Below are 50,647 nucleotides of genomic sequence, written 5' to 3'. Positions count from 1 at the left end.
CAAAAAAGAAGGTAAATGTGGCGAAGGTAAATGTGGTGGCGACGCAAAAGGCAAAAAAGAAGGTAAGTGCGGCGAAGGTAAATGTGGTGGCGACGCAAAAGGTAAAAAAGAAGGTAAATGCGGCGAAGGCAAATGTGGCGGCCAATAACAGGCTGATTTAAGTACCTGATTTACTCAGATATACGTTATGCTAAAAGGGCCAAAAGGCCCTTTTTGTTTTAGGAGATAATGATGAGAGCAACACAAAACTCAGCATTTGGGATGGTGGGCTTAGGTCTTCGTCGAGAGATGCTTGATGAACTACTAGCGCATACACCAAAGCAAATTGATTTTATGGAAGTAGCGCCTGAAAACTGGCTTAAGCTGGGAGGGCGCTTTAAAAAACAATTTAAAACCTTAACTGACGCCAATAATTTTGTTTGCCATGGTTTATCGCTTTCTATCGGCTCGCCTGAACCTCTTGATATTGAATTTGTTAAATCGCTAAAAACGTTTTTTGATCAGCACAACATTAAACTATTCAGTGAGCACCTAAGTTACTGCTCTGGAAAAGGGCATATGTACGATTTAATGCCAATCCCTTTTACTGAAGATGCCATTGCACACGTTGTACCTCGCATCAAACAAGTGCAAGATATTTTAGATCGCCAAATAGCCATCGAAAATGTCTCCTATTATGCGGCGCCTGGCCAGCAGTTATCTGAGCTTGAATTTACAAACACGATTTTAGAGCAAGCCGATTGTAAGCTACTGCTTGATGTAAATAATATTTATGTTAATTCAATTAATCATGGCTACAACGCCGAAGCGTTTTTATTAGGGCTACCTTCAAAACGCATTGCATATGGACATGTAGCTGGGCACTACAATGAAGCCGATGATTTAATTGTTGATACCCACGGCGCTGAGGTTATTGACCCCGTATGGGATTTGCTTGATAAAGCGTACCAAGCGCATGGGGTGTTTCCTACCTTATTGGAGCGTGATTTTAATATTCCAAGTATAAATACACTTACAAAAGAGCTTGATATTATTCACGATTTACAAAATAAGCAGTTATGCGCATCGCCTACTCAGCAATTAGCATAAAGGAAGAAATATGAGCTTTATTGACAGCCAAAATGAGTTTATGGCCCACATACGTGAGCCTGAACATAACCCAAAGCCTAACGATATTGAAGATAGACGCATGGCGATTTACCGCGACTTATTTTTTAATAATATTGCAGGGTTCATCTCATCAGGTTTTCCGGTGCTTAAAACTTTATACACAAAGCAACAATGGCAAAAATTAATAAGGGCATTTTTTAGTGAGCATGACTGCAAGTCGCCTTATTTTTTAGACATAGCAGGGGAATTTATTAATTACTTATCGAGCAGCTATACCCTGCAAGAGTACGATTATGCATTTATGCTGGAGCTAGCACATTATGAGTGGATAGAGCTTGATGTTTCCGTGGCTAATGAAGATACCAACGAGCAACGCTTAAAAAGCACTGAACTAACCAGTTCTGAACTTTACTTATCGAGTGTAGCGCGTAATTTAAGCTACCAATATGCGGTGCAAAATATCAGCACAGAGTATAAACCCAGCACGCCATCTGAGCAGCCTAATTACTTTGTTGTATACAGAGATGATAACGACGACGTACAGTTTTTAGCCACAAATGCAATGACCGCCTTGCTACTTTCAATAATAGAATCTAATGCGGGCATTGAGTTTGAGAGTGTATGCCAGCAGGTTTTAGTCCACGCGCCTAATTTTAGCGAACAACAAATTGCGCATGGTGCGTTAAGTACGCTTAATGCAATGTGCGAGCGCGGTATTATCGTGACAAAAAATCAACATTAAGGTCTTTATAGATGTTTTTACTTCGTCTATCATGGCAGCCTTATTTGTCGTGCTTAAAAAAGGTTATACCAATGTCAGATGATAAAGACTTTAAAGATCCGTTTAACGCTACTTACTTTATTGCTTTTTTAGCAGTTTTTGTAGGTATTGGCTGTTTAAATGCGATTTTAGGCTGGATCACAAGCCTAACTTAAAGCTCCTTGCTCTATTAAGGCTGTTGTTTATATCAGCCTTAAGCTTCTTTTCTTCCTCCACCCTTATAATTTTCAAACCACCTTGGTATTAATAACAGCAAACTCGCATTTTAACGTCAGTTAAGGTTATAATCAGCTGCTTTGAAATATAAACTATTGAGCAATTAAACTTATGACTCAAGTAACACCCGCTATTATTAAAAACAGTATCGCAACCATTGCCGACTATCCTAAACCAGGCATTATGTTTCGTGATGTAACAACACTAATGGCAAATCCAGAAGCCTTTAAAGCAACAATCGATGCTTTTATAAACGAATATAAAAACCAAGGCTTTACAAAAATTATTGGTACAGAATCTCGCGGCTTTATTTTTGGTGCACCGCTATCTTACGCGTTAGGGATCCCTTTTATTCCTGTTCGTAAACCAGGCAAGCTACCACGCGAAGTGATTCGCCAAGATTACCTACTTGAATACGGTGAAGACACATTAGAGCTTCATGTTGATGCTATTGTCCCAGGCGACAAAGTATTATTAGTTGACGATTTATTAGCGACCGGTGGCACAATTGAAGCCACAGCAAAGCTAGTTGCAAAATTAGGCGGCACAGCCACTGATGCAGCGTTTGTTGTTTCATTACCAGAGCTTGGTGGTGAGCAGCGTATAGAAAAAATGGGTATTAAAATCTTAAAACTGGTTGAGTTTGAAGGCGAGTAATTGATGAGTTATCAGGTTCTAGCGAGAAAATGGCGTCCGCAAACCTTTCATGAATTGGTTGGCCAGTCTCATGTAAAGCAAGCGCTTGTTAATGCGCTAACGCAAAATAGACTGCATCACGCTTATTTATTCACTGGAACCCGTGGTGTGGGTAAAACGACCATTGCGCGTATTTTTGCTAAAAGCTTAAATTGTGATGAGGGTATATCGGCATCTCCTTGTGGGCAATGTAGCAGTTGTACTGACATAGAAGCAGGGCGATACATTGACTTGCTTGAAATCGATGCCGCTTCTCGCACCAAAGTAGAAGATACTCGTGAAATTCTTGATAACGTTCAATATGCACCCACGCGTGGACGTTACAAAGTATACCTAATAGATGAAGTACACATGCTCTCTAAGCATAGCTTTAACGCGTTATTAAAAACGTTGGAAGAGCCGCCAGAGCATGTGAAATTTTTACTAGCAACCACTGATCCGCAAAAGTTACCTGTTACCATTTTATCACGCTGTTTACAGTTTAACTTAAATGCACTTTCGCAAAGCGAAATTAAAACTCAGCTTGAGCATGTCCTTACTCAAGAGGAATTAAATTTTGATAAAGATGCGCTAAGTATTATTGCAAAAGCCGCCGATGGCAGTATGCGTGACGCGTTGAGCTTAACAGATCAAGCTATTGCGCAAACCAACGGCGACATAAACAATCAAGCCGTACAAGCTATGCTTGGTTTAATGGACACCCATTACAGCCAAAGTTTGCTTGCTGCTTTGTTAGCACAAGATGGTGGCGCACTGATGGACGAAATAGCCCAAGTAGCGAGCCGTAATCCTAACTATATTGCACTACTTGATGATTTAATTGCATTAACTCACCTTATTCAATTAACTCAGCTTGTCCCGCAAGCAGCGCAACTGGATGATAAAAACGCCGATTATGTTAGTCATGTTGCACAGCACACCCAGGCTCAACAAATTCAGGTTTATTACCAGTTACTGTTAAACGGTAAAAAAGACTTACAATGGGCGCCAGAGCCTCGTTTAGGCTTTGAAATGATAATGCTGCGTTTATTAGCATTTGAATCTGCAGGTACAACGTCTGCTCAATCGCTTCCTGAGCCTAGTGACACACCGAGTGCTGCAACGCCTGCGCCTACCAGTAGTAAAGGCCGTGCCGATGCGCTGCGTGATATATTAAATAAAAATAAAACACCATCGCAAGACGAAACCCCTGCTCCGCAAGTAATGGTTGAGAAAAGCCAAAATCAAAGCACTGCGCAAAGCCAAACAAGTGATGAACCAGTAGAGCAACCGCCCACAGAGCAGCTAACACGCTCGCCAAGTGAGCAACACAGCAACAGCGCATCACCTGCGGCTCAAAGCCCGCAAAACGATATACCGAGCCCTGTGCAGCAAAGTGAGCACATTGCTAAGAGTGACGATGCTGCTGAGCGCCAAAGTGAAGACGATGCTTATCTGCAACACAGTAATATGGAGCAAAGCTTAGCTGCACAATTTGATGATGTTATGAGCAGTGCGGTAGAGCAAGGTTATAACCCTGCACCTGTAGCGCAACACACACAACCCGCGCCTGAAAACGCCGATGCTAAAGATAGCAGTGTGCGTGAACAAGAAGCTCAAGCACAATCAGCAATTGCGCGAATTTTACGGGATAGAAATATATCGGGGGCAGGCAGGCTTTCAGGTGGGAGTGTAAATACCCCTGAGCAAGCGCAAACACCAAAAATGCCTGCTCAAGCTACGCCTAACAGCGAAGCAAAGCCACACAATACAAGCCCGCAAGCGAGTGAGTCACAAAACGATTCACCGCCATGGCATGACCATGCGCAAGGCGATAGCGAAAAAAAGCCAACGCTCCCAGTAACAGGGAGCCAAACGCCAGCTGAGCCAGTAACGCAAAGCCAGCCAGCGCGTAAGGTTGATTTTAAAGAAAAGCATCAAACAATTACTGAAAACTTAGCGCCTGAGCTGCTTGAGCAAATTAACCCGCAAAAAAAGCCTGAGGTAATAGAGCAAGAGCCCGCTATACCGGTTCCTGATGATTTTCAAAGCCCAATTAGCGAGATTAAATTTGCGCATCAGCAAGATGAGTGGGCTTATTTAATTAAGCGTATGGGGCTTGGTGGGCGAATGCGTCAATTTGCATTACACTCGATTTTTACCAAGCAAGGCGACAGTTTACATATTGACGTGGATGAATCGCAAAAACACTTAGATACGCCCATGCTTAGGCAAAAGCTCGATGCGGCGTTATCAAGTATATACGGGCATAACGTATCGCTGAGTATTAACTTTGCAAAAGGGGTGATTGACTCGCCTTATTTAATTCAGCAAAAAATAGATGCAGGGCGACACCAGCAAGCAATTGATGTGATCACATCTGATGAAAACATAGTACAATTTCAGCAGCTATTTAGCGCCGAAATTGACGAAAACAGTATTCAGGCATTGTAATTAAATACAATCGCCCTTATCTTCATGACAACTAGAGTTTAAAAGAAAGAGAGAAAATTATGTTTAAAGGTGGAATGGGTAACATGATGAAGCAAGCGCAGCAAATGCAAGAGCGCATGCAAAAAGCCCAAGACGAAATCGCGACAATGGAAGTTGTTGGCGAAGCCGGCGCAGGCCTTGTAAAAGTAACCATGCTTGGTAATCATAACGTGCGTCGTGTTGAGCTTGATGAAAGCCTTATGGAAGACGATAAAGACATGATTGAAGATTTACTTGCTGCAGCATGTAACGATGCTGTTCGCCGCGTTGCTGACGAAACGCAAGAGCGTATGGGCAAAGTAACTGGCGGTATGCAATTACCACCAGGTATGAAAATGCCGTTTTAAGCAAATATGCAACTTTCAGATAGTTTAACGCAGCTTATAGAAGCGCTACGTTGCCAACCGGGTATTGGTCCTAAGTCGGCTCAGCGCATTGCGTTTCATTTATTAGAGCGCGATCGTAAAGGCGGTACTCAACTTGGTAACGCATTGACCAAAGCCATGGGCGCGGTTGGGCATTGTCAGTCGTGCCGCACTTTTACTGAGCAAGCGCAGTGTGATATTTGCTTAAGTACAAAACGCCAAGACAGTGGTGTGCTGTGTGTTGTTGAATCGCCTACTGATGTGTTGGCAATAGAGCAAACAGGCCAATACCTTGGTTTATATTTTGTACTTATGGGACATTTATCGCCAATTGACGGTATCGGGCCTAAAGAAATTGGCCTTGATATACTTGAACAAAAGCTCTCGCACGGCGGTATTAACGAAGTGATTTTAGCAACCAACCCTACGGTTGAGGGCGAAACCACTGCACATTATATTGCCCAGCTTTGCCATAAATATAAAGTAGGGGCCTCGCGTATAGCGCATGGTATACCTGTTGGTGGCGAGCTTGATTTAGTAGATGGCACCACGTTAATGCATGCATTTAGTGGCCGCCGAGCGGTTATGCAGGACTAACACAACTATCTGAAATCGTTTTAAAAGCCTACATAGTAAAATATGTGGGCTTTTTTGTGTTTGCTTTTTTATTACCGTATAACGTGTGTGAGTTTGCCGGTAATCATATTAAATTAATAAATGAGTTAAACTTTGCGACGTTGTGTTATAAATTATTGACTAACAACAACTAGATAACGTGATAGTTGCACGGCTCACGCGCCTTAAAAATATCGCTCAAGTTGCTATAAAAACATCAGGAATTTATCTGATTAGTAAGGAGTACTATGCAAAATAATAAACACGACAATAAAGGCGGTTTACTCAGCAGTAAGCGCTTTTTACCGCTATTTGTAACGCAGTTTTTGTCGGCTATGAATGATAATGTGTATAAGCAATCCGTGCTTATATTGTTAGTGTTTCAAGCTGCAACCCTTGGCGATGGTGCGCTGTATTCAAACCTTGCAGCGGGCTTATTTATATTACCGTTTTTTTTATTCTCAGGAATGGCGGGGCAATTAGCCGAAAAAACAGAAAAATCAAAGCTGATCCGGCTTGTTAAATTTTGCGAAATACCGATTATGGTTCTTGGCGCAGCCTCTATTTTTACGCAATATGTGTGGCTAATGCTGACCACCGTGTTTTTTATGGGCTTGCAAAGTACTTTTTTTGGCCCGCTTAAGTATTCAATATTACCGCAGCATGTGGCACCTAACGAATTAACAAAAGCCAATGGTTTGGTTGAGTCTGCCACTTTTGTAGCTATTTTAATTGGTACTATTTTTGGCACCTATTACATTACTCAAACAACAGGTCCAACAATTATTAGTATTGCCGTGCTGATACTTGCGGTACTTGGCTTTTTCAGTAGCCGCTTTATTCCTATAAGCCAAGCCAATAATCCTAATTTGCACTTTACCTATAATATTTTTTCATCCACTAAAAATGTATTTAAAGCGCTTAATGCTCAAACAGAATCGGTTGGTAAATCGGTGTTGGGTATAAGCTGGTTTTGGCTAATAGGCGCGGTTATTTTAACGGCATTACCTAATTACGTTAAGCATGTAATGGGTGGCGATGAACTCGTGGTAACCAGTGCGCTGGTGGTGTTTTCGCTAAGCATTGCCGTGGGGTCTTTGTTGTGCGAAAAGCTCTCGCGCTCACGTATTGAGCTGGGCATTGTACCTTTTGGCGCTATTTTAATTACGCTATTTTTGTATTTATTAAGCCAAGAGCCGGCTATTAGTGAATATATCGCGCCCTCTGAAAATTTATTAACGCTTAAACAAGTACTCAATACAGGCGACATGGTATGGCATTTTGTTTGGATGGCAGGTATTGGTATTGCATCCGGTTTTTATACTGTGCCGCTGTATGCGCTTATTCAACAGCGTACCGAGGAGGCAAGTCGTTCACGGGTGATTGCTGCTAATAATGTGCTTAATGCGCTCTTTATGGTTGGCAGTGCCATATTAAGTATTGTAACGCTCTCTGTTTTAGAGTGGCATATTTCGTCGTTACTATTGCTTTTGGCGGGGCTTAATTTGCTTATTTCTATTTATATTTACACTAAGGTACCGGAATTTTTCTTGCGCTTTGTTATCTATATTTTAGCAATATGCATGTATCGCGTGCACACAAAAGGGCATGAAAATATTCCAAGCGAAGGCGCAGCCGTTATTGTAGCTAACCATGTAAGCTTTGTAGATTGGATGTTTATTTTAGCCACTTCGCCTAGGCCTATACGCTTTATGGTGTTTGCTCCCATTTATTACTCAAAAGCGCTGCATTGGCTATTTAAAATGGCAAAAGCTATTCCAATTGATAGCGAAAAAGCCAACCCAAAGGCGTTTGCAAAAGCATTTGATGAGGTTGCCGCAGCGCTTGAACGCGGTGAGTTAGTTGGTATTTTTCCTGAAGGAAAACTAACAAGTAATGGTGAAATGGACATGTTTAGGCGGGGCATTGAGCGCATTATAGCGCGCACACCTGTGCCTGTTGTGCCCGTTCACTTAGGTGGCTTGTGGGGCAGTATGTTTAGCCGTAAAGCCAAGTGGCAACTACCACGCCTTAAATGGTCTTTAGTATCGGTGAGTGTGGGAGAGCCGATTGAAGCTGAGCAGGTAAGTGCTAATTATTTACACGAACAAGTCAGCGCTTTAAAAGCCCAGCACGCTAAAAACACACCGTAATTTAACTCTAAAAGCCACATTTTTATGTGGCTTTTTATTTATGTCAGCGCAAAAGCTGCTTTTTTAAATTTTTCCCTTGAAGTTACTCCACCTCACCCCATATTAAGTGCATAACGCAGACACTTTGCTAATTGGAGATACATAAATGACTGCAGCACAAAAAGAAACATTAGGCTTTCAAACAGAAGTAAAACAACTATTAAACTTAATGATTCATTCGTTATATTCGAATAAAGAAATATTTTTACGTGAGCTTGTATCAAATGCATCAGATGCCGCCGATAAGCTACGCTTTTTAGCGCTTTCAAATGGCGACCTTTACCAAGGTGATGCCGATTTACGTGTACGTATTAGCGCAGATAAAGAGGCGAACACAATTACCATATCTGACAATGGTATTGGTATGACGCGTGAAGAAGTGATTAGCTCTTTAGGAACTATTGCTAAGTCGGGTACTGCTGAGTTTTTCAAAAACTTAACAGGTGACCAAAGTAAAGACTCGCAATTAATTGGTCAATTTGGTGTTGGTTTTTACTCAGCCTTTATTGTGGCTGATGAAGTGACAGTGCGCACGCGTAAAGCGGGTGAAACACAAGCGTACGAGTGGCAATCACAAGGTGAAGGTGAGTACACGTTACAAGAAATTGAAAAAGAAGGCCGTGGTACGGATATCATTTTACACCTGCGTGAAGAAGAAAAAGAATACGCGGATGAATACCGTTTACGTAGCATCGTTACTAAATACTCAGATCATATTTCTACGCCTGTACAAATGTATAAAGCAGAAGTGCCTGAGTCTGAAGGCGAAGACGGTGAAAAAATCCCAGCAGTTCCAGGTGAGTGGGAAAGCATTAACCGTGCAACCGCTTTATGGACACGTGATAAGTCAGAGGTTTCTGATGAAGAATACAAAGAGTTTTACAAGCATGTAAGCCATGATTGGGAAGAGCCGCTAAACTGGGCGCACAATAAAGTAGAAGGTAAAACTGAGTACACAAGCTTATTGTATATCCCTAAAAAAGCGCCGTTCGATTTATGGAACCGTGAGCGCCAAAGTGGCTTAAAACTGTATGTTCAACGTGTCTTTATTATGGATGACGCTGAGCAGTTTATGCCAAGCTACCTGCGCTTTGTAAAAGGCTTGCTTGATTCAAACGATTTACCGCTAAATGTATCGCGCGAAATTTTACAAGATAACAAAGTAACGCAAGCGATTCGTAAAGGGTGTACGTCTCGTATTTTAAAAATGCTAGAGCGTATGGCTAAAAACAAAGCCGAAGACTACCAAACATTTTGGAACGAGTTTGGCCAAGTAATCAAAGAAGGCCCAGCAGAAGATACAGCGAATAAAGAAGCCATTGCTAAATTGTTACGCTTCTCATCTACGCATACCGACTCAGAAACACAAGATGTATCGCTTGAGCAATACATTGAGCGTATGAACGATGAGCAAGATAAAATTTACTACGTAGTTGCTGATTCGTTTACAGCGGCTAAAAACTCGCCGCACTTAGAAATCTTCCGCAAAAAAGGCATCGAAGTATTATTACTAAGTGACCGTGTTGATGAGTGGATGATGAGCCACTTAACTGAGTTTAACGAAAAATCATTCCAGTCAATTACCCGTGGCGACCTTGATTTAGGTAAGCTTGACGACGAAGAAACAAAAAAAGCGCAAGAAGAGTCTGAAAAAGAAGTAGAAGGCTTAATTGAGCGCATTAAAAAAGCGCTAGGCGAAGAAGTTAAAGAAGTACGCTTTACGCATCGCTTAACAGACTCTCCTGCCTGTGTTGTTAGCGATGAGAACGACATGAGCTCGCAAATGCAAAAGCTTATGGAGTCAGTAGGGCAACCTGTACCAGAGGCTAAGCCAGTGTTTGAGCTTAACCCTGAGCATCAGTTAGTTAAGCACTTAAACGATGAGCAAGACGAAGATAAGTTTGCACAGTGGTCTCATGTATTACTAGACCAAGCTTTACTTGCTGAACGCGGTACATTAAAAGATCCTACCGGGTTCGTAACACGTTTAAACAAGTTAATGCTTGATTTAAATAAGTAAGGCTAACAGGCTCTTTTAATTGCTAAAAGAGCCTAAAATATAACCATAATTATAAAGGAAGCGTATGCTTCCTTTTTTTATGCGCTCTAAAGTAGGCAATTAGTATAAGTTGCTTGAGTATCTGCAGCGCTTGTGGAAGAATTCAGGCTTTAAAATAAATATCCATACTAGGGGACAATGATATGCGCATTATTCTTTTGGGCGCGCCAGGTGCTGGTAAAGGTACTCAAGCTCAGTTTTTAATGGACAAATACGGTATTCCACAAATTTCTACCGGTGATATGCTTCGTGCAGCCATTAAAGAAGGTACACCACTTGGCTTAGAAGCGAAAAAAGTAATGGATGCAGGTCAATTAATTTCTGACGATATCATCATTGGTTTAGTGAAAGAGCGTATTGCTAAACCAGACTGCGAACAAGGCTTTTTACTTGATGGCTTCCCACGTACTATTCCACAAGCAGATGCTATGAAAGAAAATGGCGTTGTGGTTGATCACGTTATTGAGTTTGACGTTGCTGATGAAGTAATTGTTGAGCGTATGGGTGGACGTCGCGTACATCCTGGCTCTGGCCGTGTTTATCACGTTGTTTACAACCCACCAAAAGTGGAAGGTAAAGACGATGAAACAGGCGAAGAGCTTATTATTCGTGCAGATGACACGGAAGAAACAGTTCGTAAACGTTTAGCTATTTACCATGAGCAAACTATGCCATTGGTTGATTACTACCAAGCTGAAGCGCAAGCAGGTAACACGCAGTACCATAAAATTGATGGTACGCAAGCTGTTGAAACAGTAAGCCAGCAACTAGCAGAGCTTTTAGGTTAATATAATCTAAACACAGCTTAGGTATTAAAAAACCGCCCTCGGGCGGTTTTTTTGTATTTAGTAGCTTTTAACACTTTAAAATTAAACCATTAAAGGTCAACACGCCCTGTTATCTACAACGTTTTTAGCTTTTCTATTACTGGGTCGTAGTTTGGCTCGGTAGATAAATTAGACACGAGCTGTTTGTATATCACTGTATGGCTTTTATCTAAAATAAGCACAGCGCGAGTTAGTAGCCCCATATCTTTTATAATTAAGCCATATTTTTGGCCAAAGTCTCGCCATACAGAGTCAGAAAGGGCTGTTACTTTGTCGATGTTTTCAGCATTACAGAAGCGTTTTTGAGCAAAAGGTAAATCGGCACTGATGGTCAGTATTGCGATAGCAGGAAATTGCGTCGCTACTTTTTCATTAAAATGTTTAGTTTGTAAGCTACAAATGCCTGTATCTAAACTCGGCACCACGCTGATTAATACAGCTTGCCCTTTATAATCATTAAGATTTACAGGGGCAAAACCACCATCAACCACTTTAAAATTTGGCGCATTATCACCTACACTTACACCTTTACCTAACAAAGTGACAGGCTTACCCTGAGCAGAGACCTTACCCGCATCAAGCGTGTTTTCTGGGTACTGTGATGCATGCCCAACTGAGCTTAAAGCCAGTGTGCTTAGTGCAAAAATAAGAGAGCGTACCATAGGTTATTTCCTTTTAAATTAACGCAATAGGTTTGAGTGTATTATACTCAATATCACTGACCAAGCGATTAAATATCACTGTAAAAGTAATAATAAGTTCTGTGATATATAAATTGTAAACTGCAAGAACTTTTATTAACATGTAGTTACAAAATGTATCTTTAATAAAGTCGTAAGGCCTATTGACAACATTGGGTTAAATAATAGAGAGATAGTATGTCAACATCCGTATTAATATGTGACGACTCAAAATTAGCGAGGCGCCAGCTAGCCCGCTCTTTACCAGATGACTGGGATATTAAAGTAGAGTTTGCTCAAGATGGTGTTGATTGCATCAAAAAACTAAAAATAATCGAGCCTGAAATCCTTTTTCTTGATTTAAACATGCCTGAAATGGACGGTTACGAAGTCCTTATGGCCATGAAAGAGCAAGGCCTTAATATCCTAACCGTGGTTGTGTCTGGCGATATTCAGCCAAATGCGCACCAACGCGTACTTGAATTAGGCGCCATTGATTTTATCCAAAAACCTTGCTCACCTGAAAAACTTGCCGATATTATTGAGCATCATGGCATTAAAGATAAAGCCATGCGCGAGCGTCTTGCTCATTCTTTAGGTGAACAAGTAGACCCAGATGTGCGCGATATATACCAAGAGCTTACAAATGTCGCTATGGGCCAAGCAGGCGATTTGCTTGCACGGCTTTTGAATGTGTTTGTAGAGCTGCCAATTCCGAATGTGAATGTGCTTGAAGTTAATGAATTGGATATGGCGCTGCAGTCAATTGATAATAATGCTGCCACATCAGGGGTGTGCCAAGGCTTTATTGGCGGTGGCGTATCGGGCGAGGCATTACTTTTATTAAACGACTCAAGCTTTAAAGAAATTGCGTCACTGATGAATTACGACGGTGAGCTGAACGACAAAGTTGAGCTTGAGCTACTTATGGATATTAGTAATATTTTAATAGGCTCAATTTTAACGGGGCTTTCTAAACAGCTAGATATGTCTTTTAGCCAAGGTCATCCCATTGTACTTGGCCAACATCGCGATGTATCTGAATTGGTTAAATCAAATAAATCTCGTTGGCAAAGAACCTTAGCGATAGAAATAAGCTACGGCATCGAAAACCACGATATTAACTGCGATCTTATGCTGTTATTTACCGAAGATTCACTTAAAACTTTGAAATACAAAGTTGCTTACCTATTAGAAGACTAAGTTATGGCCGCTGATTTAGAAATGAATGAGATCCATTGGTTAATGGATATGTTTAACACGGTTGATGTGGGCCTGGTTGTACTGGATAGAAATTATAAAGTGTGTGTGTGGAATGGCTTTATGGAAAACCATTCTGGGCTATTACCAAGTGCTGTAAAAGACAAAGACCTATTTGATTTATTTCCTTCGATTGATGAGAAATGGTTTAGGAGTAAATCAGAGTCTGTATTTGTACTTAAAAACCGCTCTTTTACTATCTGGGAGCAGCAACCTTACATCTTTCGTTTTAAAAACTACCGCCCCATTACCGGTAAAGCAGATTACATGTACCAAAATGCGACCTTTATTCCACTTACCAACACTCTGGGTGAGGTCAGTCATATTTGTATCATTATTTATGATGTTACCGATGTGGCGGTCAATAAAAAAGAATTAGAAGATTTAAATAAGCGTTTAGAGCAAGTAAGCCAAACCGACAGCTTAACGCAACTGTTTAACCGTGGGCATTGGGAAAGCACACTGCACCAAGAGTTTTTACGTGTTAAGCGCAGCGGTGGCAGCAGCACATTATTGATGTTTGATATCGATCATTTTAAAAAAATTAATGATGAGCATGGCCATAGTTGTGGCGATGAAGCGCTACGCCACCTTTCAGAACTGCTACGAACGACGCTTCGCGAAACCGATATAGCAGGGCGTTATGGTGGGGAGGAGTTTGTTGTTACTTTACTCGATACCGACAAGCAAGGCGCAGCAACTTTTGCCGAGCGCATAAGAGCGTTAATAGAAGCCAACCCTTTTGTTTATAAAAACACAAAAATAGAGATGACTGTGAGTGTTGGTTTTGCAGGAAATAGCCCTGACTTTGCAAAACATGAGCGGTGGATTGAAGCCGCTGACAAAGCCCTGTATCACTCAAAAGAGCATGGCCGTAACAGAGTAACCGATTTTGAGGATATACAAAATGACGCATAAGCGTCATTTTTTATGCGCTGCTAAAATTAAAGCAGCGGTAATATTACTGCTAAATTAAAGTAACCAAGGATGCACCTAATTGCGCTGCAAGCTTTGGCAGTCAATACTTAACAAGGGCTTGGTTAAAGTGCCGTTTTTATCAGCCGTTTTATTTACTCTGTAGTATGGCGAGTATCATCTGCTGGGCATTGGCCAAGAGTAGACACATCGCCTGTACTGGTCTCTTGCTCTAATTGAACCTTGAATCCCCATAACCTGTAAAGGTGTTTTAGCACTTCTTTATGCGAGTCAGCAAGGGGGATATTATTGTGAGGAACATAACGCAACGTTAAAGAACGATCGCCTCTAACATCAACATTATATACTTGAATGTTAGGTTCGTGATTACTCAAATTATATTGCTCTGAAAGCGCTTCGCGTACAGCCTGATAACCGCTATCATCATGTATTGCGCCTACTTCTAGATGTGGATTACGGCAGTGATCGACAATAGTAAACAGCTTAAAATCACGAATCAACTTAGGTGATAAAAATTGGCTTATGAAGCTTTCATCTTTAAAGTTTTCCATCGCAAAATGCAGTGTGTCTAGCCAATTAGTGCCTGCATATTCGGGAAACCAGCGTCTATCCTCATCTGTTGGGTTTTCGCAAATACGGCGAATATCCACCATCATATTAAAACCCAATGCATACGGGTTTATACCTGAATAGTAATTGCTGTTATAAGGTGGCTGATAAACCACGTTGGTATGGCTTTGCAAAAACTCCATCATAAAGGAGTCGGTTAATTTACCTTCATCATATAAGTGGTTCAAAATGGTGTAGTGCCAAAAGGTGGCCCAGCCTTCGTTCATCACTTGGGTTTGTTTTTGCGGGTAAAAATATTGCGATATCTTTCGTACAATACGTATTACTTCTCGCTGCCAAGACTCTAATAAAGGCGCGTTTTTCTCAATAAAATATAAAATGTTTTCTTGCGGCTCTTGCGGAAAATGCCTTTCTTGCTTTTTAGCTTCTTGCTGTTGAGCGGGGATAGTGCGCCATAGCTCGTTTACTTGAGATTGCATGTAGTCTTCACGCTCTTTTTGGCGTTTTTGCTCTTCAAAAAGGGAAATTTGCTGCGGGCGTTTATATCTATCTACGCCGTAATTCATCAATGCGTGACACGAATCAATTAAGCTTTCTACTTGTGTAATACCGTATTTTTCTTCGCAGCGGCTAATGTAATTTTTAGCAAACACTAAGTAATCTATGATGGAGTCGGCGTCAGTCCATGTTTTAAATAAGTAGTTTCCTTTAAAAAATGAGTTATGGCCATAACAGGCATGCGCCATAACCAGTGCCTGCATAGGGAGTGTGTTTTCTTCCATTAAATAAGCAATACAGGGGTTTGAATTAATCACAATTTCGTAAGCCAGCCCCATTTGCCCACGCTTATAATTTTGTTCGGTTTGTATAAATTTTTTACCATATGACCAATGGCTGTAGCCTATAGGCATGCCAACGCTTGAATAAGCATCCATCATTTGCTCAGCTGTTATTACCTCAATTTGGTTAGGGTAAGTGTCTAACCGGTAATGCGCTGCAACACGGGCTATTTCAGTTTGGTATTGCTCAAGCAGCTCAAAGGTCCAATCTGGGCCATCGCTAATTCGTTCAGTGCTCATAGTAAACCTCGCTTAGGCTAAGCAGCCCCTTGTTGTTGACGATTTTTTTTAAATAGCTCCCTAAACATAGGGTAAATGTCTTCAACACTTTGAATATGTTGTATTGCAAAGTTGCTATGGGTTTGGGTGATGTTTTGGTATTCGCGCCACAAGCTTTGGTGCGCACGCGTGGTAATTTCTATATAGGCAAAGTAGCGTACCGCATTAAGTAGCTTATTGCGTAATATTTCACCGCAGTGTGGGGTATCGTCTGCCCAGTTATCGCCATCAGATGCTTGCGCTGCGTATATATTCCATTGCTCTGAATCATAGCGCTCTTTTATTATTTCGTTCATTAATTTAAGGGCACTGGAGACAATGGTGCCGCCAGTTTCTTGAGAATAAAAAAACTCTTGTTCGTCGACCTCTTTAGCTTGTGTGTGGTGGCGTATATACACCACCTCAATGTCTTTATAAGTTCGGGTCAAAAATTGATACAGCAAAATATAAAAACGCTTTGCAATGTCTTTTGTGGCCTGATCCATTGAGCCTGATACATCCATAATACAAAACATAACGGCTTTGCTGGTGGGGTGGGGGCGTTTTTCATAATTACGAAAACGTAAGTCGTAATTATCAATAAATGGTACGGCTTTTATTTGCTGTTTAAGTTGCTCAATTTCCTCTTGTAATAATGCAATAATGGCTTGGTCGCTGTCGGTTTGCTCACACTCCATCGCAAGTTGACCTTCAAGCTCTGCTAGGCGTCTTTTTTTACCCGCACTCATGGCGACTCTTCTGGCGAGTGAGCCCTGTAATGAGCGTACTATATCAATATTACTGGGCATACCATCGCTACAAAAACCAGCTCGATGAGTTTTCATTTGTACAAGCTTATCTAGCTGGTTTTCTTGTAAGTTGGGCAGCTCTAGGTCTTCAAAGAGTAAATCAAGGTATTCATCTTTAGAAATAGAAAACACAAAGTCATCTTGGCCTTCGCCTGAATCACTTGCATCGCCATCGCCTGCGCCACCACCTTGGCCGCCTTTAGGGCGCTCAATTTTGTCACCTGTTGAAAATTGATCGTTGCCAGGGTGAATTTGTTCTCTGTCGCCCCCTTTACCTTGGTGAAAAATGGGCTCGCTAATATCTCGTTGCGGGATAGATATACTCTCCCCTGAACTTGAGTCGGTAACGCTGCGTTTATTAACCGCATCAGACACTGCTTCTTTTATTTGCTTTTTATAGCGCCTAATAAAGCGCTGACGATTAAGCGTGCTTTTGTTTTTACCATTTAAGCGTCTATCTATAAAATGCGCCATACTGTTCCCCCTAAACTACATGAAGGTTACTGCGATTTTCTAACCCGTAAATACCACTCAGAAAGTAAACGCACTTGTTTTTGCGTGTAGCCTTTTTCAACCATGCGGTTAACAAAGTCCTCGTGTTTTTGTTGATCCTCAGCGGAGGTTTTTGTATTAAAGGAAATAACAGGGAGTAGATCTTCGGTATTTGAGAACATTTTTTTCTCAATCACAGTGCGTAGTTTTTCGTAGCTTGTCCATAACGGGTTTTTACCATTATTGTGAGCGCGTGCACGTAATACAAAGTTAACTATTTCGTTCCTAAAATCTTTGGGATTAGAAATGCCGGCGGGTTTTTCTATTTTTTCAAGTTCTGCATTTAACGAGGCGCGGTCAAATAACTGTCCTGTATCTGGGTCTCTGTATTCTTGATCTTGTATCCAAAAATCAGCATAAATCACATAGCGGTCAAAAATATTTTGGCCATATTCAGAGTATGACTCTAAATACGCGGTTTGTAACTCTTTACCAATAAACTCAACATATTGCGGAATTAAATAGCCTTTTAAAAAACTTAAATAGCGCTCTTCCACTTCGGCGCTAAATTGTTCACGCTCTATTTGTTGCTCCAAAACATAAAATAAATGCACCGGATTAGCTGCAACCTCGGTGGTATCAAAATTAAATACGCGCGATAAAATCTTAAAAGCAAAACGAGTGGAAAGGCCGGTCATGCCTTCATCTACCCCTGCGTAATCACGATACTCCTGGTAAGACTTTGCTTTAGGGTCGGTATCTTTTAGGGTTTCACCATCATAGACCCGCATTTTTGAGTAAATACTAGAGTTTTCAGGCTCCTTTAATCGAGATAAGGTAGTAAATTGCGCTAACGCTTTAAGCGTACCTGGTGCACACGGTGCGCTGGCAAGTTCACTATGTTGAATAAGTTTGTCGTAAATTTTTATTTCTTCGGTCACGCGCAGGCAATAAGGGACCTTTACAATATAAACACGATCTAAAAACGCTTCATTGTTTTTATTATTTTTGAATGTTTGCCATTCTGACTCATTTGAGTGGGCTAAAATCATGCCGTTAAAGGGCAGAGCGCTAATACCTTCGGTACCGTTGTAGTTACCCTCTTGCGTTGCGGTAAGGAGTGGATGCAGCACCTTGATAGGGGCTTTAAACATTTCTACAAACTCCATTAAACCTTGGTTTGCTAAACATAAAGAGCCTGAGTAAGCGTAGGCATCGGGGTCGTTTTGAGCAAAGTGCTCAAGCTGGCGAATATCTACTTTGCCCACCAATGCTGAAATATCTTGATTATTTTCATCACCGGGTTCGGTTTTGGCTATACCTATTTGATTTAAAATAGAGGGGTAGCGTTTGACGACTCTAAACTGGCTAATATCGCCGTTAAATTCTTTTAATCGTTTACCTGCCCATGGCGACATAATCGTTTTTAAGTAACGTGGTTTAATACCGTATTCTTTTTCGAGAACGCTGGCATCTTCTACTGGGTCAAACAAACTGAGAGGGTGATCGTTTACCGGAGAGCCTTTAATTGAATAGATAGGCACTTGTTGCATTAAATATTTTAGTTTTTCTGCAATTGAAGATTTTCCTCCCCCAACAGGGCCGAGTAAATAAAGGACTTGTTTGCATTCTTCTAGACCTTGAGCCGCATGCTTTAGGTAGGAGACAATTTGTTCTATGGCATCTTCCATGCCGTAAAAGTCTGCAAAGGCAGGGTAGCGTGCAACCACTCTATTAGAAAATAACCGGCTTAAACGTGCATCGGTTGCAGTATCAACCATTTGCGGCTCGCCTATTGCCATAAGTAAACGCTCAGGGGCGCTGGCATAAGCTGATTTGTCATTTTTACAAATTTCTAGAAATTCGCTAATGCTGTATTCTTCTTCTTGTGCTGCTTCGTATCGTGCTTGGTAGTGCTCAAAAATAGTCATAATAACCTCCGAAACCCGCTTTAAAAAGGTGCTTACTTTTTAAAGTTTAGTCAGAGATTGATATTTTTGTGCAATAAAATTAAAAATTTAAGTGAAAAAAGATCATGTGGCTAAATTAGCAATTTCGCGCGTATAAAGGCGGTTTGAATTTTATAAAGGCATAAAAAAAGACGCCGAGGCGTCTTTTTAAATCAGCGTATAATAGCTAATTAAGCGAAGTTAGCGTTCGCGAATTCCCAGTTAACAAGCGCCCAAAAACCTTTAAGGTAATCAGGACGAACGTTACGGTAATCAATGTAGTAAGCGTGTTCCCATAAATCCACAGTTAGGATTGGTGTAACACCTTCGTCTGTAAGCGGCGTTGCTGCGTTAGACGTGTTTACGATATCTAATGAACCGTCAGCTAGTTTAACTAACCATGTCCAGCTAGAACCAAAGTTATTAACCGCTTTGTCGTTTAATGCATCTTTAAACGCGTCAAAAGAGCCCCATTTAGCGTTAATAGCGTCAGCGATAGCACCTGTTGGCTCGCCGCCGCCATTTGGAGATAGACAGTTCCAGTAGAAAGTGTGGTTCCAAATTTGTGCAGCGTTGTTAAATACGCCACCTTCAGATGAACAAACAATCTCTTCTAAAGATTTATTTTCAAATTCAGTACCTGGAATTAAACCGTTTAATTTAACAACGTAAGTGTTGTGGTGCTTACCGTGGTGATACTCAAGAGTTTCTTGTGAAATATGAGGCTCAAGTGCATCAATTGCATATGGTAGTGACGGTAGTTCAAATGCCATTTTTTTATCTCCATCTTCTTTTGGTTGATAACTCGCTTGATAGTACGTAATGCCTGATAGAACAGACCACTTACCTATACCAAACGAAAATATAGTGTTACTATAATTGTTGAGTATTTTACTCAAGTTTAAGCAAACAGCAATGCTATTGCTGAAGACTATTTCAATTGCGGCTTTATTTGCCCATTTTAAGTTATATATCTGTGGCCACAATGATTTATTTTCAAGCCCTAGGTATATCAAGCTATCGTCATTTTGAGGTTGTAGATGGAAACCATTGATAAAATTAAACAGCAGATTTCAGAAAACCCAATTATCCTTTACATGAAAGGGTCGCCTAAATTACCAAATTGTGGTTTTTCTTCACAAGCGTCACAAGCTCTAATGTCATGTGGCGAACCATTTGCCTATGTTGATATTTTACTTAATCCAGATATTCGCGCTGAGTTACCAGCATACGCAAATTGGCCTACTTTCCCACAGCTTTGGGTTGAGGGCGAATTAGTAGGTGGTTGTGACATTATCATTGAAATGTTTCAACGTGGTGAATTACAGCCACTGATCACTGAAACTGCAGCTAAGTATAAAGAAGCTGACGCAGAGTAATTGCTACTTCGCTAGATTATTAAAGCCACGTTTTACGTGGCTTTTTTGTGCCTATATATAACTTTATTACGTCTTAATCTCTTGAACAGCCCATCAGTGGGTGATTAAAACCATTAATCTGTGCTCAATAGTTAGCAAACTCAGCCCTTGCTCCTCGTTTAGGTGCACCTAGTAAGGATAAGTAAGCAACAAAGCTACTTATATAAGCGCGAATTTTAATTAAAATATGAGTTTTATATCAATGCGCAATAAGACGTAATCATTTTGCGGGGCTAAATATGTCGCTATTTGCGCTAAAAAATTATTTTAGAACAAATAAATAGCGAGTTTTTTGCCCAGCTATCAACACGTTTTTCCAGCCTTACGATAGCTCGCTCAATCAAGCGAATTGGTATTAAATAAAAATTCACTACATCTGCACTAAAAACGACACAACAATTAATAACTATACTAATGAACGCTAGAAAAGCGTGATCCTAAACCTCTAATTTATTTAAAACGCATTAAACTATCTAAATGTTAACTGAACCTGTGGGAAATTAGTGAATATTTATTCATTGATTTGGCTCTTTACGTTTACGTAAAGGGTATTGCTTTGACGCCTTTGTTTTTACAAAATGTTAAAATTGACACCAGTGTCATGAAAAAATAACGCGCAAATAAGCGCTAATTGTTAAAACTTATGGGTAAAAAAGAAATCTTGCCTTGAAGTGAGAAATATTCAAGAATGTGAATATGTATTCAAAATAATATTGACTCTATTTACTATAGAGGCTAGTTTTGTGCGTCTGTTAGCAAATCGTCGAGCAGTTCATTCACGTTAACAGTGCAGCAAGGGAGGGGTCTATGTTATACGACTCAACATTAGAAAAAGATAATTGTGGCTTTGGCTTAATAGCCCAAGTAAATGGTCAAGCTAGTCATCGGCTTATTCGTACAGCTATTACTGGACTTGATCGCATGCAGCACCGCGGTGGTATTTCTGCCGATGGTAAAACAGGTGACGGCTGTGGTTTATTACTACAAAAACCTGACAGTTTTTTCCGTGCTATTGCGAGTGAGCATAATTGGCACTTAGGTAAAAATTACGCCGTAGGCATGGTTTTCTTAAATTCAGATCCCGTTTTAGCACAAGCTGCAAAACAGGTTTTATGTGAAGAATTAGAACAAGAAACACTTAAAATACTCGGTTGGCGTGAAGTGCCTACTGACCCTTCAATGCTAGGGCCAATTGCTACACAGCAATTACCTGGTTTTGAGCAAATTTTTGTTAGTGCGCCTGAAGGATGGCGTTCTAAAGATTTAGAGCGACGTTTATATGTAGCACGTCGCCGTGCAGAAAAGCGTTTAGCAGAGGATGAGTCGTTTTATATTGCGAGTTTATCGGGGTTAGTGACTATCTATAAAGGCCTTATGATGCCTGCAGATTTGCCTAACTTTTATTTAGACTTAGCTGATATTCGTATGACCAGCGCTATTTGTGTATTCCATCAGCGTTTTTCTACTAATACCCAGCCGCGTTGGCCTTTAGCACAACCATTTAGGTATTTAGCGCATAATGGTGAAATTAATACCATTGAAGGTAACCGCCAATGGGCTCGTGCACGTTCGTATAAGTTTTCATCGCCACTTATTCCTGATTTACAAAGCGCAGCGCCGTTTGTAAACGAAACCGGCTCTGACTCTTCAAGCTTAGATAACATGCTGGAGCTGTTTTTAGCCGGTGGCATGGATTTATTCCGTGCTATGCGTATGCTTGTGCCACCTGCATGGCAGAAAAACCGTGCTATGGATGATGATTTACGCGCATTTTACGACTTTAACTCTATGCATATGGAACCGTGGGATGGCCCTGCGGGCATTGTTATGTCTGATGGGCGTTTTGCAGCCTGTAACCTTGACAGAAATGGCCTGCGTCCAGCGCGCTATGTTATTACCCAAGATGGCTTTATTACACTTGCCTCTGAGGTAGGGATTTGGGATTACACTGCAGATGAAGTGGTCGAAAAAGGCCGTGTAGGACCAGGTGAGCTGTTAGTAATTGATACTAAATTAGGCAAGATTTGGCACTCAGACGAAATCGACCAAGATCTAAAATCGCGTCATCCTTATAAGTCATGGCTTGAAGAAAACGTTAAACGTTTAACCCCGTTTGAAGAGCTTACCGAGCAAGATGCGGGTAATCGCTCATTTGATGACGAAACACTTGCTAAATACCAAAAAATGTTTGGTTACACTAACGAAGAGCTCGATAGTGTTATTCGCGTAATGGGTGAAAACGGCCAAGAAGCAACTGGCTCTATGGGTGATGACACACCATTTGCAGTACTAAGCGAAGGGCATCGTTCATTGTACGATTACTTCCGCCAAAAGTTTGCACAAGTGACTAACCCGCCAATCGACCCGCTGCGTGAAAACCACGTAATGTCACTGGCAACGTGTATTGGTAGTGAGCAAAATGTATTTAATGAAACCACAGGCCACGCTAAGCGCCTACAGTTTGATACGCCAATTTTAATGTATGCAGACATGCAGCAGCTACTAAATGCCGATGACGAGCATTACAGCTACTGTAAAATTGATATTACATACACAGCAGAGGAAGGTTTAGAAAAAGCGGTTGCACGTATTTGCGACGCTGCACAAGAAAAAGCAGCAGCCGGCTGTGTAATGCTTATTTTATCTGACCGTAACTTTAGCGAAACCCAATTACCAATTCCTGCTGCTATGGCGGTAGGTGCTGTACAAAAACGTTTAGTAGATAATAACTTACGTTGTGAGTCTAATATTATTATTGAAACGGGTAGCGTACGCGATGCACACCAATTTGCCGTATTACTTGGTTTTGGTGCAACCGCAATTTACCCATACCTTGCATACGAGTCACTGGTTGCGATGAGCGACAGTAAAGTGATTGATAAATCGTACTGCGAAGTGACGCTTTCGTACCGAAAAGCCATTAATAAAGGCTTGTACAAAATTATGTCTAAGATGGGCATAAGCACAATTGCATCGTACCGTTGTTCAATGCTTTTTGAAGCGGTTGGTCTATCTGATGCTATGGTAGAAATGTGCTTTAAAGGTGTGGCAAGTCGTATTAAAGGCGCCTGTTTTAGCGATTTTGATATTGATCAGCAAAAGCTTCATAAACTTGCTTTTAGTAAACGTAAGTTACTGAACCATGGCGGTTTATTAAAATACGTTCACGGTGGTGAATACCACGCTTACAACCCAGATGTTATTCAAACGCTACAAAAGGCCGTACGTTCAGGCGATTATAAAGACTACGCAGCCTATGCTGATTTAGTTAATAACCGTCCTATTGCAACGCTGCGCGATATGTTAGCGCTTAAATTACCTGAAAAAGGCATTAGCATTGATGATGTTGAGCCGGCTGAATTTTTATACCAGCGCTTTGACTCTGCAGCTATGAGTATTGGTGCACTTTCGCCAGAGGCGCATGAAGCGCTTGCCATTGCAATGAACCGCTTAGGCGGGTGTTCAAATTCTGGTGAAGGCGGCGAAGATAAGCTGCGCTACAACACCGAGAAAAACTCACGTATTAAACAAGTTGCCTCGGGTCGTTTTGGTGTAACGCCGCACTACCTTCGTAATGCTGATGTAATTCAAATTAAAGTGGCGCAGGGTGCTAAACCTGGCGAAGGCGGGCAGTTACCAGGCGAAAAAGTAACGCCGTATATTGCAAAGCTTCGTTATTCGGTACCCGGTGTAACATTAATTTCACCACCACCGCATCACGATATTTACTCAATTGAAGATTTAGCCCAGCTAATATTTGATTTAAAACAAGTAAACCCAGAAGCGATGATATCGGTGAAGTTAGTATCTGAGCCGGGTGTAGGCACAATTGCCACAGGCGTAGCTAAAGCGTACGCCGACTTAATTACTATCTCAGGTTACGATGGTGGTACCGGTGCAAGCCCATTAACGTCAGTTAAATACGCGGGTAGCCCGTGGGAGCTTGGCCTTGCAGAAACCCAGCAAGCGCTTGTTGAAAATGGTCTTCGTCACCGTATTCGCCTGCAAACAGATGGTGGTTTAAAAACAGGTTTAGATATCATTAAAGCCGCTATTTTAGGTGCAGAGAGCTTTGGCTTTGGTACAGGCCCAATGGTGGCGCTAGGTTGTAAATACTTACGTATTTGTCATTTAAATAACTGTGCGACCGGTGTTGCAACGCAAGATGAAACACTTCGTCAAAAGCATTACCACGGCTTACCAGAAATGGCGATGAACTACTTTAAGTTTATAGCCCAAGAAGCACGTGAAATTATGGCAAGCTTAGGTGTTGCTAATCTAACTGACTTAATTGGTCGTTTAGACTTATTAGAAGCGATTGAAGGTAAAACAGCGAAGCAAAAGAAAATAGATTTATCGTCTGTGATTGCTCAGCCAAATAACCCAACGGGCGAAACCTTATTTTGTAGCGCACCAAATAGCTCGCACTATTTAGGCGAACTTAACGAAGCGTTACTAGGTAAAGCGCAACAAGCGATTGATACCTCATCGGGTATTTCGCTCGTGAGCCGTATATGTAATACAGACCGTTCAGTGGGCGCAATGCTGTCGGGTTACATAGCCTCTAAGCACGGCAATCAAGGTATGGCTGCAGATCCAGTATCTATTGAACTACATGGTACAGCAGGGCAATCATTTGGTGTTTGGAATGCCGGTGGCCTTGAAATGACCCTTATTGGCGATGCAAACGACTACGTGGGTAAAGGCATGGCTGGTGGTAAGCTTGTTATACGTCCACCACTGGGATCATCGTTTGAAAGTCATAAAGCAACCATTGCTGGTAACACATGTTTGTACGGTGCTACGGGTGGTAAGTTATTTGCCGCAGGCTGTGCTGGTGAGCGTTTTGCAGTGCGTAACTCTGGCGTGCAAGCCGTTGTTGAAGGCGTAGGTGATAACGGCTGTGAATACATGACTGGCGGCGTTGTATGTGTGCTAGGTAATGTAGGCGTTAACTTTGGTGCGGGTATGACAGGTGGTTTTGCTTATATTTTAGATGAGCGAAGTGACTTTGAAAAACGCATTAATCCAGAGCTTGTAGAAGTAGTAACACTTGATGATTTAAGTTCGCACCAAGAGCATCTGCGTGGCCTAATTGCCGAGCATTTAGAGCTTACGGGTTCATGTCGAGCAGAAACCATTTTAGCTAATTTTGAACTGTACTTACCTATGTTCAAACTAGTTAAACCAAAATCAAGTGATGTAAAAAGTTTACTCGGGCACCGCGCTCGCAGTAGCGCAGAACTTCGTGTTCAAGCGCAATAAGGGGGCAGTATGAGCGAAAATGTATATCAATTTATAGACGTGCAGCGTGTTGATCCGCGCAAAAAACCAATCTCGTCGCGTAAAAAATCTTTCGTGGAAATTTACGAACCCTTTTCTGAGAATCAGGTAAATTCACAAGCTGACCGTTGTTTAGATTGTGGTAACCCTTACTGTGAATGGAAATGCCCAGTGCATAACTACATTCCACAATGGTTAAAACTAATTAGAACTGGCCGTATTTTAGAAGCGGCTGAGCTTTCTCATCGTACAAACAGCTTGCCTGAAGTGTGTGGACGCGTATGTCCACAAGACAGACTGTGTGAAGGTTCATGTACGCTTGATGAAGAGTTTGGCGCAGTAACGATAGGTAATATTGAAAAATACATTACCGATACCGCATTTAAAATGGGCTGGAAACCAGACATGTCATACGTGACATGGACGGATAAAAAAGTAGCTATTATTGGTGCGGGTCCGGCTGGTTTAGGGTGTGCAGATATTTTAGTGCGTAACGGTGTAAAGCCAGTGGTTTTTGACCGTCACCCAGAAATTGGCGGATTACTTACTTTTGGTATCCCTTCTTTCAAACTTGAAAAAGAAGTAATGCAAAAGCGCCGTGAAATTTTCACCGAAATGGGTGTGGAATTTAAGCTAAACGTTGAAGTGGGTGTAGATATCACTATGGACGAAATTTTAGCTGACTACGACGCGGTATTTTTAGGTGTAGGTACATATCAGAGTATGCGTGCTGGTCTTGAAAACGAAGACGCGCCAGGCGTACACGACGCACTGCCATTTTTAATTGGTAACACAAATCGCGTTATGGGTTACGATGAAAAAAACCAAGCGTGCATTGATATGGCCAATCAAAAGGTTGTGGTACTTGGCGGTGGTGATACCGCGATGGACTGTGTGCGAACGTCTATTCGCCAAAATGCAGCTAAAGTAACCTGTGCTTATCGTCGTGATGAAGAAAATATGCCTGGCTCTAAGCGTGAAGTTAAAAACGCTAAAGAAGAAGGTGTAAACTTTACCTTTAATGTACAGCCAACGGGTATTGTACTTGATGATAATGGTCATGTTGCAGGCGTTAAAATGGTTAAAACACAACTGGGTGAGCCTGATGAAAACGGCCGTAGCCGAGCAGAAGTTGTACCAGGCTCTGAGCACGTACTTGAGGCAGACCAGGTTATTATGGCGTTTGGCTTTAAACCACACAAAATGGACTGGTTAGAAAAGTATGATGTAGAAATTAACCACTGGGGCGGCATTAACGCACCAGAGCAAGGTGAATTTACTCATCAAACAACTAATCCGAAAATATTTGCAGGTGGCGATATAGTGCGAGGCTCTGATTTAGTGGTAACGGCTATTTTTGAAGGGCGTAACGCTGCTGAAGGTATTATGGATTATTTAGAGGTTTAATTATCTCGTTAAGTTTTAAATATAATAAAGGCAAGCCAACTGGCTTGCTTTTTTTTAGCTTTTTACAAATGAAAAAGTATTAAAAAATTGTCATTAACCAATAATTAACGTGTAAATCTTGCTTAAAGTACTATTTCAGTACAAACTTGCTGCTAACTTCTTTTTTAAATCCTCGGAAAATGGGCTTTTAAAGCTCGCTTGCAAATAAAAAATAATAATATGAATGCATACTCAGACAACAGAGAAAGAAAGCTAATTGTTCGCTTTTTTTCGACCATCGGATTTATAGCTACCTTCGCTATGGCGTGTAATGCATTGTCTAATGCTGATGTAGTGCTTGGTATTATGCTGCTAGTTTCAGCTGGTTTTTATGCGTGGGCTTTTAGCCTTTACCGCGCAGTCGAAAAATCAGCAACCACCATTTTATATAACCTTTACTGTTTAATGCTGTATTTAGTGATCTCGGGCGGAGCTGAAGGTACTGGGCCAATTTGGATATTTATTGTATCACCGGTGACTTACTCTATTAGAGGCCTTAAAAAAGGAACATTTGATATTGTTGCCTTTTTATTTGCCGTGATCGCCGGCTTTATTATTACAGATAACTTTAATATTTATGATTATCAGCCTGAAGCACTTCCACTAAGGGTGGTCATTTCTTTTATTATTGTTGCTTTATTAAGTGGTTTTTATGAGCGCTCACGCGAAAAATACAATGAAAAAATAGTCGCGCTGAGTCAAAAAAATGAGCGCCTTGCCACAATAGATCACTTAACTGATTTACCTAACAGACGTTTTATGATGAAAGAACTTGCTGAGCTTAAACATCTTCATAAAAAAAATAAGCAGCCGTATGTAATTTTGCTAGCTGATGTTGATAATTTCAAAAACATTAATGATAACTACGGCCACGACTTTGGTGATGAAGCGTTAACCCAACTTGCCAATATTTTAAAAAAGAGCATGCCAAAGCAAGGTATTGCTTCTCGGTGGGGCGGTGAAGAGTTTTTAATTGCACTACCAAACAGCGACAAAGATCAGGGGCAAAGTATTGCAGAAAAAATTCATGCAGAATTACAAAAAAATCCAGTGCGCATGAGTGGGAAATCGGTGGTATTAACTATAAGTATGGGGCTTGTGCAAAGCCAGTTAGATACAACCATAGCCCAAGACATAAAGCTTGCCGACGAGCGATTATACAAAGCAAAAGAGCAAGGTAAAAATAGAACTTGCTCTTAACGCTTGTGTTAGTTAATCCATAGAAAAACTATCAAGGTTGGGGCGGCTTTTACTTTTTCGCCGCTGTAAACTTAAATAGCACATTGCACAGCACAGTATCTGTGCTAATAAAAGTAACCATTGATTATTAGCCACTATGTTGCCAATAATAAACCACTGCCAAACACTCACCGTTACTTGATAAACCAATATAAGTTTTAAAAAGCTAAAGAGTTTTAGCTTAAATTCTGCGTGCTTAAACTTACTAAACCCGATAAGTAAAAAGCTCAAAACAACAAGTAGCCACCCAGTAACATGGCAAAAATTTATCAGCATGCTTTGCATTTAAAACGTCTCTCCACTGTTGTAGCAAAAGTATAACTTAGGCGTGCGCCATAATAAGCTCTTTAGCATTTGCTTTAGCGGTTTTACTTATATTATCGCCACCGAGTAAGCGTGCAATTTCATTAATACGGCCGTCTTTATTTAGGCTGAGCATTTGAGTAAAGGTTTCGCCTTGTGCTATTTCTTTTGCTACAAAAAACTGCTGATGCGCACTACTTGCAACCTGGGGTAAATGGGTTACACAAATAACCTGTGTTGATTTTCCTAGTTGGCGTAGTAACTTCCCTACAGAGGAGGCGGTAGGACCTGATATACCTACATCCACTTCGTCAAAAATAAGCGTTGGCGTTGTCACTTTTTGGGCAATGATCACCTGTATGGCAAGGCTAATACGCGACAGCTCACCACCCGAGGCAACTTTAGCTAAAGGTTGTAATGGCTGCCCAGGGTTAGTAGAGACCAAAAACGAGACGCTATCAAAACCTAATGCATTGGGTTGGCGCTCAGCTTCTTGGGTAAGCTGAATTTCAAAGACCCCATTTTCCATTGATAAATTAGCCATGCTTTCACTAATTAATTGATTTAATGTATTAGCATATTTATGGCGACTTTCGCTTAGCTGATCACTGGCGTGCTGGTATGCACTTAGCGCATTAGTTATTTCATCGTCTAATTGCGCCAAACGTGAGCTATTGTTACTAATTGACTCTAGCTCTTGTGTTAAACTTTGATGAAACTCAACCAGCTCTTGAGGCTTTATATGATGCTTACGGGCTAAGTCCATCGCGCCACTTAAGCGCGCTTCTACTTCTGTTAATCTTGCAGGGTCTAAGTCGGCCTGCTCTGCGTAGTTTCTTACTTCTCTGCTTGCTTCTTCAACTTGCACTGCGGCTTCATCTAATAATGCAGCTACACTTGCTAAGCTTTCGTCATAATTTGCAAGCTCGGCAAATTGTTGAGCGCTGTGTTGCAGCATTGAACAGGCATTTTGCTCATCACTTTCGTATAAATGCTGAAGTTCGCGCTGGCAGGCTTCTAAAATGGTTTGGCTATTACTTAGCTTGTAATGTTCGGCCTCTATTTGTTCAAACTCGCCGTCTTGTAAGGCAAACTCATCTAATTCGGCAACTTGGTATTCGAGTAATTGTTTTTGAGCGGCTTGTTGTAATTGCTGTTGCTCAAGCTGTTTAAATTCTTTTTGCAGGTTTGCATATAATTTAAAGCTTTGGCTAACCGCTTTTACAAGCTGGTTGTGGCCTGCGTAGGCGTCAAGCAGTTGCAGCTGGTGTTCAGCTTTTAAAAGGTGTTGATGAGCGTGCTGTCCGTGTATAGAAATTAAATACTGTCCCAGCTCTTTAAGTTGAGCTGCTGTAACAGCGCTGCCATTAATATAGCTTTTGCTGCGGCCATTTTTACATACAACGCGCCTAAGTAGGCATTCGTTGTCGTTACTCGTTAGCATGTGTTGTTCTAAAAATGCTTTAGCAAGAGGAAGGGCAGTTAAATCAAATTGTGCGCACACTTCTGCTTTATCTGTGCCAGGGCGAACCGCCGACGCTTCAGCGCGCTCGCCTAAACACAGTGAAAGTGCATCAATGGCAATCGATTTACCCGCGCCGGTTTCACCCGTGATCGCCGTCATGCCGTTATGCCACTCAGTGCTTAAGTTACTTACAATTGCAAAATTTTTAATTTCTAAACCAATTAACATACTGTTCATCCATCCAGTGAATTAACTGTTAATTTATACAGTGTTTAGGTTTTTTGCAAATTAATTTTTTACTTTTTAAGCAACACTCGCATTTTGAGAAAACTGCGCATCAGAGTCAGTACTTTCATCAGAAGGTGTTTCGTCAGTATTTTCAATGCTTTCGCTTGGGTTTACAGGTGTGTCAGTTTTAATTTGTACAATCAATGAGGGTAAAATTTCATGATAAAACGCTTTATTATATAGTATGCCTTGCTGGGGTAACTCACTCACAAAGTACTGTATATTATCTTGAAGCGCTTGGGCGTTTTCACTTTGCAGTGCTTTTTGAAACTCAATCGAAAGCGTGCTCACTAAGCTGTCGCTAATATCTTCTAAATGTTGCAGGTTTTCATCAGTATGGGGCTGAACCACAAAAAAATTGGCCACAATTGCCTGAATTTGCGCTACATACTTAGGTCTTATTATTTTGGCTTCTAATAAATTGTTTAGCTTGGTTTTGAGGCGAGTGTTTACTTGGGCAACACGTTCGTTAAATTGTTTTTTCTTGGTTTCTAACGCTTTTTTTCTATTGTTTTCAACTCTAATATAAGCGCCAAGCAAAGTGATAAGTAATAACAAAGCAAAGATAACAACATAAGTCATTGCTAGATATTCCTAGTTTGATTAATTTTTATTTGTCTTGTATTTTGCGCTAAAGCACTACGCTTGGCAATAAAATTAGTATAAACGGCTGCCCCAATTAAGTTTAGTACGTAAAACGTTGTAGTAAGAGTAGTTTTTTGGGTGAATTAAGCGCAGTTTTCTGTCGGCTTTTTTAATAACCACTTCATCGCCGGGTAAAACGGCAAGCACTACATGGCTATCGCAACTGACTTGTAAGCTGTCGGTGTTCTCAAGGCTTAACTTTAAGCGTACTTCGTTATCAGCATCAACCACTAAGGGTCTGCTTGATAATGTATGAGGAAACATAGGCACTAACGAAATTGCATTAAGCTCAGGTGTTAAAATGGGCCCGCCACCCGATAAAGAATAAGCTGTAGAGCCGGTAGGGGTTGATACAATTAAGCCATCAGAGCGCTGAGAAAACACAAAGTCATTATTAATAAAAGCTTCAAACTCAATCATGTGGGCAACTTTGTCGGCGTGAAGCACCGCTTCGTTAACGGCTGAATTCGCACTTTTAAGTTCGTTATGGCGGTATACTTCTACCTCGAGCAAAAAGCGTTTTTCTTCTAAATATTCGCCGCTTAACACTTGCTCTAGGCTACCTTCAAAGCCCTCTGGGTTTAAGTCGGTTAAAAACCCTAAATTACCTCTGTTTACGCCTATTACAGCTACGTCAAAGCGTGCCAGTACGCGAGCAGCACCAAGCATATTGCCATCACCCCCTACAACAATAGCAAGGTCGGCTTGCTCGCCTAAGCTAACAAGGTCAACTTGATGAGTATCAGGGACATCCGATAACTGCCCACCGGTGCGCTTTTCTACAATCACGGTAAAGCCAAGAGCCGATAAAAAAGTATGTAAACGCTGTAACGTAGCCGCAGCTTTAGGATGGTTTGGTTTACCTATAAGGCCAATAGTTTTAAACGGTGAGTGCATAACGGCTGCAATAAAAAGTAATAATATTTTTGTAGGGTAACTCAAAACAGAAGTGTTTGAAAACACAGATTTACCAATATGATAATGATTCAATTACGCCTGTATATTGCCAAGCTCACCTAAGAGCTGATTATTGGCTCAACAGATTAAATTACCCCTTTAATTTTTGTATTTAATGCTTAAAAATAGTTGCAGCAGTGTTTTATTGTAATGCATGCAACAACATATTCACTTAAAGCGTGCTTTAGGCTTGAATTTGTTTTAACTGCCCCGATATCTCTTTCATGCAACAAGATGTAGATAACATGAATATAAACCCGCGAGATCAACAAATTTTTTCAGCAGTGATGAGCCTTTATTGTAATGGTGAAGGGTTACCCGTTCCATCAACAAAAATAGCGAAGCAAAAAGGCATGGCGGTTTGTTCTGCCACGGTACGAAATGCTATGGCGCGACTTGAAAAAGTAGGCTTGTTATATTCCCCTCATACATCGGCAGGGCGTGTGCCTACAAACCAAGGGTTTGATTATTGGTTTGATGAGTTTTTTCCGTTAGCTGAAATAGCTAATTACTGGCAGCCACAACAAGCACAACTTGTGGAGCTGGCCCATGGATTAAGTAAAAAGTACCAAGTATGTTGTTGTGTAGGCTTACCCCAAGCAAGCTCGCAACAAGTGTTTAGAGTAGAAGTACTTGAGTTTGATTCTAACGATTGGCTTGTACTTCTAATAGATAGAGCAGGGCAAAGCCACAATATTTGTATCAACAAACCTGATGATTCCTCAGATGCCGTGCGTTATCAATTTGCAACTTGGTTAAACACAGTATTTAGCCAACAAACCTTAATGGAAGGTTTGTACAGAATGCAAGCAATGGCAAACACCGCACCGCGTAATTGCCATGACTCACTGACACAGTGGACGCGCCAGCTTAGTCATAAGCTTGGATCAGATAACAGTATTGTAGTAGGCGAAAACTATTTATATAAAAAGGTCGATTGCGAACAAAGCTTAAATATTGGCGTTTCATTTTTAAATTTTGTCGAAGATAAACTCGCATTTAAAAACGGTGTATCAGTTTTAAACACTGAAAACTTACCGTTTACAGAGTGCAATGAGCTGATAGTAATTAGTGTGCCGTACTTTCAAAATCAAGAGTATCAAAGCCGTTTTTGCGTAATTTGCCCTAAATCGGCGCAAATTGAACAATTAATCCAAGAATTTAAATTATTAGAGCCATCTAACTCTTGAATCTTTTTATTCAATCCCCATAATTACCGCAGTTGTAAAGAATTGGAGCACGTATTTTATGTCTGAGCAGACACAAAACCCAGAGCAAGAAGTAGAACTAAACGAAGAAGTAGCTCAAATGGAAGCTGATGTTGAAGCAGCAGTAGAAGCCGCAGAGCAACACGAAGCAGACCAAGAGCAAAGCCCTGAAGCTGAAATTGCAATGCTATACGCAGAGCTTGAAGCTGCTAAGCAAACCATTGCGGATCAAAAAGACAGCGTTGTACGCGCCGCCGCAGATGTAGATAACATTCGTCGTCGTGCTGCACAAGATGTAGAAAAAGCACATAAATTTGCACTGGAAAAGTTTGCTAACGAATTACTTCCAGTAATCGATAACCTAGAGCGCGCTATTGAGTTTTCTGATAAAGAAAACGAAACCCTAAAGCCATTGCTTGAAGGTATTGATATGACAGTTAAAAGCTTTAACGATGCGGTTGCAAAGTTTGGCGTTGAAATTGTTAACCCACAAGGTGAGCAATTCAATCCAGAATTCCACCAAGCAATGTCTATCCAACCAAGTAACGATGTTTCACCAAACACGGTACTTGCAGTAATGCAAAAAGGATACACATTAAATGGTCGTTTATTACGCCCTGCAATGGTTATGGTATCTAAAGCAGCAGACGCTTAATTAGTCACTGTTTATAAAAAAAATGCCTCATAATGAGGCATTTTTTTTGTCTATTTTATAGTGGATTAACTGCACCAGCATAGTTAATAGCACGGCGCTAAACATTAAGCTTGAAAACGGCACAGCACTTTTTGCATGCACCACCGCAAGCAATGGGCCAACGAGCGCGCCACTGCCAAAGCGCAGCGTCCCAATAACAGCGGTGGCGGTACCGGTGTTTTTTTCAAACTTCATTAATATTAATGAATCAGCATTGCTTGCTGTTACCCCTAGGCTCATCATTAAAGGCGCAATGGCCGCTACAATGTAATATAAAGAAAGCTGCAACAAGCTAAACGTAAGCAGTGCCAGCCCAGAGGCAAAGCCACATACAAGCCCTATGTACAGCATTTTTCGAGAGCCAATTCTTGGTACAATTCGGGTATTTAAAAAGTTACCACACATAAGTGCCATGACATTAAATGCGAATAAAATACCAAATAATTGCTCAGATACATTATATAAATCTAAGTATACAAAAGGCACTGAGGTTAAAAAGCAAAAAAAGCCAAACGAGACAAACATAGAGCTTAATATGTCTGCACGTGCATCTTTATTACTAAGTACCGTTTTATAGCTGTCGAAAAACAAGGTTAGGCCTTTTTTCTCATTTTTATGAATAGGGATATCAATTAAATACACTTGTACAAACGCTAAAATTAAAAAGCTATAGGCAGCAAGAACCAAAAATATGGTTGACCATACCGAAAACCCTAAAATAAACGACCCCACAGAGGGGGCAACTAAGGGCGCTACCATCATAATCATAGATACATACGACATGCCCTTAGCGGTGTTTTTTTGATAAATATGCCTAATTACGCCAGGCACAACCACCGTAGCTGCCGCGCCGGTGAATGCTTGCACGGCTCTAAGTACCCAAAAGGTGTGTATTTCGGTGGTAAAAGCTAGCGCAAATGAGCTTGCACCAAATAAGGTTAAGCCAATACGGGCTAGTTTTCGTCGTCCGAGTTGATCGGCAATAGGGCCAAAAAATAACATGCCTAGCGAGTAGCCAGCCAAATAAATACTTAGCGAAATTTGTACATTTGGCATAGTGGTTTGTAAATCGTTCGCAATAACCAACATGGCCGGTAAGTACATGTCTATAGCCAGCGGCGTAATAGCAACAATACTGGCTAACAAGGGTAACAAAATTCGGGTATTAAAAGACGAGGCCGAGGCGTCCATGTAGTCACTCAACATTCACTAAAAACAAGGCTTATAGTGTAACAGGGCTATGCAAGGGTATAAACTTAGTTTGTCTGGCAAGGTCATTTATTTATTAAAAATAAAAAGCGGCGTAATAAGGAGCAAAGATTCTAAACTGGCACTGTGTTTGCTATTCTACAACTAATAAAAAATTAAAGACTTGAAGGAAACACCATGAAAAAGCTAGCCCTTGCCTTACTCGCAACCGCAGTTTTAGCCGGCTGTAAAACATCGCCTACGGGGCGTACTCAAATTGCGCTGTATTCAGAGCAACAAATGAGTGAAATGGGCACCGCAAGTTTTGCTCAAATGAAGGAGTCACAGCCAATCAATAAAGATGCAAAAACCAATGCGTATGTAAATTGTATTGCTGAAAAGGTCGTGGCTGTTTTACCAAAAGAATACGCCTCACAAAATTGGGAAGTCGTGGTATTTGAAGATGAGTCGGCAAATGCCTTTGCATTACCTGGTGGCTACATAGGTGTTCATACGGGGTTATTAAAAATAGCGACCAATCAAGATCAGCTTGCAACCGTACTAGGGCACGAAGTGGGCCACGTTATAGCAGAGCATTCAAATGAGCGTGTATCGCAAAGCTCAATTTTAGATACCGGTATGCAATTAGGCAGCGCAGCGCTTGAAATGGGCAACGTACAATACCGCAACGAAATTATGCAAGGTTTAGGTTTAGGGGCGCAGTACGGCGTAGTTTTACCGTTTAGCCGTTCACACGAATCAGAGGCCGATACCATTGGCTTAGATTTAATGGCGCAGGCTGGCTTTAACCCACAAGAGTCGGTAACGCTTTGGCAAAATATGAGCGCAGCAGGCAGTGGTAGCACACCTGAGTTTTTATCTACTCACCCTGCACCGAGCAATCGAATTAATAATTTACAAGCACAAATGAGCGAAGCACTTAGCGAGCAAAGTACGGCTAAATCGCAGGGTAAAAACCCGCAATGTACGCTGTAAATTAGTTTTATATAAAAAGCCCCTGTAAGCAGTATACTTACAGGGGCTTTATTTTATTAAGTATCAAGCTATTAATCACTTAGTGCTTGTTTAAAAACTGCCTTAAATCGCTCAAAATCTTCTACTTGCGGTAAATGACCTAAATTATCAAGTTCAAACAGTTGCGCATCAGGAATAAGCGCAGCAGCGTGTTTTCCTAATTTATCGTAACGCCCCAGCTGATAATCTATCCCGTCTTTTTTCCAGTTTCGGCCAGGGCCTGTTCTGTCACGCGTACCAATAATTAATTTAACGGGGACGGTTAAGTCTTTAAATTCAGTGATCACCGGTTGGGTAAAAATCATATCGTAGGTTTTAGCGTTAACCCAGGCAATTTGCTCTTTATCTGGGCCTTGTATTTGCCCTGTAATAAAGTCGGTTAATGCTGAATACTGAGCATTCCATTGACCGTCGTAATAGTTTTTTTGCTGGTACTTTTTAACACCTTCGGGCGTTTTGTTAAGCTCATTTTTATAAAAAAAGTTGGTGTCTTTGTATTTTACATAGTGTAAGTAGTTTTCAAGCCCTATTGGATTAAGCAAAATCAGTTTAGTGGTTGTATCTGGGTACATTAATGCAAAACGGCTCGCTAGCATTCCCCCCATAGAGTGGCCAACAACAACCGACTTTTCAAGCTTTAGCGAGTCCATTAATGCATGTGTATGATGCGCAAGCGCCGCAAATGAATATTGATAGTTAGTGGGCTTTGAAGACTTACCAAACCCAATTTGATCGGGGATCAGCACCCCAAATCCAAGCGACTGTAAGTAACGGGCTGTGGGGCTCCAGTAGTCGGCATTAAAGTTTTTACCGTGCATTAGCGTCACTGTTGGCATATTTTTTTGCGTGGGTTTTAAATAAATATACGCCATTTTTAGCGATTGCTTTTGTGATGCAATATCAAAATAATTTACTTTAAAATCATACTGGTAATTTGTTAAAAGTGCATCGTAAGAGAGGGTTTTAGAGGGTTCTGTACTACTGGCAAATGCATTATTAGTAAAGGCTAATAATGCAGACAAACAAATAACTTTAATCGCTGGCATTTCCTTACTCCTATTAAAGGCAAGCACACGGCTTTAATTAAAGTAAGACAATAACTAAGTATTAAAGGCTGTTCAATTAAATAGTTTTCATGGCAAAAAAAGAGCACTGTTTAAGTGCTCCGTTTAAAAGTAATGTTGACTCTGTTTTACACTGTATGGACTTAAAAAGTCCACTCAACGTGTATTTGTGGAACCGATTCAGTGACCTCAGTGCCTAGCTTGTTATGCCAGTATTGCAGTTCCATACCCAGTAATAGGGTGTTTTCTTTCATTTCTAACGCGTGACCCATATCCCATACTAAAATAGGCTGTGCAAGTATCCACGCTTCTACGTCGTTACCAAATTCATCTTCGCGCTCTGCAATGTACTCAGCGTGTCCTTTAAAGCTAAATTTTTGCGAGCCTAGGGTAAACGGGTATTCAAAGGCTACATCAAACATCCAGCTGTTAGTTTCAATAGGGGCACCGCCTTTGGCTACGCCTTCACTGTCATCAATATAGGCAGTGACAAGTGTTTGAAAAAAGTTGAACCCAGGTACATCCCAGCTTAATTTAACACCCGGTAGGTATTTCATCATTTTGGCATCGCCGGCAACGTTAATTCCGCCAGTAAGGCCTACATCTAATAATGCACCTGCGCCAATTTTCTCACCGCTAATAGCCGATAAGCTTAGCGTTGAATACCATTCGCCGTAAAAGTCGCTATCTTGGTAGCCGTCGGTTGTATCGTCTTTGCTGTAATCAATAAAGAAAAAGTTATCACCGTAATCATAGCCCGATGCATGTTGCAGCGAGTAAACAGTAGTGTCTGATTCTTGCTTGGTAAATGGGTTTTTTTGGTCGCCATTATTAACATGTAATGCGGTACTGCTCCAATTAGCAGCAAGGGCAGAAGATGATAAAGCGATTGACGTAAGAGTAACGAGGGGAAGTATTTTTTTAAATTTCATAATCTATATTTAACTATAATTTTAGTGACACGCGAAAGCGCGCATTATAGCACAAGGTATTGATTTGTAGATTATTATTTTAACATATGTTGCAGCTTATTTATTAAGCTGCAACATAAGGTTTTGCACAAAGTTTAGGCTTTATTGCGGCGCAAACAAATAACGGCAATGGCAGTAAAGGCTAAAATAAAGCAGTAGTAAGATGACGTTGACACTTCCCACGGGCTAATTTTAAACGTAGCACCTAACAGTAATGCTTGAGCACCATAGGGCAGTGAGCCTTGCGTAACACAAGCAAAAATATCAAGTAAACTTGCAGAGCGTTTACCACTTATTTCGCCATCATCAGCAAGTTTTTTAGCAATAGGACCTGCAACAATAATTGATACCGTGTTATTGGCTATACACACGTTGCTGGTTAATACCAACGCAGCTATACCAAGCTGATCAGCTACTTTGCGGTGCCACTTGGCAATCACTTTTGTAATGGCTTGAATTTTTTGTGCCAGAAAATCAAGGCCGCCGTTAATACGAATAAATTCAGATAAGCCACCAATAAACATAGAAAGTAAAAATATTTCCTGCATATCGGTAAAGCCTTTGTAAATATCTTTTACAAAGCTTGCGCCTTCGTAGCTGCCGGTAAAGCCCATTAGCGCGGCAAATACAATACCGCTAAATAGCACCACAAACACGTTCATACCGGCAACAGCCAATACTAAAATAAAGGCATAAGGCAGCACTAATAATAAATCAAAATCTTTAGTTTCTACTGCTTGTGGAGCAGGTGTTAAATAAAGCAGCAAAGCAATGGTTAATACGGCAGCAGGAACCGCTATTTTTAAGTTTTCTTTAAACTTGTCTTTCATTTCACAGCCTTGCGTACGCGTTGCAGCAATAGTGGTGTCTGAAATAATAGAAAGATTATCACCAAACATTGCGCCCGATACTATAGTACCGGCCATTAGCGCAGGGTCGATGCCTGTTTTAACCGATACCGCATAAGCAATAGGTCCTATAGCACCAATGGTACCCATTGATGTACCCATTGCAGTAGAGACAACCGCAGCAATTAAAAATAGCCCAGGTAATAACAGCGACGGGGGAATAAGTGACAAGCCAGCGTTTACAACCGCATCCACACCACCGGTGGCACTTGCTACTGCCGAAAATGCACCGGCAAGTAAGTAAATTAAACACATGGTAATAATGTTGTTGTGTCCTGCGCCTTTAATAAAGGTTTCAACACATTGGTTTACAGTGCCTTTGTTTAAAATAAAGGCAAGCATAATAGCGGGTAGTATAGCAACCGGCGCTGGGAGCTGGTAAAAAGCGTAATCAACCCCTTGCGATTGTAAATATAAACCTGAGCCTAAAAAAAGGGCTACAAAGGTAAGAAGGGGAAGCAAAGATAGAATTGCTTTGTTTTTATTAAATGTTGGCTGCATTGTATTCCTCATAACCAGTTAGTATAACCACAGCCAAAACTCCTCTTTTAGCTGAATTTAGTAGATCACTCTTTAATAAAAAAGTAGATGACCACAGCGCCCGCAAGCCAAAGACCAAATCGACGCGAAAGGGAAGTTTAAATGTATAGATGGCTAAAGTAAACTGGTATTGTTATTATTATTTAATTAAGGGCTTACCTGACTATTGCACGACTTTTAGATAATATCTACCGGTGTGCGATTATATGCGGCTAATAATTGCTCAAAGCAAATTTAGGGCGGCAAATTAGTCAGGGTACGCAACAACAGATCCAACTAAATCAGATTAAGGCAATAACAATGAATCGAATAGGTGTTTTTGGTGCTAACGGCAGAATGGGCTTAGCCCTATTAGAAGCCGCGACAATTAAAGAGCAAGCACAACTTGGTGGTGCGTATGTTCGCAGCAGCTCATCGTTATTGGGTATTAATGTAAATCAAGTAAACAGTTCAGCCGACAAATCCATTAGCTTTAGCGACGAGAGCAAGGTTGCTGATGTTGATGTACTTATCGATTTCACGTTACCAGCAGGTATGCGCAATCACTTAAAAACAGCGCTCGATAAAAAACTGCCTATGGTTATAGGCACCACAGGTTTAACTAGCGAAGACATGGCATTATTAGAAAATGCTGCTAAACATATTCCTATTGTGTTTGCGCGTAACTACAGCGTTGGCGTTAATGTGTTACTTAACCTAGTGCAAACAGCGGCCACTAAGTTTGGTGACGACCTAGATATAGAAGTTTTTGAAGCGCATCATCGTCATAAAATAGATGCGCCATCGGGCACAGCATTAGCCATTGGTGAATCTATTGCACAGGCTAAAGGGTGGGATCACGATGAAGTAGCGGTATACGACCGCAGCCAAGTAGAAACCGCAAAATCGCAAAATGAAATTGGCTATTCAGTGCTAAGAGGCGGGGACATAGTAGGTGAACACACCGCCTATTTCGCAACTATGGGCGAAAGGCTTGAATTAACCCACAAAGCAAGTTCGCGAATGACCTTTGCATTAGGAGCTATAAGGGCTGCGCAGTGGTTACAAAATAAACCAGCAGGACTTTATGATATGCAAGATGTGCTAGATCTGAAGTAGTTTAGTTACTTTTTTAGCTGTTTGGGTCTATTTTTGCCTAAAGCGACTTATTTGTAGTATTTATCTAAATAACGTTAGACCTAAATAGCATCTTCATGTAGAATGCAGCCAATTTGCCAAAAATTACTAAATGCGTGTTTCCAATTATACCCAAGTGGCTAGTAAAACCAGGGGTTTCAGTGGGAATGAAAAGAGTTTTAGGCAAGAAAAATGATTGAAGGTTTAGCGTTTTATATCGGCATCATTTAAGACTGCGTAAAACAATTTAAGCTCACAAAAAAATCTGGTTTTGACGATCCCTCTGGGTATTGGCGGGGTGTTAAGCATTTGCTTACTCCCGTTTTTTACTGTTAGGAGGTTTAACTTGACTAAATCCGCTCTGTTAGTCCTAGAAGACGGCACAGTGTTTCGCGGTACTGCAATCGGCGCTGACGGCATGTCAGTCGGTGAAGTAGTATTCAATACGTCTATGACTGGTTATCAAGAAATTTTGACTGATCCATCATACGCGGAACAAATCGTAACTTTGACGTACCCACATATCGGCAATACGGGTACCAACAGCGAAGACGAAGAAGCGAATCAAATTTGGGCTAAAGGCCTAGTGATCCGTGATTTGCCACTGCTAGCAAGTAACTTTCGTAACGAGCAATCGTTAGATGATTACTTAAAACAACGTAATATTTTAGGTATTGCGGACATCGACACCAGAAAGCTTACCCGTATTTTGCGCGACAAAGGCGCACAAAACGGCTGTATTATTGCCGGTGACGAGTTAGACGAAAACAAAGCGTTACAAGCCGCGCAAACCTTCCCAGGTTTAAAAGGTATGGATTTAGCAAAAGTTGTCTCAACCAAGGAAAATTTTGAGTGGCGCGAATCAAGCTGGACATTAGGCCAAGGATTTAAAACCCTTAGCAGCGATGATGAAAAGTTTCATGTAGTAGCCTACGACTTCGGTGTTAAACGTAATATTTTACGTATGCTAGTTGATCGCGGTTGTAAATTAACCGTTGTACCAGCGCAAACCTCAGCCGCCGATGTACTTGCTTTAAACCCAGATGGTATCTTCTTATCTAATGGTCCTGGCGATCCAGAGCCATGTACTTACGCTATTGATGCAATTAAAACCTTTTTAGAAACCGACACACCAATTTTTGGTATTTGTTTAGGGCATCAATTATTAGCACTGGCCTCAGGTGCTAAAACAGTAAAAATGAAATTTGGCCACCACGGTGGTAACCACCCAGTAAAAGACTTAGACCGCGATGTAGTAATGATCACCGCACAAAACCACGGTTTTGCTGCCGATGAAGACACACTACCAAGTAACTTACGTGCCACGCACAAATCGTTATTTGATGGAACACTACAAGGTATTCATCGTACTGATAAGCCAGCGTTTAGCTTCCAAGGTCACCCAGAAGCAAGCCCAGGCCCGCACGATGCAGCCCCATTATTTGACCACTTCATCGACCTGATGCAAGCGCGTAATAACTAATTTAACTGGAGTAATAATGCCAAAACGTACCGATTTAAAAAGCATTCTTATCTTAGGCGCAGGCCCAATTGTAATTGGTCAAGCTTGTGAATTTGATTACTCTGGTGCTCAAGCGTGTAAAGCACTTAGAGAAGAAGGCTTTAGAGTTATATTAGTTAACTCAAACCCAGCGACTATCATGACCGACCCAGAAATGGCCGATGCAACGTACATCGAACCTATTCATTGGGAAGTGGTAGAAAAAATTATTGAAAAAGAAAAACCAGATGCAGTACTACCAACAATGGGTGGTCAAACGGCATTAAACTGTGCACTTGATTTAGATAAGCACGGCGTACTGGCTAAACACGGCGTTGAGCTAATTGGCGCAACCGCTGATGCAATCGACAAAGCAGAGAACCGTGAACGCTTTGACGTAGCCATGAAAAACATTGGTCTTGAATGTCCACGTGCTGAAATTGCTCACTCTATGGATGAAGCACACGATACGCTAACACGTATTGGTTTTCCGTGTATTATTCGTCCTTCTTTCACTATGGGTGGCACCGGTGGCGGTGTGGCTTACAACATGGAAGAATTTAACGAAATCTGTGAACGCGGCCTAGATTTATCACCAACAAGTGAGTTGTTGATTGATGAATCACTGATTGGCTGGAAAGAATATGAAATGGAAGTTGTTCGCGACAAAAAAGACAACTGTATCATTGTATGTTCTATCGAAAACTTTGACCCAATGGGTGTACACACTGGTGATTCAATCACCGTTGCACCAGCACAAACCCTAACCGACAAAGAATACCAATTAATGCGTAATGCCTCTATGGCGGTACTGCGTGAAATTGGTGTTGAAACGGGTGGTTCAAACGTACAGTTTGGTGTAAACCCTGATGATGGCCGTATGGTTATCATTGAGATGAACCCACGTGTATCTCGCTCATCAGCACTGGCATCTAAAGCAACGGGTTTCCCTATTGCTAAAATTGCCGCTAAGTTAGCAATTGGTTACACGTTAGATGAACTTCAAAACGACATTACGGGTGGTAAAACACCAGCGTCATTTGAGCCATCAATCGACTACGTAGTAACAAAAATTCCTCGCTTTAACTTTGAAAAATTTGCCGGCGCGAACGACCGCTTAACAACGCAAATGAAATCAGTGGGCGAAGTAATGGCGATTGGTCGTAACCAGCAAGAATCGTTACACAAAGCATTACGCGGTCTTGAAGTAGGCGCAACGGGCTTTAACCCAATTGTGGCACTTGATGACCCCAAAGCGCGCGAAAAAATTATTCGTGAACTACGCGAGCCAGGCGCTGAGCGTATTTGGTACATTGCCGATGCAATGCGCCACGGTATGAGCGTAGAAGAAGTATTTGAACTTACCAAAGTTGACCCTTGGTACTTAGTACAAATAGAAGACATTTTAAAAGACGAAGCTAAAATTGCTGAAGGTGGCATGGCCGGCTTAAATGCAGAGTTTTTACGTAAACTTAAGCGTAAAGGCTTCGCCGACCCACGTATTGCTGAAATTGCTGGTGTATCTGAAGCCGAAATTCGCAAAAAGCGTCATCAGTTAAACATTGTCCCTGTGTACAAGCGTGTTGATACCTGTGCTGCCGAATTTAGCTCAGACACAGCTTACATGTACTCAACGTACGATGAAGAGTGTGAAGCTAACCCGTCAGACAAAGACAAAATCATGGTTATTGGCGGCGGTCCTAACCGTATCGGCCAAGGCATTGAGTTTGACTACTGTTGTGTGCACGCAGCCCTTGCGCTACGCGAAGACGGCTATGAGACCATCATGGTTAACTGTAACCCTGAAACGGTTTCTACCGATTACGATACCTCTGACCGTCTATTCTTTGAACCAATTACACTTGAAGACGTATTAGAAATTGTACGTGTTGAAAAACCAAAAGGTGTGATTGTACAGTACGGTGGCCAAACACCACTTAAACTAGCACGTGAACTTGAAGCGAATGGTGTGCCAGTAATTGGTACTTCACCAGATGCGATTGACCGCGCAGAAGACCGTGAGCGTTTCCAACAGTTAGTAGAGCGTCTTGATTTACTACAACCAGAAAACGCAACAGTTACATCAACTGAAGAAGCATTACTTAAATCAGGTGAAATTGGCTTCCCACTGGTTGTGCGTCCATCGTACGTACTGGGTGGCCGTGCAATGGAAATTGTTTACGATGAGCAAGACTTACGTCGTTACATGACCGAAGCGGTACAAGCTTCAAATGAAGCGCCAGTACTACTTGATCACTTCTTAGATAACGCAATCGAAGTGGACGTTGATGCAATTTGTGACGGTGAGCAAGTAATTATTGGCGGCATAATGGAGCACATTGAGCAAGCGGGTGTTCACTCGGGTGACTCAGCATGTTCATTACCTGCACACTCTTTATCACAAGAAGTGCAAGATGTTATGCGCAAACAAGTAACCGATATGGCACTTGAGCTTGGCGTAGTGGGCTTAATGAATACACAATTTGCTGTAAAAGATGGCAAAGTGTACTTAATTGAAGTGAATCCACGTGCGGCGCGTACTGTACCGTTTGTATCTAAAGCGACCGGTATTGCACTTGCAAAAGTAGCCGCGCGTTGTATGGCGGGTCAGTCTTTAGCAAGCCAAGGCATTACTAAAGAAGTAATTCCACCGTATTACAGCGTTAAAGAAGTTGTTTTACCGTTTGCTAAGTTCCAAGGTGTGGATCCTATCCGTGGCCCAGAGATGCGTTCTACAGGTGAAGTAATGGGTGTTGGCGATACTTTCGCCGAAGCGTTCGCAAAAGCACAATTAGGTGCAAGCAACACTTTACCACGCGGTGGTCGCGCGTTACTATCTGTACGTAACAGCGATAAGTCTCGTGTTGTAGAACTTGCTAAAACCATGACAGACCTTGGTTTTGAAATTGATGCAACAGGTGGCACAGCAGAGGCTTTAAAAGAGGCCGGTATTGAAGTACGCCGTGTAAACAAAGTATATGAAGGCCGCCCGCATATTCTTGATAACATCAAGAATAAAGAGTACAGCTATATCGTAAATACCACCGAAGGTCGCCAAGCGATCGAAGATTCGAAGGTGTTGCGTCGTGGTGCATTGCAAAACAAAACCAACTACACGACAACCTTGAACGCGGCATTTGCTAACTGTACTGCTAACCAAGCGGACGACCGTAGTAAAGTGACGTCAGTTCAAGAGCTACACCAGCGATTGAACTAAGGAAATGTACCAAGGCCACTAGGCCTTGGTGTTAAGTGAGAAAAGTATGCAATCAATTCCGATGACAGTTCGTGGCGCAGAGTTACTGCGCGAAGAGCTTAACGAATTAAAAACAGTTACCCGTCCTAAAATCGTAAATGATATTGCGATTGCACGTGAACATGGTGACTTAAAAGAAAACGCTGAATACCACGCAGCGCGTGAGCAACAGGGTTTTTGTGAAGGCCGTATTCAAGAAATTGAAGCTAAGCTTTCAAATGTGCAAATTATTGACGTAACTAAAATGCCTAATACAGGTAAAGTTATTTTTGGTACTACTGTCACTATTGTAAATGTAGAAACAGATGCCGAAGTAACCTACCGTATTGTGGGTGATGACGAAGCAGATATTAAAAATAACTTAATTTCTGTTAACTCACCGATTGCGCGCGGTTTAATTGGTAAACAAACAGATGATGCTGTGACCATTAAAACGCCTAAAGGCGACGTTGAGTACGAAATCATTGACGTTGAGTATCTTTAATATTTAGCTCACAGTAATGTACAAGCAAAAACCGATGCAATTGCATCGGTTTTTTTATACCTAAAAACTAGCTAATAGCAACTTACCCCCATAAACCCCATATATAACACCACCCCTCAAAATAAAGAGCTGAGTTAAACGGATTGGCATAATTGGATTGCTAAAAAAGCGCGTGCCATTACCCGTTAAAAAATTTATAAATAAAATGGTGACTGCATAAGTGCTAAACACACTCTACGCTTATTCATATTGCATAAAGAGTGTGCGTGTTGATATAGGTACATTCATATAGGTAATGTGTAAATGCATAACGGCTTTTACACACTGGAATCACTTTATTAAAAGGAACATTCATGGCTAATATACTTTATCCAGCGCCTTTAAAAGTAGGCTCTAAAATTGCTATTTGCTCGCTATCGTCGGGCTTAAAAGAAAAATACCATGCACGATTAGATAGAGTGATAGACGGTTTAAAACACCGTGGTTACGAGGTAGTAGAAGGGGAGTTTTTACGCCAAAATAAACCCCGCGATGAATTAGATGCAAAAGCGCATGCCAAGCAATTAATGGGCTTTTTGCTAGACGATGAGGTTGCCGCCATTATGCCGCCAATGGGCGGAGAGCTGGCGATGGAAATTTTGCCACTACTGGATTTTAACGCCATAAAAGAGGCCAAACCTAAATGGCTGGTGGGTTTTTCTGATGTGAGCACAATTGCCTGTGCACTTACGGCTAAGTGCCAATGGGCAACACTTCATAGTGCCAACCTAATGCAGCTTCACCCAGATGAAACAAACCCCTACAGCTTACAAATTTTTGAAACCATTACCTACGAGTCGGGAAGTAAATTTGAGCAAGGACCTTCTGCTTATTATCAAAAAAATAAACCCAATTACGCACAAAACCCCGATGAGCTGCTAGCGCCAAGCGAGCCTACCCAGTGGCAGTGCCTAAATTACACAGATGAGCGCACAATAGAGATGTCTGGGCGCTTATTTGGCGGCTGCCTTGATACCGTAGGGTTATTGCTGGATTCGCCATTTTTAGCATTGCATGACTTTAAAAAACACAGTGCGAACGAAGGGCTAATTTTATACTTAGAAAATTCAGAGCTTACCCCTACCACCGTGGCGCGATTTTTACTGTCGCTCAAACTTGCCGGTGTATTTGATGATATTAACGGCCTTATTTTAGGGCGCAGCGAAATAACACAAAGTCATCACGATGCATTTGATTACCGCCATGCGCTAGACGTGGCATTGGGTGGTTGCTTATTCCCGGTAATAATAGATGCTGATATTGGCCATGTGCAGCCAAATTTAAACTTAGTTAATGGCGCAAAATGCTCACTCACGGCCGATATTAACCAAGGTAAAGTACTCAATGCCTCACTAAATACTGAGCTTATTTAACGTTTATTTTTGAATAACGTATAAATACACGCGTATAATGCGCAGGCCGTGAACAGATAAGTTCACGGTACATTCTCAGGGCGGGGTGAAATTCCCCACCGGCGGTATGTTTTACTCATTAGCTTTTGAATAAAACGAGCCCGCGAGCGCTTTATTTAATAATCGTTTTTTAATGTATTAAATAAAGGTCAAGCAGATCTGGTGAGATGCCAGAGCCGACGGTTATAGTCCGGATGAAAGAGAATATAGCTTGTAGCGTATGCAAACACGTTGCCTGTGGCTGCGTGTTTAATACCAATTCGCAATAATACTTAATCATTTTGAGCGACACGTTTTTCCAACCTCAAAATAAATCACTTAATTAAGCGGATTGGTATAAGCTGTTTCGTGGCAAAAAGTGCGCAATTTAGTTTGTGTATTTTGCCATGCCTTTCAGTGTCCTGAATCTATTTATTTTTATGTGGAATATAATAATGATTCAGTCTTTACTTAGCCAATTTGGTGAAAGCCACACCCGTGTAGAAAACGCCATTGCTGCTTTGCAGCAAGGCCAAGGCGTACTTGTTGTTGATGACGAGAACCGCGAAAACGAAGGTGATTTTGTTTTTTCTGCCGAGCATTTAACCACCCAACAAATGGCGGAAATGATCCGCGAAGGCAGCGGTATTGTGTGCCTGTGTATGGGCGATGAGCGTATTAAGCAGCTCGAGCTACCGCAAATGGTAACTCACAACACCAGCCAAAATAATACAGCCTACACAGTCACAATAGAGGCTAAATATGGTGTTACAACCGGCGTATCGGCCGCAGATCGAGTAACAACGATTAAAGCTGCCACAGCCGATAACGCCAAACCCAGTGATTTATCGCGCCCAGGCCATGTATTTGGCTTAAAAGCACAAACAGGTGGGGTTTTAGTTCGCCGCGGCCACACCGAGGCATCTGTTGATTTAATGCAGCTGGCTGGTTTAAAACCGTTTGGGGTTATTTGTGAACTCACTAATCCTGATGGCACCATGGCGCGTTTACCACAGGTAAGTGATTATGCTAATAAACACAGCATGACAGTGGTAACGATTGAAGACTTAGTAAAGTACATACAAATGCAAGAATTAAAGGTCAGTTAAGGTTTTTTAAGCATTACCTAAGTAAAACCCAGCTTTATTGCTGGGTTTTTATTTTGTAATAAGTAATTAATTACTCGTTTTTATTTGATAATGTTTCTTGCCTAGGCGACTTTTTCAAAAATCCTCAGCCTGTAAACTTTACCTAAATAGTCAGTGCAGCCGCACACAGTTTATTATTTAGGTGAAACTATGAAAATTAACACGCTTTTATTAGCAACTGCTTTAACAAGCAGTGGCGTATGGGCAGCGCAAAGTAAACTTGAACAGCAAATAACGCCTGCACCCCAAATGGGCATAATGGATAGTTATAATCAGCACATTACCAACGCCCCTTTTTTACTTAATCTCGACAGCCAACCCAAAGAGCAAATGGGCTCATATTTAACACGCCAATATTTTCATGGTACGCAATCTACGTTTGTAAAATGGGTGGCTAAAAAAGGCGGCAAAGTACCGCTTCATAAACACCCGAATGAACAAGTGACGTGGATCATGTCAGGCGAGGCTAAAGTGTTTTCTGGCGGTAAACAATACCTTATGAAAGCGGGTGACATGATGGTGATTCCGGCCAATGTACCGCACGAATTTCACTTTACCCAAGATACGGTAGATATTGATTTTTTTGCCCCAGCTCGACAAGACTGGATAGACGGCACAGCTAATTACATTAAGCAAAAGTAGGGCAAATTATGTTTTTAAATAAATCTAAATTAGGGCTAAGCGCTATAGCCTTGCTAATAAGTGCCTCGGCTTTTGCAAATGACACGGTACCCGCTGAGGTTTACGCACAAACCGACGGTGCTGTGGGCGGTATTACGTATACACTAAACAAGCGCTTTATTTTTAGTTATCACCCTTTTTATAACCCAAAAGTAAAAGTGGGGGAGCTTTTAAAAAGTGGTGAGGTAGTGCCATTTCCTAATGCGCAAATGCAAATTCCTTATAAAAGTGATGGCAGCTTAAAAAATCCCGCTAACTATTTAAATTGGGTATTAGGGGTAAGGGCTGATGACAGAGGTAATGTATGGATACTCGACTCAGGACAGGCGCAGCCGCGTATTACGCCAAAGCTGATATCATGGGATGCGCTAAACAATAAGCTTAATAAAATTATTTATTTACCTAGCCCTATATCGGTTGCTCAATCTCAACTTAATGATTTAGCTATATCGAGCAAATACAATACATTGGTGATCGCTGATGAAGGTATTGCAGATGGCGGAAATGGCAAGCAAGCCGCCCTTATTATCGTTAATACTAAAACAGGTAAGAGCCGGCGAGTACTGCAAGGTCACGAAAGTGCATTACCCGATTACACAATGCCAATAATGATTGATGAAGGGACTGATAACCAAAAGCAACTTAATGCCTTTATTGGTGCCGATGGCATTGTGCTTGATAACGCGCAGCAATGGCTTTACTTTGCTCCGCTTAATAAAAAGTATGTTTACCGTATAAAAATGGCCGATATTGCTAACGAGCAATTAACCGATAAACAACTAGGCGAACGTGTAGAGCAATACGCACAAAAACCAGTAAACGGTGGCTTAAGTATTGATGCTGATGATAATTTATATTTAACCATAGTGGGTGAGCGTACTGTGGGCGTTATTGATGCCAAAACACGTACGTACCGTGATTACACGTACGATAAAAACATGATTTGGCCAGATGGTGTAAGCATTGGACCTGAGGGTTACATGTACACCGGCGCTGCACAATTGCCGCTTTCAGCACAACTTAATAACGGCAATGCTCAAAATAAAGCACCCTATTACATATTTAGATTTAAACCTTTAGCTGAGGGCGTAATAGGGCGCTAACTATAATGTGTAAATTAAGCACGCCTTTATGGCGTGTTTTTTATTTTATTTACTACTTATACCAATCCGCATTAACGCTTAATCATTTTCAGGGGCTAAACGTGTCGCTATCTGCGTTAAAAAATTCTCACTTAGAACGACTAAATAGCG

Annotated in this window: 40 protein-coding genes and 1 riboswitch; of the genes, 28 read left to right on the top strand and 12 right to left on the bottom strand. The window is 41.3% G+C overall.

The genetic code is table 11. From position 1 onward, the window contains the following. The 11 genes from PAT01_RS20375 to adk all read left to right on the top strand — a co-directional run. On the top strand, nt 1-148 hold a 148-nt coding region (locus tag PAT01_RS20375), incomplete at its 5' end, for an HvfA family oxazolone/thioamide-modified RiPP metallophore (RefSeq protein ID WP_186807284.1). Between the two features lie 83 nt (nt 149-231). Further along, nucleotides 232-1,089: an HvfB family MNIO-type RiPP peptide maturase gene (locus tag PAT01_RS12885; protein WP_450091348.1), complete on the top strand. Its 858-nt coding sequence runs from the start codon at nt 232-234 to the stop codon at nt 1,087-1,089. 10 nt (nt 1,090-1,099) lie between these two features. Continuing rightward, the gene (locus tag PAT01_RS12880) at nt 1,100-1,852 is read left to right on the top strand and encodes an HvfC family RiPP maturation protein (protein WP_138578846.1); all 753 of its coding nucleotides are present in this window, start codon (nt 1,100-1,102) and stop codon (nt 1,850-1,852) included. Nucleotides 1,853-1,923: 71 nt separating this feature from the next. Then, on the top strand, nt 1,924-2,046 hold the full coding sequence (locus tag PAT01_RS20250) for a hypothetical protein (RefSeq protein ID WP_004588125.1): 123 nt from the start codon (nt 1,924-1,926) through the stop codon (nt 2,044-2,046). Nucleotides 2,047-2,218: 172 nt separating this feature from the next. Beyond that, nucleotides 2,219-2,764 (top strand): adenine phosphoribosyltransferase, encoded by a 546-nt coding sequence (gene apt, locus PAT01_RS12875; RefSeq protein WP_004588124.1) that lies wholly within the window; start codon nt 2,219-2,221, stop codon nt 2,762-2,764. 3 nt (nt 2,765-2,767) lie between these two features. Next, entirely contained in the window at nt 2,768-5,236 is a 2,469-nt protein-coding gene (gene dnaX, locus PAT01_RS12870; protein WP_138578844.1) for a DNA polymerase III subunit gamma/tau, read from the top strand. A 59-nt stretch (nt 5,237-5,295) separates the two neighbouring features. After that, entirely contained in the window at nt 5,296-5,622 is a 327-nt protein-coding gene (locus PAT01_RS12865; protein ID WP_004588122.1) for a YbaB/EbfC family nucleoid-associated protein, read from the top strand. Between the two features lie 6 nt (nt 5,623-5,628). Then, nucleotides 5,629-6,237, top strand: coding sequence for a recombination mediator RecR (recR, locus tag PAT01_RS12860; RefSeq protein WP_004588121.1), 609 nt, complete (start codon nt 5,629-5,631; stop codon nt 6,235-6,237). A 266-nt stretch (nt 6,238-6,503) separates the two neighbouring features. Next, nucleotides 6,504-8,408 (top strand): MFS transporter, encoded by a 1,905-nt coding sequence (locus tag PAT01_RS12855; protein ID WP_138578842.1) that lies wholly within the window; start codon nt 6,504-6,506, stop codon nt 8,406-8,408. 145 nt (nt 8,409-8,553) lie between these two features. Further along, nucleotides 8,554-10,467 (top strand): molecular chaperone HtpG, encoded by a 1,914-nt coding sequence (gene htpG, locus PAT01_RS12850; RefSeq protein ID WP_138628010.1) that lies wholly within the window; start codon nt 8,554-8,556, stop codon nt 10,465-10,467. 182 nt (nt 10,468-10,649) lie between these two features. Beyond that, nucleotides 10,650-11,294, top strand: a complete 645-nt coding sequence (gene adk, locus PAT01_RS12845) for an adenylate kinase (RefSeq protein ID WP_004588118.1) — start codon at nt 10,650-10,652, stop codon at nt 11,292-11,294. A 113-nt stretch (nt 11,295-11,407) separates the two neighbouring features. Here adk and tpx read toward each other — a convergent pair whose 3' ends face one another. Beyond that, nucleotides 11,408-11,995: a thiol peroxidase gene (gene tpx / locus PAT01_RS12840; RefSeq protein ID WP_004588117.1), complete on the bottom strand. Its 588-nt coding sequence runs from the start codon at nt 11,993-11,995 to the stop codon at nt 11,408-11,410. A 216-nt stretch (nt 11,996-12,211) separates the two neighbouring features. Between tpx and PAT01_RS12835 the strand changes: the two genes are divergently transcribed. Both PAT01_RS12835 and PAT01_RS12830 read left to right on the top strand, forming a co-directional pair. Further along, the gene (locus tag PAT01_RS12835; RefSeq protein WP_004588116.1) at nt 12,212-13,216 is read left to right on the top strand and encodes a response regulator; all 1,005 of its coding nucleotides are present in this window, start codon (nt 12,212-12,214) and stop codon (nt 13,214-13,216) included. Between the two features lie 3 nt (nt 13,217-13,219). Further along, entirely contained in the window at nt 13,220-14,191 is a 972-nt protein-coding gene (locus tag PAT01_RS12830) for a sensor domain-containing diguanylate cyclase (RefSeq protein WP_138578725.1), read from the top strand. Between the two features lie 152 nt (nt 14,192-14,343). Here PAT01_RS12830 and PAT01_RS12825 read toward each other — a convergent pair whose 3' ends face one another. From PAT01_RS12825 to PAT01_RS12810, 4 genes are all read right to left on the bottom strand, one after another. Beyond that, nucleotides 14,344-15,858, bottom strand: a complete 1,515-nt coding sequence (locus PAT01_RS12825) for a SpoVR family protein (RefSeq protein WP_138578723.1) — start codon at nt 15,856-15,858, stop codon at nt 14,344-14,346. A 17-nt stretch (nt 15,859-15,875) separates the two neighbouring features. Further along, nucleotides 15,876-17,159, bottom strand: coding sequence for a YeaH/YhbH family protein (locus PAT01_RS12820; protein ID WP_138578721.1), 1,284 nt, complete (start codon nt 17,157-17,159; stop codon nt 15,876-15,878). Between the two features lie 26 nt (nt 17,160-17,185). After that, nucleotides 17,186-19,108: a PrkA family serine protein kinase gene (locus tag PAT01_RS12815; protein WP_024033371.1), complete on the bottom strand. Its 1,923-nt coding sequence runs from the start codon at nt 19,106-19,108 to the stop codon at nt 17,186-17,188. A gap of 209 nt (nt 19,109-19,317) precedes the next feature. Beyond that, nucleotides 19,318-19,899, bottom strand: coding sequence for a Fe-Mn family superoxide dismutase (locus PAT01_RS12810; RefSeq protein WP_004588111.1), 582 nt, complete (start codon nt 19,897-19,899; stop codon nt 19,318-19,320). Nucleotides 19,900-20,166: 267 nt separating this feature from the next. On the opposite strand from PAT01_RS12810, the gene PAT01_RS12805 reads away from it, so the two are divergent. The 4 genes from PAT01_RS12805 to PAT01_RS12790 all read left to right on the top strand — a co-directional run bounded on the left by PAT01_RS12805 (nt 20,167) and on the right by PAT01_RS12790 (nt 28,473). Further along, nucleotides 20,167-20,505, top strand: coding sequence for a Grx4 family monothiol glutaredoxin (locus tag PAT01_RS12805; protein WP_004588110.1), 339 nt, complete (start codon nt 20,167-20,169; stop codon nt 20,503-20,505). 846 nt (nt 20,506-21,351) lie between these two features. Continuing rightward, complete coding sequence (gltB, locus tag PAT01_RS12800; protein ID WP_138578719.1) at nt 21,352-25,809, top strand: glutamate synthase large subunit; 4,458 nt, start codon at nt 21,352-21,354, stop codon at nt 25,807-25,809. A 9-nt stretch (nt 25,810-25,818) separates the two neighbouring features. Next, nucleotides 25,819-27,234, top strand: a complete 1,416-nt coding sequence (locus PAT01_RS12795) for an FAD-dependent oxidoreductase (protein ID WP_004588108.1) — start codon at nt 25,819-25,821, stop codon at nt 27,232-27,234. Nucleotides 27,235-27,453: 219 nt separating this feature from the next. After that, a complete protein-coding gene (locus PAT01_RS12790) occupies nt 27,454-28,473 on the top strand; it encodes a GGDEF domain-containing protein (protein WP_248531675.1) in 1,020 nt (339 codons plus the stop codon). Nucleotides 28,474-28,834: 361 nt separating this feature from the next. Here the strand turns inward: PAT01_RS12790 and recN are convergent, their stop codons facing one another. From recN to nadK, 3 genes are all read right to left on the bottom strand, one after another. Continuing rightward, complete coding sequence (gene recN / locus PAT01_RS12780) at nt 28,835-30,508, bottom strand: DNA repair protein RecN (RefSeq protein WP_138578715.1); 1,674 nt, start codon at nt 30,506-30,508, stop codon at nt 28,835-28,837. A 75-nt stretch (nt 30,509-30,583) separates the two neighbouring features. Then, the gene (locus PAT01_RS12775) at nt 30,584-31,150 is read right to left on the bottom strand and encodes a hypothetical protein (RefSeq protein ID WP_138578713.1); all 567 of its coding nucleotides are present in this window, start codon (nt 31,148-31,150) and stop codon (nt 30,584-30,586) included. A 75-nt stretch (nt 31,151-31,225) separates the two neighbouring features. Next, nucleotides 31,226-32,110 carry an NAD(+) kinase gene (nadK, locus tag PAT01_RS12770; protein WP_004588103.1) on the bottom strand — a complete coding sequence of 295 codons (885 nt, stop codon included), beginning with the start codon at nt 32,108-32,110 and terminating at the stop codon, nt 31,226-31,228. 284 nt (nt 32,111-32,394) lie between these two features. Here nadK and PAT01_RS12765 point away from each other — a divergent pair, with 284 nt between their 5' ends. Then, the gene (locus PAT01_RS12765; protein WP_054983110.1) at nt 32,395-33,360 is read left to right on the top strand and encodes an HrcA family transcriptional regulator; all 966 of its coding nucleotides are present in this window, start codon (nt 32,395-32,397) and stop codon (nt 33,358-33,360) included. 58 nt (nt 33,361-33,418) lie between these two features. Then, a complete protein-coding gene (grpE, locus tag PAT01_RS12760; RefSeq protein ID WP_024033377.1) occupies nt 33,419-34,033 on the top strand; it encodes a nucleotide exchange factor GrpE in 615 nt (204 codons plus the stop codon). A gap of 27 nt (nt 34,034-34,060) precedes the next feature. Here the strand turns inward: grpE and PAT01_RS12755 are convergent, their stop codons facing one another. After that, a complete protein-coding gene (locus tag PAT01_RS12755; RefSeq protein WP_138578711.1) occupies nt 34,061-35,263 on the bottom strand; it encodes a Bcr/CflA family multidrug efflux MFS transporter in 1,203 nt (400 codons plus the stop codon). 195 nt (nt 35,264-35,458) lie between these two features. Here PAT01_RS12755 and PAT01_RS12750 point away from each other — a divergent pair, with 195 nt between their 5' ends. After that, nucleotides 35,459-36,256: a M48 family metallopeptidase gene (locus PAT01_RS12750; protein ID WP_024033379.1), complete on the top strand. Its 798-nt coding sequence runs from the start codon at nt 35,459-35,461 to the stop codon at nt 36,254-36,256. Nucleotides 36,257-36,327: 71 nt separating this feature from the next. On the opposite strand, the gene PAT01_RS12745 is transcribed toward PAT01_RS12750, so the two are convergent. The 3 genes from PAT01_RS12745 to PAT01_RS12735 form a co-directional block, all read right to left on the bottom strand. After that, the gene (locus tag PAT01_RS12745; RefSeq protein ID WP_138578709.1) at nt 36,328-37,341 is read right to left on the bottom strand and encodes an alpha/beta fold hydrolase; all 1,014 of its coding nucleotides are present in this window, start codon (nt 37,339-37,341) and stop codon (nt 36,328-36,330) included. Nucleotides 37,342-37,502: 161 nt separating this feature from the next. Then, on the bottom strand, nt 37,503-38,291 hold the full coding sequence (locus PAT01_RS12740) for a hypothetical protein (RefSeq protein ID WP_055255029.1): 789 nt from the start codon (nt 38,289-38,291) through the stop codon (nt 37,503-37,505). A gap of 134 nt (nt 38,292-38,425) precedes the next feature. After that, on the bottom strand, nt 38,426-39,739 hold the full coding sequence (locus PAT01_RS12735; RefSeq protein ID WP_004588096.1) for a Na+/H+ antiporter NhaC family protein: 1,314 nt from the start codon (nt 39,737-39,739) through the stop codon (nt 38,426-38,428). Nucleotides 39,740-40,078: 339 nt separating this feature from the next. Here PAT01_RS12735 and dapB point away from each other — a divergent pair, with 339 nt between their 5' ends. The 8 genes from dapB to PAT01_RS12695 all read left to right on the top strand — a co-directional run bounded on the left by dapB (nt 40,079) and on the right by PAT01_RS12695 (nt 50,497). Further along, nucleotides 40,079-40,876 carry a 4-hydroxy-tetrahydrodipicolinate reductase gene (dapB, locus tag PAT01_RS12730; protein ID WP_055255032.1) on the top strand — a complete coding sequence of 266 codons (798 nt, stop codon included), beginning with the start codon at nt 40,079-40,081 and terminating at the stop codon, nt 40,874-40,876. Nucleotides 40,877-41,240: 364 nt separating this feature from the next. Further along, nucleotides 41,241-42,377: a glutamine-hydrolyzing carbamoyl-phosphate synthase small subunit gene (gene carA / locus PAT01_RS12725; RefSeq protein ID WP_004588094.1), complete on the top strand. Its 1,137-nt coding sequence runs from the start codon at nt 41,241-41,243 to the stop codon at nt 42,375-42,377. A 16-nt stretch (nt 42,378-42,393) separates the two neighbouring features. Further along, nucleotides 42,394-45,612 carry a carbamoyl-phosphate synthase large subunit gene (gene carB / locus PAT01_RS12720; protein WP_024033384.1) on the top strand — a complete coding sequence of 1,073 codons (3,219 nt, stop codon included), beginning with the start codon at nt 42,394-42,396 and terminating at the stop codon, nt 45,610-45,612. 46 nt (nt 45,613-45,658) lie between these two features. Continuing rightward, the gene (greA, locus tag PAT01_RS12715) at nt 45,659-46,135 is read left to right on the top strand and encodes a transcription elongation factor GreA (RefSeq protein ID WP_004588092.1); all 477 of its coding nucleotides are present in this window, start codon (nt 45,659-45,661) and stop codon (nt 46,133-46,135) included. A gap of 353 nt (nt 46,136-46,488) precedes the next feature. Continuing rightward, a complete protein-coding gene (locus PAT01_RS12710; RefSeq protein ID WP_024033385.1) occupies nt 46,489-47,547 on the top strand; it encodes a S66 family peptidase in 1,059 nt (352 codons plus the stop codon). 67 nt (nt 47,548-47,614) lie between these two features. Beyond that, a riboswitch (FMN riboswitch) is annotated at nt 47,615-47,796 on the top strand. Nucleotides 47,797-48,020: 224 nt separating this feature from the next. Next, nucleotides 48,021-48,674 carry a 3,4-dihydroxy-2-butanone-4-phosphate synthase gene (ribB, locus tag PAT01_RS12705; RefSeq protein ID WP_138578707.1) on the top strand — a complete coding sequence of 218 codons (654 nt, stop codon included), beginning with the start codon at nt 48,021-48,023 and terminating at the stop codon, nt 48,672-48,674. Nucleotides 48,675-48,863: 189 nt separating this feature from the next. Beyond that, nucleotides 48,864-49,355, top strand: coding sequence for a cupin domain-containing protein (locus PAT01_RS12700; protein ID WP_154945577.1), 492 nt, complete (start codon nt 48,864-48,866; stop codon nt 49,353-49,355). A gap of 8 nt (nt 49,356-49,363) precedes the next feature. Then, nucleotides 49,364-50,497: an L-dopachrome tautomerase-related protein gene (locus PAT01_RS12695; RefSeq protein ID WP_064385173.1), complete on the top strand. Its 1,134-nt coding sequence runs from the start codon at nt 49,364-49,366 to the stop codon at nt 50,495-50,497. Nucleotides 50,498-50,647: the final 150 nt, after the last annotated feature.

Origin of the sequence: Pseudoalteromonas atlantica (genome assembly GCA_007988745.1) — a bacterium.
Classification (GTDB): Bacteria; Pseudomonadota; Gammaproteobacteria; order Enterobacterales; family Alteromonadaceae; genus Pseudoalteromonas; species Pseudoalteromonas atlantica.
The sequence above is the reverse complement of the archived record's forward strand: the minus strand, read 5'-3'. Positions and strand labels throughout refer to the sequence as shown.

Excerpts from the sequence above, each read along its gene's own strand:
- PAT01_RS12885 (WP_450091348.1), top strand. The coding sequence starts at position 232 with ATGAGAGCAACACAAAACTCAGCATTTGGGATGGTGGGCTTAGGTCTT.
- PAT01_RS12880 (WP_138578846.1), top strand. The coding sequence starts at position 1,100 with ATGAGCTTTATTGACAGCCAAAATGAGTTTATGGCCCACATACGTGAG.
- PAT01_RS20250 (WP_004588125.1), top strand. The coding sequence starts at position 1,924 with ATGTCAGATGATAAAGACTTTAAAGATCCGTTTAACGCTACTTACTTT.
- apt (WP_004588124.1), top strand. The coding sequence starts at position 2,219 with ATGACTCAAGTAACACCCGCTATTATTAAAAACAGTATCGCAACCATT.
- dnaX (WP_138578844.1), top strand. The coding sequence starts at position 2,768 with ATGAGTTATCAGGTTCTAGCGAGAAAATGGCGTCCGCAAACCTTTCAT.
- PAT01_RS12865 (WP_004588122.1), top strand. The coding sequence starts at position 5,296 with ATGTTTAAAGGTGGAATGGGTAACATGATGAAGCAAGCGCAGCAAATG.
- recR (WP_004588121.1), top strand. The coding sequence starts at position 5,629 with ATGCAACTTTCAGATAGTTTAACGCAGCTTATAGAAGCGCTACGTTGC.
- PAT01_RS12855 (WP_138578842.1), top strand. The coding sequence starts at position 6,504 with ATGCAAAATAATAAACACGACAATAAAGGCGGTTTACTCAGCAGTAAG.
- htpG (WP_138628010.1), top strand. The coding sequence starts at position 8,554 with ATGACTGCAGCACAAAAAGAAACATTAGGCTTTCAAACAGAAGTAAAA.
- adk (WP_004588118.1), top strand. The coding sequence starts at position 10,650 with ATGCGCATTATTCTTTTGGGCGCGCCAGGTGCTGGTAAAGGTACTCAA.
- tpx (WP_004588117.1), bottom strand. The coding sequence starts at position 11,995 with ATGGTACGCTCTCTTATTTTTGCACTAAGCACACTGGCTTTAAGCTCA.
- PAT01_RS12835 (WP_004588116.1), top strand. The coding sequence starts at position 12,212 with ATGTCAACATCCGTATTAATATGTGACGACTCAAAATTAGCGAGGCGC.
- PAT01_RS12830 (WP_138578725.1), top strand. The coding sequence starts at position 13,220 with ATGGCCGCTGATTTAGAAATGAATGAGATCCATTGGTTAATGGATATG.
- PAT01_RS12825 (WP_138578723.1), bottom strand. The coding sequence starts at position 15,858 with ATGAGCACTGAACGAATTAGCGATGGCCCAGATTGGACCTTTGAGCTG.
- PAT01_RS12820 (WP_138578721.1), bottom strand. The coding sequence starts at position 17,159 with ATGGCGCATTTTATAGATAGACGCTTAAATGGTAAAAACAAAAGCACG.
- PAT01_RS12815 (WP_024033371.1), bottom strand. The coding sequence starts at position 19,108 with ATGACTATTTTTGAGCACTACCAAGCACGATACGAAGCAGCACAAGAA.
- PAT01_RS12810 (WP_004588111.1), bottom strand. The coding sequence starts at position 19,899 with ATGGCATTTGAACTACCGTCACTACCATATGCAATTGATGCACTTGAG.
- PAT01_RS12805 (WP_004588110.1), top strand. The coding sequence starts at position 20,167 with ATGGAAACCATTGATAAAATTAAACAGCAGATTTCAGAAAACCCAATT.
- gltB (WP_138578719.1), top strand. The coding sequence starts at position 21,352 with ATGTTATACGACTCAACATTAGAAAAAGATAATTGTGGCTTTGGCTTA.
- PAT01_RS12795 (WP_004588108.1), top strand. The coding sequence starts at position 25,819 with ATGAGCGAAAATGTATATCAATTTATAGACGTGCAGCGTGTTGATCCG.
- PAT01_RS12790 (WP_248531675.1), top strand. The coding sequence starts at position 27,454 with ATGAATGCATACTCAGACAACAGAGAAAGAAAGCTAATTGTTCGCTTT.
- recN (WP_138578715.1), bottom strand. The coding sequence starts at position 30,508 with ATGTTAATTGGTTTAGAAATTAAAAATTTTGCAATTGTAAGTAACTTA.
- PAT01_RS12775 (WP_138578713.1), bottom strand. The coding sequence starts at position 31,150 with ATGACTTATGTTGTTATCTTTGCTTTGTTATTACTTATCACTTTGCTT.
- nadK (WP_004588103.1), bottom strand. The coding sequence starts at position 32,110 with ATGCACTCACCGTTTAAAACTATTGGCCTTATAGGTAAACCAAACCAT.
- PAT01_RS12765 (WP_054983110.1), top strand. The coding sequence starts at position 32,395 with ATGCAACAAGATGTAGATAACATGAATATAAACCCGCGAGATCAACAA.
- grpE (WP_024033377.1), top strand. The coding sequence starts at position 33,419 with ATGTCTGAGCAGACACAAAACCCAGAGCAAGAAGTAGAACTAAACGAA.
- PAT01_RS12755 (WP_138578711.1), bottom strand. The coding sequence starts at position 35,263 with ATGGACGCCTCGGCCTCGTCTTTTAATACCCGAATTTTGTTACCCTTG.
- PAT01_RS12750 (WP_024033379.1), top strand. The coding sequence starts at position 35,459 with ATGAAAAAGCTAGCCCTTGCCTTACTCGCAACCGCAGTTTTAGCCGGC.
- PAT01_RS12745 (WP_138578709.1), bottom strand. The coding sequence starts at position 37,341 with ATGCCAGCGATTAAAGTTATTTGTTTGTCTGCATTATTAGCCTTTACT.
- PAT01_RS12740 (WP_055255029.1), bottom strand. The coding sequence starts at position 38,291 with ATGAAATTTAAAAAAATACTTCCCCTCGTTACTCTTACGTCAATCGCT.
- PAT01_RS12735 (WP_004588096.1), bottom strand. The coding sequence starts at position 39,739 with ATGCAGCCAACATTTAATAAAAACAAAGCAATTCTATCTTTGCTTCCC.
- dapB (WP_055255032.1), top strand. The coding sequence starts at position 40,079 with ATGAATCGAATAGGTGTTTTTGGTGCTAACGGCAGAATGGGCTTAGCC.
- carB (WP_024033384.1), top strand. The coding sequence starts at position 42,394 with ATGCCAAAACGTACCGATTTAAAAAGCATTCTTATCTTAGGCGCAGGC.
- greA (WP_004588092.1), top strand. The coding sequence starts at position 45,659 with ATGCAATCAATTCCGATGACAGTTCGTGGCGCAGAGTTACTGCGCGAA.
- PAT01_RS12710 (WP_024033385.1), top strand. The coding sequence starts at position 46,489 with ATGGCTAATATACTTTATCCAGCGCCTTTAAAAGTAGGCTCTAAAATT.
- ribB (WP_138578707.1), top strand. The coding sequence starts at position 48,021 with ATGATTCAGTCTTTACTTAGCCAATTTGGTGAAAGCCACACCCGTGTA.
- PAT01_RS12700 (WP_154945577.1), top strand. The coding sequence starts at position 48,864 with ATGAAAATTAACACGCTTTTATTAGCAACTGCTTTAACAAGCAGTGGC.
- PAT01_RS12695 (WP_064385173.1), top strand. The coding sequence starts at position 49,364 with ATGTTTTTAAATAAATCTAAATTAGGGCTAAGCGCTATAGCCTTGCTA.